This is a genomic window from Mesobacillus stamsii, assembly GCF_030814065.1.
GTDB lineage: Bacteria > Bacillota > Bacilli > Bacillales > Cytobacillaceae > Mesobacillus > Mesobacillus stamsii.
On sequence record NZ_JAUSUN010000021.1, the window covers coordinates 1 to 56,473 of the forward strand.

The 56,473-nt window shown below is 41.8% G+C and carries 64 protein-coding genes (1 of these 64 cut by a window edge); 44 read left to right on the plus strand and 20 right to left on the minus strand.

The genetic code is table 11. The features are described 5' to 3' along the window. Positions 1-125 precede the first annotated feature (125 nt). A complete protein-coding gene (gene rnjA / locus J2S25_RS14685) occupies positions 126-1,829 on the minus strand; it encodes a ribonuclease J1 (RefSeq protein WP_307192260.1) in 1,704 nt (567 codons plus the stop codon). A 3-nt stretch (positions 1,830-1,832) separates the two neighbouring features. Beyond that, the gene (locus tag J2S25_RS14690) at positions 1,833-2,045 is read right to left on the minus strand and encodes a DNA-dependent RNA polymerase subunit epsilon (protein ID WP_044393924.1); all 213 of its coding nucleotides are present in this window, start codon (positions 2,043-2,045) and stop codon (positions 1,833-1,835) included. 575 nt (positions 2,046-2,620) lie between these two features. Here J2S25_RS14690 and J2S25_RS14695 point away from each other — a divergent pair. After that, positions 2,621-3,394, plus strand: coding sequence for a Cof-type HAD-IIB family hydrolase (locus tag J2S25_RS14695; protein ID WP_307192291.1), 774 nt, complete (start codon positions 2,621-2,623; stop codon positions 3,392-3,394). Between the two features lie 35 nt (positions 3,395-3,429). Here the strand turns inward: J2S25_RS14695 and def are convergent, their stop codons facing one another. Further along, the gene (gene def / locus J2S25_RS14700) at positions 3,430-3,984 is read right to left on the minus strand and encodes a peptide deformylase (RefSeq protein WP_307192261.1); all 555 of its coding nucleotides are present in this window, start codon (positions 3,982-3,984) and stop codon (positions 3,430-3,432) included. Positions 3,985-4,221: 237 nt separating this feature from the next. Between def and J2S25_RS14705 the strand changes: the two genes are divergently transcribed. From J2S25_RS14705 to lpdA, 5 genes are all read left to right on the plus strand, one after another. Beyond that, positions 4,222-4,896, plus strand: a complete 675-nt coding sequence (locus J2S25_RS14705; protein WP_307192262.1) for a YkyA family protein — start codon at positions 4,222-4,224, stop codon at positions 4,894-4,896. Positions 4,897-5,394: 498 nt separating this feature from the next. Further along, entirely contained in the window at positions 5,395-6,510 is a 1,116-nt protein-coding gene (gene pdhA / locus J2S25_RS14710; RefSeq protein WP_044393931.1) for a pyruvate dehydrogenase (acetyl-transferring) E1 component subunit alpha, read from the plus strand. Positions 6,511-6,513: 3 nt separating this feature from the next. Continuing rightward, positions 6,514-7,491, plus strand: a complete 978-nt coding sequence (locus J2S25_RS14715) for an alpha-ketoacid dehydrogenase subunit beta (protein WP_044393934.1) — start codon at positions 6,514-6,516, stop codon at positions 7,489-7,491. A gap of 29 nt (positions 7,492-7,520) precedes the next feature. Further along, complete coding sequence (locus J2S25_RS14720; RefSeq protein WP_307192263.1) at positions 7,521-8,870, plus strand: dihydrolipoamide acetyltransferase family protein; 1,350 nt, start codon at positions 7,521-7,523, stop codon at positions 8,868-8,870. A gap of 3 nt (positions 8,871-8,873) precedes the next feature. Then, complete coding sequence (gene lpdA, locus J2S25_RS14725; protein ID WP_307192264.1) at positions 8,874-10,283, plus strand: dihydrolipoyl dehydrogenase; 1,410 nt, start codon at positions 8,874-8,876, stop codon at positions 10,281-10,283. Between the two features lie 100 nt (positions 10,284-10,383). Here lpdA and J2S25_RS14730 read toward each other — a convergent pair whose 3' ends face one another. The 3 genes from J2S25_RS14730 to J2S25_RS14740 all read right to left on the minus strand — a co-directional run bounded on the left by J2S25_RS14730 (position 10,384) and on the right by J2S25_RS14740 (position 11,914). Beyond that, complete coding sequence (locus J2S25_RS14730) at positions 10,384-10,569, minus strand: aminoglycoside adenylyltransferase domain-containing protein (RefSeq protein WP_084221811.1); 186 nt, start codon at positions 10,567-10,569, stop codon at positions 10,384-10,386. After that, positions 10,566-10,961 (minus strand): small peptidoglycan-associated lipoprotein, encoded by a 396-nt coding sequence (locus J2S25_RS14735; RefSeq protein WP_307192265.1) that lies wholly within the window; start codon positions 10,959-10,961, stop codon positions 10,566-10,568. Before J2S25_RS14735 ends, J2S25_RS14730 begins: the two co-directional genes overlap by 4 nt. Before the next feature lie 518 nt (positions 10,962-11,479). Continuing rightward, positions 11,480-11,914 (minus strand): DUF1885 family protein, encoded by a 435-nt coding sequence (locus J2S25_RS14740; RefSeq protein ID WP_307192266.1) that lies wholly within the window; start codon positions 11,912-11,914, stop codon positions 11,480-11,482. A 159-nt stretch (positions 11,915-12,073) separates the two neighbouring features. Between J2S25_RS14740 and J2S25_RS14745 the strand changes: the two genes are divergently transcribed. Together J2S25_RS14745 and J2S25_RS14750 are read left to right on the plus strand one after the other, a co-directional pair. Then, positions 12,074-12,373 (plus strand): DUF3055 domain-containing protein, encoded by a 300-nt coding sequence (locus tag J2S25_RS14745; RefSeq protein WP_044393949.1) that lies wholly within the window; start codon positions 12,074-12,076, stop codon positions 12,371-12,373. 196 nt (positions 12,374-12,569) lie between these two features. Beyond that, on the plus strand, positions 12,570-12,692 hold the full coding sequence (locus J2S25_RS14750) for a GapA-binding peptide SR1P (protein WP_307192267.1): 123 nt from the start codon (positions 12,570-12,572) through the stop codon (positions 12,690-12,692). A gap of 515 nt (positions 12,693-13,207) precedes the next feature. Here the strand turns inward: J2S25_RS14750 and J2S25_RS14755 are convergent. Next, positions 13,208-14,677, minus strand: a complete 1,470-nt coding sequence (locus J2S25_RS14755; protein ID WP_044395021.1) for an aminotransferase class I/II-fold pyridoxal phosphate-dependent enzyme — start codon at positions 14,675-14,677, stop codon at positions 13,208-13,210. Positions 14,678-14,870: 193 nt separating this feature from the next. Here J2S25_RS14755 and J2S25_RS14760 point away from each other — a divergent pair, with 193 nt between their 5' ends. Together J2S25_RS14760 and J2S25_RS14765 are read left to right on the plus strand one after the other, a co-directional pair. Then, the gene (locus J2S25_RS14760; protein WP_044395023.1) at positions 14,871-15,830 is read left to right on the plus strand and encodes an NAD(P)H-dependent flavin oxidoreductase; all 960 of its coding nucleotides are present in this window, start codon (positions 14,871-14,873) and stop codon (positions 15,828-15,830) included. Positions 15,831-15,933: 103 nt separating this feature from the next. After that, on the plus strand, positions 15,934-16,215 hold the full coding sequence (locus J2S25_RS14765; protein ID WP_044395025.1) for a UPF0223 family protein: 282 nt from the start codon (positions 15,934-15,936) through the stop codon (positions 16,213-16,215). A gap of 80 nt (positions 16,216-16,295) precedes the next feature. Here J2S25_RS14765 and J2S25_RS14770 read toward each other — a convergent pair whose 3' ends face one another. Then, the gene (locus J2S25_RS14770) at positions 16,296-16,916 is read right to left on the minus strand and encodes a YktB family protein (RefSeq protein ID WP_044395027.1); all 621 of its coding nucleotides are present in this window, start codon (positions 16,914-16,916) and stop codon (positions 16,296-16,298) included. Between the two features lie 165 nt (positions 16,917-17,081). Here J2S25_RS14770 and J2S25_RS14775 point away from each other — a divergent pair, with 165 nt between their 5' ends. Both J2S25_RS14775 and J2S25_RS14780 read left to right on the plus strand, forming a co-directional pair. Continuing rightward, the gene (locus J2S25_RS14775) at positions 17,082-17,276 is read left to right on the plus strand and encodes a YkzI domain-containing protein (protein ID WP_307192268.1); all 195 of its coding nucleotides are present in this window, start codon (positions 17,082-17,084) and stop codon (positions 17,274-17,276) included. Positions 17,277-17,464: 188 nt separating this feature from the next. Further along, positions 17,465-18,268 carry an inositol monophosphatase family protein gene (locus tag J2S25_RS14780; RefSeq protein WP_044395031.1) on the plus strand — a complete coding sequence of 268 codons (804 nt, stop codon included), beginning with the start codon at positions 17,465-17,467 and terminating at the stop codon, positions 18,266-18,268. 472 nt (positions 18,269-18,740) lie between these two features. Here the strand turns inward: J2S25_RS14780 and J2S25_RS14785 are convergent, their stop codons facing one another. Then, positions 18,741-18,926: a DUF5325 family protein gene (locus J2S25_RS14785; RefSeq protein WP_044395036.1), complete on the minus strand. Its 186-nt coding sequence runs from the start codon at positions 18,924-18,926 to the stop codon at positions 18,741-18,743. A 148-nt stretch (positions 18,927-19,074) separates the two neighbouring features. On the opposite strand from J2S25_RS14785, the gene typA reads away from it, so the two are divergent. The 3 genes from typA to J2S25_RS14800 are packed head-to-tail and all read left to right on the plus strand — an operon-like array spanning position 19,075 to position 21,549. Continuing rightward, the gene (gene typA / locus J2S25_RS14790) at positions 19,075-20,910 is read left to right on the plus strand and encodes a translational GTPase TypA (protein WP_044395039.1); all 1,836 of its coding nucleotides are present in this window, start codon (positions 19,075-19,077) and stop codon (positions 20,908-20,910) included. Positions 20,911-20,929: 19 nt separating this feature from the next. Continuing rightward, positions 20,930-21,244: a YlaH-like family protein gene (locus tag J2S25_RS14795; RefSeq protein WP_044395042.1), complete on the plus strand. Its 315-nt coding sequence runs from the start codon at positions 20,930-20,932 to the stop codon at positions 21,242-21,244. Positions 21,245-21,255: 11 nt separating this feature from the next. Further along, the gene (locus tag J2S25_RS14800; protein ID WP_044395044.1) at positions 21,256-21,549 is read left to right on the plus strand and encodes a hypothetical protein; all 294 of its coding nucleotides are present in this window, start codon (positions 21,256-21,258) and stop codon (positions 21,547-21,549) included. A gap of 73 nt (positions 21,550-21,622) precedes the next feature. Here J2S25_RS14800 and J2S25_RS14805 read toward each other — a convergent pair whose 3' ends face one another. Then, positions 21,623-21,823, minus strand: coding sequence for a YlaI family protein (locus J2S25_RS14805; RefSeq protein ID WP_044395046.1), 201 nt, complete (start codon positions 21,821-21,823; stop codon positions 21,623-21,625). A 156-nt stretch (positions 21,824-21,979) separates the two neighbouring features. On the opposite strand from J2S25_RS14805, the gene J2S25_RS14810 reads away from it, so the two are divergent. Further along, positions 21,980-22,435 carry a pyridoxamine 5'-phosphate oxidase family protein gene (locus J2S25_RS14810; protein WP_044395048.1) on the plus strand — a complete coding sequence of 152 codons (456 nt, stop codon included), beginning with the start codon at positions 21,980-21,982 and terminating at the stop codon, positions 22,433-22,435. 25 nt (positions 22,436-22,460) lie between these two features. Here the strand turns inward: J2S25_RS14810 and J2S25_RS14815 are convergent, their stop codons facing one another. After that, positions 22,461-23,048, minus strand: coding sequence for a YhcN/YlaJ family sporulation lipoprotein (locus tag J2S25_RS14815; protein ID WP_044395050.1), 588 nt, complete (start codon positions 23,046-23,048; stop codon positions 22,461-22,463). 169 nt (positions 23,049-23,217) lie between these two features. Between J2S25_RS14815 and J2S25_RS14820 the strand changes: the two genes are divergently transcribed. After that, a complete protein-coding gene (locus tag J2S25_RS14820) occupies positions 23,218-24,558 on the plus strand; it encodes a PhoH family protein (RefSeq protein ID WP_044395052.1) in 1,341 nt (446 codons plus the stop codon). 67 nt (positions 24,559-24,625) lie between these two features. On the opposite strand, the gene J2S25_RS14825 is transcribed toward J2S25_RS14820, so the two are convergent. Next, entirely contained in the window at positions 24,626-25,126 is a 501-nt protein-coding gene (locus J2S25_RS14825; RefSeq protein WP_307192269.1) for a peptidyl-prolyl cis-trans isomerase, read from the minus strand. A 470-nt stretch (positions 25,127-25,596) separates the two neighbouring features. On the opposite strand from J2S25_RS14825, the gene J2S25_RS14830 reads away from it, so the two are divergent. Together J2S25_RS14830 and J2S25_RS14835 are read left to right on the plus strand one after the other, a co-directional pair. Next, entirely contained in the window at positions 25,597-25,878 is a 282-nt protein-coding gene (locus J2S25_RS14830) for an Fpa/YlaN family protein (protein ID WP_044391526.1), read from the plus strand. A 150-nt stretch (positions 25,879-26,028) separates the two neighbouring features. Next, a complete protein-coding gene (locus J2S25_RS14835; RefSeq protein WP_044391528.1) occupies positions 26,029-27,237 on the plus strand; it encodes an FtsW/RodA/SpoVE family cell cycle protein in 1,209 nt (402 codons plus the stop codon). Between the two features lie 43 nt (positions 27,238-27,280). On the opposite strand, the gene J2S25_RS14840 is transcribed toward J2S25_RS14835, so the two are convergent. Further along, positions 27,281-28,237 carry a COX15/CtaA family protein gene (locus J2S25_RS14840; RefSeq protein WP_044391530.1) on the minus strand — a complete coding sequence of 319 codons (957 nt, stop codon included), beginning with the start codon at positions 28,235-28,237 and terminating at the stop codon, positions 27,281-27,283. Positions 28,238-28,836: 599 nt separating this feature from the next. On the opposite strand from J2S25_RS14840, the gene cyoE reads away from it, so the two are divergent. The 8 genes from cyoE to J2S25_RS14880 all read left to right on the plus strand — a co-directional run bounded on the left by cyoE (position 28,837) and on the right by J2S25_RS14880 (position 36,722). Beyond that, positions 28,837-29,760, plus strand: coding sequence for a heme o synthase (gene cyoE / locus J2S25_RS14845; protein WP_044391532.1), 924 nt, complete (start codon positions 28,837-28,839; stop codon positions 29,758-29,760). Positions 29,761-29,858: 98 nt separating this feature from the next. Continuing rightward, on the plus strand, positions 29,859-30,932 hold the full coding sequence (gene coxB / locus J2S25_RS14850; RefSeq protein ID WP_307192270.1) for a cytochrome c oxidase subunit II: 1,074 nt from the start codon (positions 29,859-29,861) through the stop codon (positions 30,930-30,932). A gap of 31 nt (positions 30,933-30,963) precedes the next feature. After that, a complete protein-coding gene (ctaD, locus tag J2S25_RS14855) occupies positions 30,964-32,835 on the plus strand; it encodes a cytochrome c oxidase subunit I (protein ID WP_307192271.1) in 1,872 nt (623 codons plus the stop codon). Next, complete coding sequence (locus J2S25_RS14860) at positions 32,835-33,464, plus strand: cytochrome (ubi)quinol oxidase subunit III (RefSeq protein WP_044391538.1); 630 nt, start codon at positions 32,835-32,837, stop codon at positions 33,462-33,464. The genes ctaD and J2S25_RS14860 overlap by 1 nt, the downstream gene beginning before the upstream one ends. Before the next feature lie 4 nt (positions 33,465-33,468). Then, positions 33,469-33,804, plus strand: a complete 336-nt coding sequence (ctaF, locus tag J2S25_RS14865) for a cytochrome c oxidase subunit IVB (RefSeq protein WP_307192272.1) — start codon at positions 33,469-33,471, stop codon at positions 33,802-33,804. 159 nt (positions 33,805-33,963) lie between these two features. Further along, complete coding sequence (gene ctaG / locus J2S25_RS14870; protein ID WP_044391540.1) at positions 33,964-34,875, plus strand: cytochrome c oxidase assembly factor CtaG; 912 nt, start codon at positions 33,964-33,966, stop codon at positions 34,873-34,875. Between the two features lie 142 nt (positions 34,876-35,017). After that, positions 35,018-35,482: a DUF420 domain-containing protein gene (locus J2S25_RS14875; protein WP_044391541.1), complete on the plus strand. Its 465-nt coding sequence runs from the start codon at positions 35,018-35,020 to the stop codon at positions 35,480-35,482. Positions 35,483-35,543: 61 nt separating this feature from the next. Next, a complete protein-coding gene (locus J2S25_RS14880; protein ID WP_307192273.1) occupies positions 35,544-36,722 on the plus strand; it encodes a GNAT family N-acetyltransferase in 1,179 nt (392 codons plus the stop codon). 57 nt (positions 36,723-36,779) lie between these two features. On the opposite strand, the gene ytvI is transcribed toward J2S25_RS14880, so the two are convergent. Next, on the minus strand, positions 36,780-37,835 hold the full coding sequence (gene ytvI / locus J2S25_RS14885; RefSeq protein ID WP_307192274.1) for a sporulation integral membrane protein YtvI: 1,056 nt from the start codon (positions 37,833-37,835) through the stop codon (positions 36,780-36,782). 216 nt (positions 37,836-38,051) lie between these two features. On the opposite strand from ytvI, the gene J2S25_RS14890 reads away from it, so the two are divergent. Beyond that, positions 38,052-38,291: a hypothetical protein gene (locus J2S25_RS14890; protein WP_307192275.1), complete on the plus strand. Its 240-nt coding sequence runs from the start codon at positions 38,052-38,054 to the stop codon at positions 38,289-38,291. 357 nt (positions 38,292-38,648) lie between these two features. Here the strand turns inward: J2S25_RS14890 and J2S25_RS14895 are convergent, their stop codons facing one another. Beyond that, positions 38,649-39,008 (minus strand): YugN family protein, encoded by a 360-nt coding sequence (locus J2S25_RS14895; RefSeq protein WP_307192276.1) that lies wholly within the window; start codon positions 39,006-39,008, stop codon positions 38,649-38,651. 237 nt (positions 39,009-39,245) lie between these two features. On the opposite strand from J2S25_RS14895, the gene J2S25_RS14900 reads away from it, so the two are divergent. Both J2S25_RS14900 and J2S25_RS14905 read left to right on the plus strand, forming a co-directional pair. Then, complete coding sequence (locus J2S25_RS14900; protein ID WP_128721489.1) at positions 39,246-39,674, plus strand: CBS domain-containing protein; 429 nt, start codon at positions 39,246-39,248, stop codon at positions 39,672-39,674. Positions 39,675-40,578: 904 nt separating this feature from the next. Beyond that, entirely contained in the window at positions 40,579-41,628 is a 1,050-nt protein-coding gene (locus tag J2S25_RS14905; RefSeq protein ID WP_307192277.1) for a CAP domain-containing protein, read from the plus strand. A 454-nt stretch (positions 41,629-42,082) separates the two neighbouring features. Here the strand turns inward: J2S25_RS14905 and J2S25_RS14910 are convergent, their stop codons facing one another. Continuing rightward, positions 42,083-42,235, minus strand: coding sequence for a hypothetical protein (locus J2S25_RS14910; RefSeq protein WP_307192278.1), 153 nt, complete (start codon positions 42,233-42,235; stop codon positions 42,083-42,085). A gap of 368 nt (positions 42,236-42,603) precedes the next feature. Continuing rightward, positions 42,604-43,095, minus strand: coding sequence for a PaaI family thioesterase (locus J2S25_RS14915; protein WP_307192279.1), 492 nt, complete (start codon positions 43,093-43,095; stop codon positions 42,604-42,606). A gap of 180 nt (positions 43,096-43,275) precedes the next feature. Between J2S25_RS14915 and J2S25_RS14920 the strand changes: the two genes are divergently transcribed. The 6 genes from J2S25_RS14920 to coaD all read left to right on the plus strand — a co-directional run bounded on the left by J2S25_RS14920 (position 43,276) and on the right by coaD (position 46,324). Beyond that, the gene (locus J2S25_RS14920) at positions 43,276-43,677 is read left to right on the plus strand and encodes a YlbD family protein (protein WP_044394815.1); all 402 of its coding nucleotides are present in this window, start codon (positions 43,276-43,278) and stop codon (positions 43,675-43,677) included. Between the two features lie 17 nt (positions 43,678-43,694). Beyond that, positions 43,695-43,934 (plus strand): YlbE-like family protein, encoded by a 240-nt coding sequence (locus tag J2S25_RS14925; protein ID WP_307192280.1) that lies wholly within the window; start codon positions 43,695-43,697, stop codon positions 43,932-43,934. Positions 43,935-44,082: 148 nt separating this feature from the next. Continuing rightward, a complete protein-coding gene (locus J2S25_RS14930) occupies positions 44,083-44,493 on the plus strand; it encodes a YlbF/YmcA family competence regulator (protein ID WP_044394860.1) in 411 nt (136 codons plus the stop codon). 85 nt (positions 44,494-44,578) lie between these two features. Continuing rightward, on the plus strand, positions 44,579-44,854 hold the full coding sequence (locus J2S25_RS14935; protein ID WP_044394821.1) for a YlbG family protein: 276 nt from the start codon (positions 44,579-44,581) through the stop codon (positions 44,852-44,854). Positions 44,855-45,239: 385 nt separating this feature from the next. Continuing rightward, positions 45,240-45,812 carry a 16S rRNA (guanine(966)-N(2))-methyltransferase RsmD gene (rsmD, locus tag J2S25_RS14940; RefSeq protein ID WP_307192281.1) on the plus strand — a complete coding sequence of 191 codons (573 nt, stop codon included), beginning with the start codon at positions 45,240-45,242 and terminating at the stop codon, positions 45,810-45,812. Then, positions 45,812-46,324, plus strand: coding sequence for a pantetheine-phosphate adenylyltransferase (gene coaD, locus J2S25_RS14945; protein WP_307192282.1), 513 nt, complete (start codon positions 45,812-45,814; stop codon positions 46,322-46,324). Before rsmD ends, coaD begins: the two co-directional genes overlap by 1 nt. A gap of 97 nt (positions 46,325-46,421) precedes the next feature. On the opposite strand, the gene spoVV is transcribed toward coaD, so the two are convergent. Then, on the minus strand, positions 46,422-47,645 hold the full coding sequence (spoVV, locus tag J2S25_RS14950) for a dipicolinic acid transporter SpoVV (protein WP_307192283.1): 1,224 nt from the start codon (positions 47,643-47,645) through the stop codon (positions 46,422-46,424). A 268-nt stretch (positions 47,646-47,913) separates the two neighbouring features. Here spoVV and J2S25_RS14955 point away from each other — a divergent pair, with 268 nt between their 5' ends. Continuing rightward, entirely contained in the window at positions 47,914-48,729 is an 816-nt protein-coding gene (locus J2S25_RS14955; protein ID WP_198528206.1) for a patatin-like phospholipase family protein, read from the plus strand. Next, positions 48,726-49,751: a SepM family pheromone-processing serine protease gene (locus J2S25_RS14960; RefSeq protein ID WP_307192284.1), complete on the plus strand. Its 1,026-nt coding sequence runs from the start codon at positions 48,726-48,728 to the stop codon at positions 49,749-49,751. Before J2S25_RS14955 ends, J2S25_RS14960 begins: the two co-directional genes overlap by 4 nt. Positions 49,752-49,765: 14 nt before the next feature. On the opposite strand, the gene J2S25_RS14965 is transcribed toward J2S25_RS14960, so the two are convergent. After that, entirely contained in the window at positions 49,766-50,980 is a 1,215-nt protein-coding gene (locus tag J2S25_RS14965; protein WP_307192285.1) for a nucleotidyltransferase, read from the minus strand. A 146-nt stretch (positions 50,981-51,126) separates the two neighbouring features. On the opposite strand from J2S25_RS14965, the gene J2S25_RS14970 reads away from it, so the two are divergent. The 4 genes from J2S25_RS14970 (at position 51,127) to J2S25_RS14985 (ending at position 53,468) form a co-directional block, all read left to right on the plus strand. Continuing rightward, positions 51,127-51,651 carry a YceD family protein gene (locus J2S25_RS14970; RefSeq protein WP_044394835.1) on the plus strand — a complete coding sequence of 175 codons (525 nt, stop codon included), beginning with the start codon at positions 51,127-51,129 and terminating at the stop codon, positions 51,649-51,651. A gap of 80 nt (positions 51,652-51,731) precedes the next feature. After that, on the plus strand, positions 51,732-51,905 hold the full coding sequence (gene rpmF, locus J2S25_RS14975; RefSeq protein WP_023615018.1) for a 50S ribosomal protein L32: 174 nt from the start codon (positions 51,732-51,734) through the stop codon (positions 51,903-51,905). Between the two features lie 102 nt (positions 51,906-52,007). Further along, a complete protein-coding gene (locus J2S25_RS14980; RefSeq protein ID WP_044394838.1) occupies positions 52,008-52,766 on the plus strand; it encodes an enoyl-CoA hydratase/isomerase family protein in 759 nt (252 codons plus the stop codon). Between the two features lie 75 nt (positions 52,767-52,841). Continuing rightward, entirely contained in the window at positions 52,842-53,468 is a 627-nt protein-coding gene (locus tag J2S25_RS14985) for an RsfA family transcriptional regulator (RefSeq protein WP_044394840.1), read from the plus strand. Positions 53,469-53,516: 48 nt separating this feature from the next. On the opposite strand, the gene J2S25_RS14990 is transcribed toward J2S25_RS14985, so the two are convergent. Continuing rightward, the gene (locus J2S25_RS14990; protein WP_044394842.1) at positions 53,517-53,984 is read right to left on the minus strand and encodes an N-acetyltransferase; all 468 of its coding nucleotides are present in this window, start codon (positions 53,982-53,984) and stop codon (positions 53,517-53,519) included. Positions 53,985-55,443: 1,459 nt separating this feature from the next. On the opposite strand from J2S25_RS14990, the gene J2S25_RS14995 reads away from it, so the two are divergent. Together J2S25_RS14995 and J2S25_RS15000 are read left to right on the plus strand one after the other, a co-directional pair. After that, positions 55,444-56,340 (plus strand): 2-dehydropantoate 2-reductase, encoded by an 897-nt coding sequence (locus J2S25_RS14995; RefSeq protein ID WP_307192286.1) that lies wholly within the window; start codon positions 55,444-55,446, stop codon positions 56,338-56,340. Beyond that, on the plus strand, positions 56,337-56,473 hold the beginning of the coding sequence (locus J2S25_RS15000; protein WP_307192287.1) for a DUF3397 domain-containing protein. 256 nt of this gene lie beyond the right edge of the window; 137 of the gene's 393 nt are visible here — the first part of the coding sequence; it begins with the start codon at positions 56,337-56,339; its stop codon lies off the right edge, out of view. Before J2S25_RS14995 ends, J2S25_RS15000 begins: the two co-directional genes overlap by 4 nt.

Consider the following 56,473-nt stretch of genomic DNA (forward strand, 5'->3'; position numbering starts at 1 on the left):
TGTCTAAAATTGTCGGCTTAAAAACCACATAGCTTTAACCTTATTTTAGTGCGGCCTTTTTTAGGTGATATTTCAAAAAATGCAAGACTCAAGTAAGAAAGTATAAAATTCACTTTGAGAATTGTCTAGCTCCAGCGCCTAGCCCCTCGAGTCGCTTCGGTCCGCCCAATGAAGTCAAAGAACGACTTCATTGGTCGGCGTTTTGTTTTTTCATATAGAAACGGTGCAAGTGTATCAGTGATTTCGTTTTTGATTTCAGACCATTGAGTAGTTTTTCTTTCCATCACCTTATTTAAGTGTTTTTGAATTAAGCTTTGGGCATCATTGATCAGATCCCCGGATTCCCTCATATAGACAAATCCGCGAGAAATCAAATCAGGGCCAGCAGCAATTTTGAATTCCTTCATATTGATGCTCACAACCACAACGACAAGGCCTTCTTCTGACAATATCCGACGGTCGCGCAGAACGATATTGCCAATGTCGCCTACTCCGCTTCCATCAATATATACATTGCCGGATGGAATTTTGCCAGCAACACCTACCTCATTGTCGCCTAGTGCAAGAACTTCGCCATTATCCATGATGAAGCAATTTTCTTCAGGCACTCCACAGTCAACAGCAAGCTTGCTATGCATCTTCTGCATCCGGAATTCACCGTGAATTGGCATAAAATATTTCGGTTTGATCAAGCGCAGCATTAGCTTTTGCTCTTCCTGGCCGCCATGTCCCGAAGTATGAATATCATTTAATGAACCATAGATGACATCCGCACCAGCACGGGACAGCAGGTTGATAGTCCTATTGATGCTGATCGTATTCCCTGGGATAGGGGAAGACGAGAAGACAACTGTATCCCCTGGCTGAATCTGGATTTGACGATGTGTCCCATTGGCAATACGAGATAGTGCGGCCATAGGCTCCCCCTGGCTTCCCGTACAAAGAATCGTGACTTGGTTGGCGGGAAGTCGGTTGATTTGCTGTGATTCAATGAATGTATCCTTAGGAGCACTGATATAGCCCAGCTCCTGGCCAATAGTGATCGCTGATTCCATGCTTCGGCCGAACACGGCAACTTTTCTGCCATTCGCGACTGCCGCCTCGGTCACTTGCTGCAGTCTATGGATGTTCGAAGCAAAAGTAGCGAATATAACCCGACCGTCTACTTTCCGGAAAATATCGTGAATGCTTTCCCCTACACGGCGTTCCGACATTGTGAAGTTAGGCACCTCGGCATTTGTGCTATCAGACAGCAAGCAAAGGACGCCTTCCTTGCCGATTTCCGCCATTTTGGTAAGATTGGCCGGTTCTCCTACTGGGGTAAAGTCAAATTTAAAATCCCCGGTATGCACGATTTGTCCTGGTGGTGTTTTGACAACAATCCCATATGAATCCGGAATACTATGTGTTGTTCTGAAAAACGAAACGGATGTCTTGCGGAATTTGATGATCTCTTCTTCTTCAATTTCTATCAGCTTCGTCTTCCGTAGCAGACCATGTTCTTCCAGCTTGTTTTTAATTAGGCCGAGTGCTAATTTTCCACCATAAATCGGGACATTGATTTCGCGAAGCAAATAAGGAATACCGCCGATATGATCTTCATGACCGTGAGTGATAAACAGTCCTTTGATTTTGTCTTCATTTTTTACGAGATAGGAGTAGTCCGGGATCACATAATCAATTCCCAGCAATTCATCTTCCGGGAATTTGATGCCTGCATCAATTAAAATAATTTCATCCTGAAACTGTACTCCATACGTGTTCTTGCCGATTTCACCCAATCCTCCGAGCGCAAAAACGGCTGTTTGGTCATTTTTTACAAATTTCATAAATTATTCGATCTCCAATACTTCAAAGTCTTTTTTTTGTTTTTCATATTGCAAATAATTACCCTCAACTGCCTCGACGTATTCAATATTATACTGGCGGTCAATAATTTTTGTCCGTACTTCTCTTTCAGAGTCCGCTTCAATATAAATAGTTTGTGTTTTTTCGCGAACTGGTACTTGCTTGTTAGATTCCTGGAAGTAAACTTTAAAAACCATGAAAAATCTCTCTCCTTTAATAAATTTTTTCTATTTTACAGGATGCCGTCTTAAAACTGATTTCATGACAGGACGAATGCCGGCTGTATTTGCAGCATAGACATTTGTTGTGGGTTTGAAATCCGTTTTATCTTAGCCCTAAATAAAATGACAATAGTAATATTAAGCCGAACGTATTTTTTTCGCTATTAACCAATTTACAATAAGGAAGGAGCCCTTCGCAAGTTTGAAGGGCTCAAAAAGTTAGGCGATTGTTTTTTTACGAAGCAAATCTTTCCACTGTTTTAAGAGCTTCTTTCTGAGCTTCTTTAACATAGTGGATCATCTCCTTACTACTTATTTTAAACTATCCTTGTCCAATGTAAAGCAAACAAGGAAAGGTTTAACAAAGTTTATTTTCAAAAACGATCTTTTTGTTTATATTATATGATGAAACAGCAGTTATTTTCATGGGTTTTGATGGAATTGCATAAATTGTCAATTGCTTGCCAGGCTTTATGCTTCATTTTCCTGTACATACACTTTGCAGTTTGGTAAACTACCGGGATTATATGATAAAAAATTTGAAGGAGAGAATCATGAGTAAAATTGTATTTTTTGATATTGATGGCACACTTTTGGACCATGATAAAAATCTGCCTGCTTCCACTAAGGAAGCAATTAAAAAACTAAAAGAGAATGATGTATTTGTTGCTATTGCAACTGGGAGAGCTCCGTTCATGTTTGAAAATCTTCTCAAGGAGCTCGATATCGATTCTTTTGTGAGCTTTAATGGACAATACGTGGTTTTTGAAGGGGAGCCGATATATCAAAACGCTTTGAACAACCAAAAAATACAGGAGCTTTACAAAGAGGCTGCATACCAGGGACACCCGGTCGTTTTCATGGATCATCAAACGATGAAGTCAGCTGTAAAGCATCACGATTTTATTGAAACGAGTCTGGGAGGACTGAAATTTGCCCATCCGGAGTATGATGAACAATTTTACGTAGACAGGGACTTGTTCCAAACACTTCTGTTTTGTGAAGAAGGCAAGGAGAAGTTTTACGAGGAGAATTATCCGGAGTTTACTTTTATCCGCTGGCATCCGTATTCAGTGGATGTCCTTCCTGCAGGCGGGTCCAAGGCAGAAGGTATTAAGAAGATGATCGAAAGGCTGTCTTTCAGGCCTGAGGATGTGTATGCGTTCGGCGATGGCTTGAATGATCTGGAAATGCTGGAAGCTGCGGGAACAGGTGTTGCGATGGGAAATGCTGTGCCACAACTAAAGGAACTTGCCAATATGATAACCCGAGATGTCGATGACGATGGAATCTGGCATGGCTTGAAGAAGTTAAATTTGATTTAAGTTGTAAAAAAGCCGAATCGAATTCGATTCGGCTTTTATTTTTCTACCGGGACAGCATTTGGGAGGTCGGCAAATGGATCCTGCTTATTGATATGATCGTAAAACATGATTCCGTTCAAGTGGTCGATTTCATGCTGGAAGACAATAGCGGGAAGGCCTTTAAGCCGGAGCTTCACTTCTTGCCCTTCAAGGTCAATTCCTCTTACAGTCACCCTTGCATATCTCGGAACATATCCAGGGATTGCCTCATCGACAGAAAGACAACCTTCGCCAGCTGTCAGATAAGAACGTTCCACTGAATGACTGATGATTTTCGGGTTGAAAAGAGCATAACTGATCAAGTTATCTTTCTCATCCGTTAAATGGACAGCAATCATTCTTTTCGAAACATTTATCTGGGGAGCAGCAAGCCCGATACCCGGGCGCAGTCCGTATTTTTGTACGATCTCTGGGTTTTGGCTGTTTATCACGTACTCCATCAAGCTTTGCAGTATTGTTTTATCTTCCTGTGAAGGAGGCATGGAAACTTCTTCTGCGACTTTTCTGAGTGCAGGATGTCCATCACGGACGATATCATCCATCGTCAACATTTCTTTCACCTCTACTATGTAATAATGTTAAGTCTAACAAATGTATGACGAAAAGTTAACTATTCGCAAGCCTTTCCTACAAAAATTAGAGAGATAGCAAAAAGCATATATCGCTTTATCAGAGAATATAATTACGGATAGGACAAGCATATTTAGGCTTCTACGGAATTTTATCCTATTGTCAAATCTAATGGAAATCGCTATGGTAAAATTGATATAGGTGAGGAGGGTATTATTTTGTCTTTATTCCGAAAAATAAGTTTCGCAATGATAATGATCGCTAGTTTTTTGAGTCTGGCTGGGTGTTTGAACAAGCAGTCCCCTGAGGAAAAAATGTTTGTAGAGCTAGAAAAGGTCGTTTCCATTGAAAAGACCTTTGAAGATCAGCAAAATCCGCTTGTTGAATTGGAAACAAAGGAAAAAGAAATATATGAAAAGATCATTTCGCTTGGCATGAAAGAATATGATCAAATTGTAAAGCTGGCTGATGAGGCGCTGGCAAATGCCGACAAAAGGGCGGAGCATATTGATAAGGAAAAAGAAAGCATTGAGGAATCACGGAAAGAATTCAGAAACATTGACAAAATTTTGGAAGAAATAAAGGACACTGGTGTAAAACAGCAGGCAAATGAATTAAGGACAACGATGATAAAACGGTATGAAATACATGATGACCTGTATAAAAATTATAAACTTGGCCTTCAATATGACAAAGAGCTTTATGAAATGCTGAAGGATAAAGAATTAAGCTTTGAGAACCTGGAAAAGCAAGTCAATAAAGTAAATGGGATCTATGAAACCGTGCTGAAAGACAACCAGGAATTCAATGATCAAACTGACCAGTATAATAAAGAAAAACTAGCTTTTTATGAAAAAGCCGGGATAGAAGTCAGCCCGGAGAAGAAAGAATAGGAAGAACGTAAACCGCTTTTATCCGGAAAAAGGCGGTTTTTTTTACGGCTTGTAAAATGGTCGTTAACACAGTTTTATCGATATGCAAATTACTATAATACAGGAATTAACAAAGAATAGTACAGTTTCTTTTTTAGGATAATAATATAACGATGATGATTAAAATTATAAAAGATAAAACATAGTATTTGACGGAGTAATTTTCGTGATGTAAACTAAAAAACGAAAGAGCGAAATTGTATTACTCTGTTCATGGATTTTACTAATACAGACCACAGGAATCTTGGATGAAGAAAATAATGCGTTTTTTTATTGTGCTTCTGTGGAAAACTATAGAATGGTGCTTGCACATATTAAGCCTTTGTGTTCGGCAATCTATTAGAGAATCGGTTCGCTCCAAATGTGTTTTTCTACCCGAGGAAATGAATCATGAGATTGGGTACCCTATTTTTGGATAGATAATTAAATTTATAAGGTAGAAAGGAAGAGGTGGCTCTAATGGCATCTAAAACGAAAAACAACACAATTGATGCAAAAAAGCAGCTCGAGAACATCGAAAGCCAATTTGAAATGTTCCAGATTTTAAATGAAGAGGGCGAAGTCGTAAATGAAGCGGCAATGCCAGAGCTTTCGGATGAGCAGTTACAAGAATTGATGACACGCATGGTTTACACAAGGATTTTGGATCAGCGTTCTATTTCGCTGAACCGCCAAGGACGTCTTGGATTCTATGCGCCGACAGCTGGGCAGGAAGCTTCCCAGATTGCATCCCAATTCGCCCTTGAAAAAGAAGACTTTATTCTTCCGGGTTACCGCGATGTACCTCAGATTATCTGGCATGGTCTTCCGCTTACACAGGCATTTTTGTTCTCACGCGGTCACTTTAAAGGCAATCAAATACCTGAAGGGGTAAACGTGATTTCCCCTCAAATCATCATTGGTGCCCAATATGTTCAGGCTGCCGGTGTTGCGCTTGGAATGAAAAAACGCGGTGCTCAAGCAGTTGCTGTGACCTACACAGGTGATGGCGGTTCCTCTCAAGGTGACTTCTACGAAGGCATCAACTTTGCGGGGGCATATAAAGCACCAGCAATTTTCTTTGTTCAAAATAACCGCTTTGCGATCTCTACTCCAGTAGAAAAGCAGACTGCTGCTCAGACAATTGCGCAAAAAGCAGTTGCAGCAGGCATTCCTGGTATTCAGGTAGACGGAATGGATCCGCTTGCAGTCTATGCAGTAACACTTGAAGCACGACAGCGCGCTGTAAACGGAGAAGGTCCAACTTTGATTGAAACGATGACTTACCGCTATGGTCCACATACAATGGCTGGGGATGACCCAACCCGTTACCGTACTTCTGATTTGGACAATGAATGGGAAAAGAAAGATCCGTTAGTCCGTTTCCGCAAATTCCTCGAGAAGAAGAATCTGTGGACAGAAGAAATGGAAAATGAAACAATCGAAAGAGCAAAAGAAGAAATCAAAATCGCAATTAAAGAAGCGGATGACACTCCAAAGCAGAAAGTCACAGACTTGATGGAGATTATGTATGATGAAATGCCTGACAACCTAAAAGAACAATATGAAATTTACAAAGAGAAGGAGTCGAAGTAAGCCATGGCTCAAATGACAATGATTCAAGCAATTACAGACGCTCTTCGCGTAGAATTGAAAAATGATCCCAATGTCCTTGTATTCGGGGAAGACGTTGGTGTCAACGGCGGTGTGTTCCGTGCGACAGAAGGTCTGCAAAAAGAGTTTGGGGAAGACCGTGTGTTTGATACGCCGCTCGCAGAATCAGGTATTGGCGGACTGGCAATCGGTCTTGCATTGCAAGGTTATCGTCCGGTTCCGGAGATCCAGTTCTTCGGCTTCGTGTTTGAGGCAATGGATTCCATTGCAGGTCAAATGGCTCGAATGCGTTACCGTTCCGGCGGCCGTTACAGTTCACCAGTAACCATCCGTTCACCGTTTGGGGGAGGTGTACATACACCAGAAATGCACGCTGACAACCTCGAGGGCATGGTTGCCCAACAGCCAGGCTTGAAGGTTGTTATTCCTTCGACTCCATATGATGCAAAAGGCCTGTTGATTTCAGCGATTCGTGACAACGATCCCGTCATTTTCCTTGAGCATATGAAGCTCTATCGCTCATTCCGTCAGGAAGTTCCAGAAGAAGAATATACAATCCCTCTTGGCAAAGCAGATGTAAAGCGTGAAGGGAAAGACCTATCCATCATCACTTATGGAGCAATGGTCCATGAATCATTAAAGGCTGCAGAAGAACTTGAAAAAGAAGGACATTCTGTAGAAGTAGTTGATTTAAGAACGGTGATGCCTTTCGATATTGAAACAATCATTGCTTCTGTTGAAAAAACAGGAAGAGCGATCGTTGTTCAAGAAGCACAAAAACAGGCTGGCATGGCTAGCCAAATTGTTGCAGAAATCAATGACCGCGCTATCCTAAGCCTTGAAGCACCAGTTTTAAGAGTGACTGCACCTGATACAGTATTCTCATTTTCTCAAGCAGAAACTGTATGGCTGCCAAACTATAAGGATGTAGTCGAAACAGCTAAGAAAGTTCTGGAATTTTAATTCAAAAAAATTTAGGAGGGTGAATCCCATTGGCATTTCAATTTAAGCTGCCAGACATCGGCGAAGGTATTCACGAAGGTGAAATCGTCAAATGGTTTATAAAACCTGGCGATCAAGTTCAGGAAGACGATGTACTTTGCGAAGTACAAAATGATAAAGCAGTAGTAGAAATTCCTTCCCCAGTAGCAGGTACAGTCGAAGAAGTTTTAGTGGAGGAAGGAACAGTTGCAACAGTAGGACAAGTTCTCGTTACCTTTGACGCCCCGGGATATGAAGATCTTAAATTCAAAGGGGAAGAAGAACATACACCAGCTGAGAAAACAGAAGCACAGGTTCAATCTACAATGGAAGCTGGACAGAAAGTCGACAAAGAAGCAACAGAAGCCCCTGCTCCTGCAGGTGCCACTGGCGCTGGTGCTGCCGCTGCACCTCAGGCAGATATAGACCCTAACCGCCGCATCGTAGCAATGCCATCTGTTCGTAAATATGCACGTGAAAAAGGCGTTGATATTCGTCAGGTTGCCGGTTCAGGTAAAAATAGCCGCGTCCTGAAAAATGATGTGGACAGCTTCCTAAGTGGAGGAGCCACTGCAGCCGCTGCACCTCAGACTGAACAAGCACAAGCAGCAGAAACGCAAGCTGCTCCTAAAGCAGCTCAGCCTATCCCAGAAGGGCAATACCCTGAGACTCGCGAGAAAATGAGCGGAATCAGAAAAGCAATTGCCAAGGCAATGGTTAACTCTAAGCATACAGCTCCACACGTTACCTTGATGGATGAGGTGGACGTAACGAAGCTTGTTGCACACCGCAAGAAGTTCAAAGAAGTGGCCGCTGAAAAAGGAATTAAGCTTACCTTCCTTCCTTATGTGGTAAAAGCATTAACAAGTGCATTACGTGAATATCCAGCATTGAACACTTCTTTAGATGATGCAACAAGCGAAATTATTCACAAGCACTATTACAATATCGGAATTGCAGCTGATACGGAAAAAGGATTGCTTGTACCTGTCGTAAAAGATGCTGACCGCAAGTCTATATTCTTCATTTCAAATGAAATTAACGAGCTTGCTGGAAAAGCACGTGATGGCAAACTTGCTCCAGATGAAATGAAAGGTGCATCTTGCACCATTACGAACATCGGTTCTGCTGGTGGACAATGGTTTACTCCGGTCATCAACCACCCGGAAGTTGCCATCCTAGGAATTGGACGTATCGCAGAAAAGCCTGTGGTTAAGGATGGAGAGATTGTTGCAGCTCCAGTACTTGCGCTATCCTTAAGCTTCGATCACCGCATGATCGATGGTGCAACAGCACAGCATGCATTGAATCATATTAAGCGCCTGTTGAACGATCCAGAACTAATGTTAATGGAGGGATAATAAATGGTAGTAGGAGATTTTCCAATCGAAACGGATACTCTTGTCATTGGTGCCGGACCTGGCGGATATGTGGCAGCCATTCGCGCTGCCCAGTTGGGCCAGAAAGTAACGATCGTCGAAAAAGCAATTCTTGGTGGGGTATGCTTGAACGTTGGCTGTATCCCTTCGAAAGCTTTGATTTCAGCTGGACACAGATTTGAAAATGCCAAGCATTCGGAAGATATGGGAGTCATAGCGGAAAACGTCACGCTTGATTTTTCAAAAGTCCAGGAGTTTAAGGCTGGGGTAGTGAAAAAATTGACTGGCGGCGTTGAAGGTTTATTGAAAGGCAATAAGATTGACATCGTCAGAGGCGAAGCATACTTTGTTGATGCTAACACCATTCGTGTCATGGATGAAAATTCAGCACAGACATACACATTCAAAAATGCAATCATTGCGACTGGATCTCGTCCAATTGAAATTCCGGCGTTTAAATTCTCTAAGCGTGTGCTCGATTCTACTGGTGCCTTGAATCTTCAGGAGCTGCCAGAAAGCATCGTTGTCATCGGCGGAGGCTATATCGGAACAGAGCTTGGCGGTGCGTATGCAAGCTTTGGCACAAAGGTAACCATCCTTGAGGGTGCTGACGAAATCCTTAACGGCTTCGAAAAGCAAATGTCCTCCCTTGTGAAAAAGAATCTTAAGAAAAAAGGTGCAGATATCATCACGAAGGCACTTGCTAAAGGTGTGGAAGAAACGGAAACTGGCGTAACGGTTAGCTATGAAGTGAAAGGCGAAGAGCAAAAAGTCCAAGCAGATTATGTATTTGTGATGGTAGGCAGAAAGCCAAACACAGACGAGCTTGGACTTGAGCAAGTAGGAATTGAAATGACTGATTGTGGTGTGATCAAAATCGACAAGCAATGCCGCACGAATGTCAGCAATATTTACGCAATCGGCGACATTGTCGAAGGACCGCCGCTCGCTCATAAGGCATCTTACGAAGGCAAAATTGCAGCTGAAGCAATCGCTGGGCACCCTTCTGAAATCGATTATCTGGCAATTCCGGCTGTTGTATTCTCTGATCCAGAACTAGCTTCTGTTGGCTACTCGGAAAAAGAAGCGAAAGATGCTGGCATCGAAGTGAATGCATCGAAGTTTCCATTTGCAGCAAATGGCCGTGCGCTGTCACTTAACCAGACAGACGGCTTCTTGAAGCTAATTACGCGCAAAGAAGATGATATTGTTGTCGGGGCGCAAATAGCTGGTCCTAATGCTTCCGACATGATTGCGGAACTTGGTTTGGCAATCGAAGCAGGCATGACTGCTGAAGATCTAGCTATGACCATCCATGCTCACCCAACATTAGGCGAAATTACAATGGAAGCAGCAGAAGTAGCACTAGGAAATCCAATTCATATCTTAAAATAGCCTAAAATAAAAAATCCTTCCCTAATGGGAAGGATTTTTTATTTTAGAGACTAAGAAAACAAAGGCAGATATTGCTAACTAGGCTGAACAGTTTCTGACACTAATTTTTAAAAAACAAGAGTTCATCTTTCTCGAAATGATAAGTGTTTTTTTCATTCGCATAACACCCGTTAGCTTTACTAATCGTATTAGTCATCTCTTTTGGTAGGGTTAATAATCCCCAGTCACCAGCTTCTTTTTTAGAAGAAATAAAAAAAAGGACTGGGCGCAGTTTGCCCGGTCTTATTGTTTGGTATTTTCAGAATCATTTGTCAATACAGCGGAGATTGCCTCTATGATTTGTTCTTTTGTAGCACTTCCATTTACATTTGCAAGTACTTGATCACGATGGACGATCAGGATGGCTGGAAATCTTTTTTCTTTCAGCAAGTTATCGTATTGATTTGCATTTGCAGCTGGAATGACAACAATCTTATCAAAAACTATTGGATATTTCTGCTTTAATTCTATGATGGCATCATAATACGATGATTCTTGCTTGTAATTCTTTTCATCTGAAAAGAAGACAACCTGGTTTCTATCTTCGTTTAGCTTAAGCTTATCTGAATTATTGCCTGAATTGCATGAAGCGGTCAGAAAAAGGAACGCAGCGACAAAAATAAAAGATAAGCTTTTCATTTATCTTTGCCTCACTTTAATCAGATTCTGTTGCCTCTCGGGTAATCAGTTGCACTTATTCTATCATAGCCATTTCCAAAAGAATGGAATGTTATAGAAATGTTACATAAATGAAAAATATTCATTTGTCCTTTACATATACTAGTAAAAGACTGGTCGGGAAAAACAAACTAGGTGGTGGAGGGTTTGAAGGTCTATACGGTTTTCCTGCTTCAATCACTCATATGGAGTGGATATACCTTAACGGAATGGTTATCCAAACATGATCATCCGATTTACAATGGAATGATGTTTATGGTGTTTTTTTATCTGGCAATAATAATTGGAAATTATATAATCAAATCAACATGGAAGACATTTTTTCTCACTATGATGAGTCTTTCGTTTTATGTGGCTTTTCACTTTACAATGTCTCACCTTATATAATTTCAAGCAAGGCAGGAGTCGGACAAGCAAAGCATCGAGGCCGCTTCCAAGAAAAGAAAAAAAACGGCTGCACTAGCAGCCGTTTCTGAACCCTATTTTCGTGGATAGAAGTACATGACTCTTCCATTGAATAAATGCAGTTCGCCCTGCAATTTTTTTCCGATAAACTTGCTAAACTCATTTGCTTTGCCCTTATCACCAGCCGTTGCAGTGGGCGGAAGGGTGATTTGTATGTATGTTTGTTCGCGTTCCGTGCCGTCCTCATCAGCGATGATTTCCTGATCGACGCCAATTAGAATCGAATTGTAACGGTCCTGTGATGATTGCAGGTAAAACCAGGTACCTTTCCCAGTTTCTTTTTCCTTCAATTCATATGGAAAGGCTGTATTTCCGTAATTCCAATCCACCTGTTCGCCTGTCTTTGAGGTGATTTCTTTGTAATAATGAAACAAATCCTTCAATTCTTCTGTGGAAATGGCTTGCTGAGATGATGATGGAACAAGTTTTATATAAGCATTACTAGACATCGTCCAATCCCCTTTTCCTGACTATTCCACCCTATTTTATCACTCCTGAAAAAGTGTTGACAATAGAAGATAAGCTTTTTTCCTTTACACATACTTGCCTTTTTGTCAAAAATAAATTATAATAATATTCTAAATATTTATTTAAAAAGGAGGAGGCATATGGAACATTTCGAGAAGCTTTATGATGAGCACGAAAAGGTTCATGTTCGATTTGTGGGGTTTACCACCTATGACACCCGCTATGACTTTGGATTCATTTACACCAATATGTTTTTCGGAAAACCGCTTGTAGTTTGCATGCAGACAGGTCGCTCGGCACTCCTCGACCCAAAGGACATAGAAAACATCGAATATTTGCAGAAAGCATTCCATATTACAGAAGTCCGGCAGGCTGAGGAACTTGCGTTATTTTTTAATGAAGAATTGCCTACAGTCCCATTCCAGACTCAATATGAATAAGGTACAAAAGAGAACAGGCCTGGTTCAGGTCTGTTTTTTATAATTATTCAATTGAATTTATCCGTCATAATAAATTTCGAAAAAAGTAAAAGTGTTATACAATATAAGCTTGAAAATTTAATAATGTTATATTATTATGGAATTACAGAACATTAAAACGCTTTCAAAATTCAAAATGAAAAGGGGTTTAAAAAGAATGGGCACAATCGTATGTCAAACTTGCAATTCTACCATTGACCATTTCGAAGATGAGAAAGTAACGGTGTTATATTCAAAAAAATGTAACTGCTGTAATCAGGAAGACGCACAAGAAAGATAAAATCAATCAAAAGGCATGCAAGATGCATGCCTTTGTTTTTGTTTAGGAAATTGTCTAGTTGTGGATAACTACATGTAGTTTTCTTAATCTAGCTCCAGCGCCTAGCCCCTCGAGTCGCTTGTCTAGCTGCGGCTCCTAACTCCTCGAGACGCTTCGGTCCTGGTCCTGCCAATGAAGTCAAAGAACGACTTCACTGTCAGGCCCTCCAGCGCTTGTCGGAGTTGAACAGTCGCCTTCGCATTTCGAATTGTCTAGTGTCGCCTCCTAGAAACTCCTAAACTTCAACTCCGCCAGCAGAAGCAACAAGCGCTTCTGCTGGTGGAGTCTCCGGTTTCTGCGTTTCTGGGCAGTCAGCTATACTTTTCGGTTTCGGTCCGCTCAGGTGAAGTCAAAGAACGACTTCACTGGTCGGCTCTCCGAGGCACAGGATGTGCTAGTCCCGCCAACCACAAGACGTGGCGTCTTAGGCGGGCAGCGCTTGTCGGGGCTGTTCGAGGCGCTTGCGCTTTTTGTTTTTATTTTATCGCTTTGTGTTCTTTGATCACTCGGAATGAGTGAAGTTCGTCGTCCTCAGGGCCTTGTACAGGAAGGCCAGCTTCCCTGTTTGTCTTGATATACACTAGATTTTCTTTCGTGATAATTTCACCTGGGATGAAGATTGGGATACCTGGAGGATATACCATTACGAATTCGGCAATGATTCGTCCCTCTGATTCTTCTACAGGTACCACTTCTGTATCAGCGTAAAATGCATTTCTTGGTGTTAAAGCCAATAATGGAATATCAGGCAACATCACCTCTGCATGGACCTTCGCAGCGAGGTGGTGGAATTCCCTTGAAAGTTCACGCATTGCAGCTACAAGAATATCTGCTTCTTTTTGTGTATCACCAGGTGTGATGAGACAAAGGATATTATACAGATCAGAAAGTTCCACTTCAATATTATATTTTTCGCGAAGCCAATTTTCGACATCATATCCTGAGATATTTAAATCCTTGATGCTGATGAGCACTTTTGTCGGATCAAAATCATAAGTCGCATTTGTACCAAGCAGGTCCTCACCAGGACAGTAAAGATGCTCGATCTCGTTTATCTGCTCACGAATCCATTGAGCCAATTTGATCGTCTTGTCAATAAGGTCTCTTCCTTCAATTGCAAGTCTCCTCCGAGCCGTATCCAATGATGCTAGCAACAGATAAGAGGTTGATGTGGTCGTCAGCATGCTGATGATCGATTGGACACGCTTGGCAGAAACCAGGCCTTCCTTTACATTCAGTACGGAGCTTTGCGTTAATGACCCACCAAGCTTGTGCACGCTTGTAGCAGCCATATCAGCTCCTGCCTGCATGGCGGAAAGCGGAAGGTCCTCATGGAAGTGAATATGCACGCCGTGCGCCTCATCCACTAGTACCGGAACATCATATGAATGAGCGATCTCGACAATCCTTTTTAAATCGGCAGCAAAGCCAAAGTAGGTTGGATTAATGACTAGCAAACCTTTTGCATCAGGGTGCTGTTCAAGTGCTTTTTCAACAGAGTCTGTTGATATGCCGTGAGAAATGCCTAATTTTTTATCAATCTCCGGATGAATAAAGATCGGAATCGCTCCGGAAAAAACAATTGCAGACATGATCGATTTGTGTACGTTCCGCGGTACGATGATTTTATCGCCAGGGCCGCAGACAGTCATTATCATGGTCATGATGGCACCGCTTGTTCCTTGTACGGAGAAAAAAGTATGGTCAGCACCGAATGCTTCCGCCGCCAACTCCTGCGCTTGTTTGATAATCCCTTTCGGTGAGTGGAGATCGTCTAGTGGGCCGATATTAATCAAGTCGATCGATAGCGCATTTAAACCAATAAAATCACGAAACTCAGGATCGATTCCGCTGCCTTTTTTATGTCCTGGTATATGAAACTGGATCGGATTCTTTTCTGCGTGCTTTAACAAGCTAGTGAATAGTGGTGTTTCGTATTGGGACAATGGAAGATCACACCTCTTTAGTCTATTGGATTTCCTTTTTAAAGGTTATGATTATTTTTCGGCTAAAAAAATAAAACAAATGCATTATAGCACTAATCGGGATGTTTGCAAAGAATTACAATATTCTCTTAAAGCAAATAGGAAGGATGTCACTTATAATAGAAATGGAAAAAACAAGCGGAGGAGTGGAAAAATGAACTGGAGCACGAAAGTGACGAACCTGTTAGGAATACAATACCCGATTATCCAGGGAGGGCTCGCGTATCTTGCCTATTCTGAGCTTGCAGCCGCAGTTTCAAATGCAGGTGGGCTAGGGCAGATCACGGCGATGTCCCTTCCCGATCCTGAGGCGCTAAGAAAAGAAATACATAAAGTGAAAGAGCTTACTGACCAGCCATTTGGAGTAAATTTTGCGATCGGACAGCATGGAAGATCTTTTTCCCGTTTTTTGGATGTCGCCATTGATGAGGGTGTGCCGGTCATCTCGATGACAGGAGGCAACCCGGCACCCATTTTTGAACAATTAAAAGGAACCAATGCAAAAAAACTTGTCCTAGTCGCTGCTAAAAGGCAGGCACAGAAAGCAGAAGAGCTCGGTGCAGATGCTGTGATCGTGGTCGGGCAGGAAGGCGGGGGGCATCTTGGGAAGAGTGATATCGGCACAATGGTGTTAATCCCAGCTGTAGTAGATGCCGTCCGCATCCCAGTTATCGCTTCAGGGGGAATTGGAGATGGAAGAGGATTGATGGCAGCACTAAGTCTGGGCGCGCAAGGAATTGAAATGGGAACGCGTTTTATTGCCACAAAGGAATGCGTCCATGCGAACGAGTTATACAAGCAAAGGTTAATAGAAGGAACCGAGAATGATACGATCGTGATAAAAAGAACACTGGGCATGCCAGCAAGAGCGATTGTCAATCCATTAACAGAAAAGATCCTCGAAATAGAGAAGCAAGGTGGAGGATATGATGAATTGAAGGAACTGATCAGTGGAGCGGCAAACCGTAAATACATTTATGAAGGAGACAAGGAGAATGGTTTAGGCTGGGCTGGCCAGGTGATGGGCTTGATTAAAGATTCTCCTTCAGTCGCTGAGCTTTTCGATAGGATGATAAAAGAAGCAGAAGCAATCAGAACAGTTTTTGGAAAATGAACTTCCGCTCCGCTTGCTCTTGCTGTAAAATAACGATACAATCGATTAACAAACGAGACTGACAGGGAAGTAAACCTGGTACAGTGAAAAAGCAGGTGAGCCGATGGAATACCAATATCCAATTGATTACACATGGTCAACCGATGAAATGGTCGACGTCATCCACTTTTACGAGTGCATTGAAAAAGCTTATGAAAAAGGGATCGATCGCGACACTCTGTTGCAAGCTTACAGACGTTTTAAGGAGATCGTCCCGCAAAAAGCAGAAGAAAAGAAGCTCTTCAAGGATTTTGAAGAAGTAAGCGGGTATGTATCATACGAGGCCATTAAAGAAATGAAACAAAATGAGAGCGGTCAAAAGATAAAAGTCGCACCGAAAAGATAATCGAGTGGAAACCAAGAAAGAGCCCAAGAAAAAATGGGCTCTTTCTTGCATAAGATCGTTTTTCAGGCGTTTTTCTTGGTTTAAGCGATTTTATATAGGGGTAATGTTTCTTTAAATACAAACTCTATTTTCGAAAGCAGTTCCTTCCCACTTAACTTGATAGCTTCCTCGCGTGGAATGGTTAATCCACAAAGGATTTCTGCTTTTTTTACAGTTTGGAGACGCTTGAACATCGACAGAAGTTCTTCTTTGGAAAGTTCGCTATGCTGGATGGCTTCTGGCTTCATATGATCGCTGGACCAAAAGAAATTGTTTGGAGTACGAGTAAAAATGGATTCAAGATCCTGCTCCAGTTTTTTTCCGATGGCCGCCTTTGCAGGAGCTTCGTAAATCACCGCGAACCAGACAAATACATGTGTTTCCCAGAGGCCAATCTGGAAATGTGGCTGCATTTTATATCCTCTTGGATTGCTGGAAAAAGCGACCCAAGTATCCTTAGGAGGATTCTTTGTTCTTCTAGCATGTTTGGCGACATGAACATGCATTTCTTCCCCGGCCATAGTGGAAAGCGTTGGGCCGAAGTGCTGGCCAAGTTGATCTAGCTTTGGGCGAATCTGGGATTTTAAGGCCTCCATACGTTCATCGAGACCATCGATTTGAAAAACATCGAAATCTGCTTGTTCGAATCCTTGAAATGTCAATTTAAAAACCTCCTAGTCCTTTGTCGAATATTGTAGCAAAAGTGTATGAAAAATTGAAGCGAATGGCCTTTTCGGAGACCTGGGTAAACGCACATATTTGTACCATTGGCAAATGCTATTTCATAAAATGAATAAAAATCGAAAAGAATCGAGGAGGGAAAATAAATGAAACAACTCATAAATTCAACAAGAATAAAAAATGGTGAGCTACAGCGAACAGCTGTCCTCCGTTTGGAAATGGATTATGAATTAGCGACACTTTTTGAGGCGATGGAAGACTCCGATAAACCGAAAATGATGGAATGCAAACAGAAACTGGAAAGAATTAGACAAGAACTAGTACGTTTAGAGGCTTTATAATCAGGGAAACTCAACAATACTGCCCCCTTTTCCGAACTCCTTTTAAGCTAATGGAGTTCGTTTTTTCTGGTTCTGAGCTCATGTATTCGCTTGACAAGGGAAATCCTAATACTTGATGAAAGGGAAGCAAATCCGATAAGCTATAAAAGATTCCTCAAAAAATGAAAAAATGAATCGAGGGAAATGGAATGGAATGGAACTTAAAAGAAATCGATACATACGCAAAAAAGTGGATCAGAGAAGCTGGCGATCATATCAGGGCTTCCTTTTCAAAGACGTTGAATGTGACCTCTAAGTCGAATCCAAATGATCTTGTGACGGATCTAGACAAGGCAACAGAGCAATTTTTTATCAAAAAAATCAAAGAAACATACCCTGACCATAAAATAATCGGTGAAGAAGGCTATGGAGATAATGTTACCGACCTGACAGGAACAGTCTGGATCATAGACCCGATCGATGGAACGATGAATTTTGTCCATCAGCAGCGGAACTTTGCGATTTCAATCGGAATTTATTTTGATGGGGAAGGATTGATCGGCCTCATTTATGATGTCGTCCATGATGAGCTTTACCATTGTATAAAAGGCAATGGCGTTTATTTAAACGAAAAGCCCATTCCGAAACTGACGGAAGCAAAGATCAGCGAAGCAATCATTGCGCTTAACGCTACATGGGTAGCGCCAAATAAACGGATCGATCATCAATTGCTGCTACCCCTCGTAAAAGATGTTAGAGGAACCAGATCATATGGTTCAGCAGCGATGGAAATGGTTTATGTCGCTACTGGGAGAATTGATGCTTATATAACTCCACGGCTAGCACCATGGGATATTGCAGCAGGAATCATCATGATCAAGGAACTAGGCGGCAAGGCAACCAACCTCAGAGGGGAAGAAGTGGATATACTGAAACAGAATTCCTTGTTTGCTGCAAAACCTGGGCTTCACGGTTATATTTTGCGAAACTACTTAAAGGATGGAAAATGGTGAACCTCGTTTGTGTCGATATGGCGGAGATCGAATTCCTTCTTATTCCATCCAATCCAAATATTAACATTTTTAATCGCCAGGAAATAGGTAATGAGAACCAGTGTATTTTGCACTGGTTTCTTTATTGTAGGTGATGGGGGGGAAATCGGGTTATTTTGACAGGTTTGGGGTGGCGGAGCGAAAAGTTGTCAAGAAAGCATGGTTATTTTGACAGGTTTGGGATGGCGGAACGAAAAGTTGTCAAGAAAGCGTGGTTAATTTGACAGGTTTGGGGTAGGGGAAGGAAAAGTTGTCAAGAAACTGCCGTCGAGTTGCTTGTCTAGTGTCGCTGCCCAGAATGCAGAAACTTCAACTGCATTTCTGGGCAGCCGTTTTAATTTTTCGTTTCGGTCAGCCCTCCGAGGCACAGGACATGGGTTATAGAAGACGGCAGCGCTTGTCGGGGCTGAACAAGGACTTGCGTTTTTCTTGCTTAAAGCTCTCCTGCTTCTCTCATCTTCTTTTTTTTCTTAAAGCCGAATCCCATAACAAGCACGAGTGCGATGGCACAGCCGATCGCTCCGGCAGCGCTTCTTTCTGCGATTGCAATACCGATACCGATCATGCATGAAGCGGCCGCAAATGCGAAAAATAGTAATGGCCATTTAATCTGCTGCAAATTGATTCCTCCCATTCGACTATGATACAAATAATAATATATTTTATTGTACATTAAAATGCGTATCGGTTTCTACTTTAATTGTGATATAATATATAAGTTATGTAAAAAGCCAATAGATAAATTTATTAAAGGCAGGGTGACTTTGTTGAAATTAAGAGATGATATTAGAAATATAGCGATCATTGCCCACGTTGACCACGGGAAAACTACTTTGGTTGACCAGCTTCTAAAGCAATCAGGCACATTCCGTATTAATGAGCATGTCGAAGAGCGTGCAATGGATTCAAATGATTTGGAAAGAGAACGAGGAATTACCATCCTCGCGAAAAATACAGCTATTTCCTATAATGATACACGAATTAATATTTTAGATACACCTGGACATGCTGACTTTGGCGGCGAGGTAGAGCGTATCATGAAAATGGTGGACGGCGTCTTGCTAGTTGTTGATGCCTACGAGGGTTGCATGCCGCAAACGCGCTTTGTTTTAAAGAAAGCACTGGAACAGCATTTAACACCAATTGTTGTTGTAAATAAGATTGATCGCGATTTTGCGCGACCTTCAGAAGTTGTGGATGAAGTACTGGACTTGTTCATCGAACTTGGAGCAGATGAAGATCAGCTTGAGTTCCCAGTTGTATATGCATCTGCGATCAATGGAACAGCGAGCCTGGACCCTGAAAAACAGGATGAGGACATGAAGGCCTTGTATGAGTCAATCATTGACCATATCCCTGCTCCAATTGATAATCGAGACGAGCCTCTTCAATTCCAGGTAGCACTTCTTGATTACAACGACTATGTCGGCAGAATCGGAATCGGACGTGTTTTCCGCGGTACGATGAATGTAGGCCAGCAGGTAGCGCTAATGAAGCTTGACGGATCTGTAAAACAATTTCGAGTTACGAAGATTTTTGGTTTCTTCGGCCTAAAACGTCAGGAAATCCAGGAAGCTCATGCAGGTGAACTTATAGCATTATCCGGAATGGAAGACATTAATGTCGGAGAAACAGTATGTCCTTTCGATCATCAGGATCCACTGCCTATTTTACGGATTGATGAACCAACCCTTCAAATGACCTTCCTTGTCAATAACAGTCCCTTTGCAGGCCGTGAGGGAAAATACTTGACTTCGAGGAAAATTGAAGAAAGACTTCGTGCACAGCTTCAAACGGACGTGAGTTTAAGAGTAGACAATACCGATTCACCTGATGCCTGGATTGTTTCAGGCCGTGGAGAATTGCACCTGTCGATCTTGATTGAAAATATGCGCCGTGAAGGCTATGAACTGCAAGTATCAAAGCCAGAAGTTATAGTAAGGGTAATTGATGGAGTAAGATGTGAACCAGTAGAGCGAGTTCAAATTGATGTACCAGAAGAACACACAGGATCCATCATGGAATCGATCGGTGCACGCAAAGGCGAAATGCTTGATATGATTAATAGTGGAAGCGGCCAGGTTCGCTTGATCTTCAATGTGCCAGCGCGCGGACTTATCGGATACACAACAGAATTCTTAACGTTGACACGCGGATATGGTATCATTAATCATACATTCGACAGCTATCAGCCAATGCTTCAAGGCCAGGTAGGCGGACGTCGTCAAGGAGTGCTAGTGTCAATGGAGTCCGGCAAGTCATCTACTTACGGAATCATGCAGGTAGAGGATCGCGGAACGATTTTCGTAGATCCAGGGACTGAAATTTATGAAGGCATGATCGTTGGCGAGCACACACGTGAAAATGATATCACCGTTAATATCACGAAGGTAAAGGCAGCAACGAATATTCGTTCTGCAAATAAAGACCAAACTTCTGTCATCAAGAAACCAAGAATTATGACTCTTGAAGAATCATTAGAATACTTGAACGATGATGAGTATTGCGAAGTTACACCAGAATCAATCAGACTCCGCAAAAAAATACTTGATAAGAACGAGCGTGAAAGACATGCCAAAAAGAAGAAATTCGCTGATGCTTAAGTAAGTAGGGGGAAGAAGGATGGATGTAAGCCAGAGATTATCATTTTTTGCAGCGTTATTCAGGGTAGATGACAATCCGACAGTTGGAATGTGGATGCTATATCTCACCATTGCCGCTTTGAGCATCCTCGTTTACAAACTTGGATTCGCACAGAAGCTGCCGGTACTTAAAAGTATTATCATCTACGTATTTTTATTACTGGGCTCTACCGTTCTGACCTTCCTTGCTATTTTTCTTCCTATCACGGAAGGACTTGTCGTTGCTGCGCTCATCCTGATCATATACAAACTCAGGCTGCGCGAGCATAAAAAAACAGAAGCAAATCTTAAATAGGAGTTGAGGATATGAAGTCACTCCAGGATGCTATTTATAATTGGCTGACCATTAAAATTGTCAGCGATGCCCGTCCAGACGATACTGCAGCCGCAGATACTACCCAATTGTTCGAGCAGATTCTTGCCGATGAACATCATGTTGACTCAAAAGAGCTAAAACGGGACGCTCTGATGTATTATGTTACAGTTGTGCAAGATGGAAACACAAAAGAGTACCGTTTTCCGCGTGACCTGATCGAAGTAATGCTTGATCAAATCAGCCAGGAACCCGATAAATATATCACCTATCCAGTAGAAGACTAAAAAATCCGCCAAATGCTTGGCGGATTTTTGCTTTAAATCTGTTCCTGGGTCTCATACGAGGCTTCACTCAAAATCACCAGTCATCTTTTTCTACTCGGCTGCGATATAATTTGAAATTTCCAGTCGCAATTCGGTTGTTGGTTTTTTCGGCGATACGCTCATGGCAGATTTCACACATATATGTATGGATCGGGCGGTTACGAAGCCTTTTCGCCTGGAGGGTGTCACTGTTGATATTTTCGATTTTGTCGCATAATACACACTTGACTCTCATACTTGCACCTCTTATCAATCGTTAGCTTCCCTAGCCTATTTGAGTTTGGATTATATTATAGTATATCATTGTTTACAGCCGGTAAAAGGGGAATCGTTTGATTTGCCCCAAAATAACGGTTCGTAGTACTATTATGATAGGTTAAGGAGGATGGATATGGCAAATCAAGTAGAACCTAAGCTAATTAAACCATTGGTCGATATACTTCAAAAAGAACGTTTTGTCACCTTGGCGACAGTGGATCATGAAACCGGCGGTCCAAATGTCAGCGCAATTTCATGGGTGTTTGCAAAGGACGAAGAGACCATTTATTTCGCAATCGATAAGCGCTCTCGAATCATCGAGAACATAAAAACCAATAACAAGGTGGTCATGAACCTGATTGCGAATGAATCTACCTATTCAATCAGTGGAACAGCAAGCATCAAGCAGGAAAAACTTGAAGGAGTCCCGTTGAAGCTGGCGTTGGTTGAGATCCATATCAACGAAGTCAGGGATGTCATGTTCTATGGCTCGAAAATCGTCGCAGAACCTCAATATGACAAGACATATGATAAGGATGCAGCAGCACGTCTCGATAAGCAAGTAATGGAAGCCATGAAAAAAGCTTAGTCAATTGACTAAGCTTTTTTCATGGCTATTTATGGTAGTTCGATTGTTTCTGCTGATCCTTTTCCAGCTGTTTTTTCTCGCCCTGGTCCAGTCTCTTTTTCGGTTCTTCCGTTGGACTCTTCGTTTGTGGATCGATCATGTCTGCGGGAACCTCTGGCATGACTCTTCCGGTGATATCCGCTAATTCATTAAGGATTCCCATGATGGGCTGTCCACTTTGAATATCTTTTCCGATTTCCTTTAATCTTGCAGTGATGTCCGGGTCAGCGACAACCATTGCGGTGGCACCATCCGGATCTTTTTTTAATGCCTCGGCAACTGTATACTTAACCGTATCCACTTCTGACCGCTCCATATTATCGTTTACATCGATTCCGACTATAGCATAACGGCCAATTACTACTGCAGCAGCATCATCTACATCTGGAATAGTGGTTGTCAAATTTACTAGGTGACGCGAAATCTTCTGTCCGGATTGGCGGTCAACCCCTTCAACTGTACTATTCTGCACCTTTACCCTCTGATTATTGTCGTTATCATTTGCCCTATTTTGCCCATTGCATGCCGTCAACAGCAAAACTAACGAAATTGCTGTAATGAATTTTAACATCATGAAATCCCTCCGGATCGTTATTCTGCAAAATCCCGTTAAAAGAAGTGCTCAAAGGTTATTGTGCGAAATATCTTCTATCTTTATTCAGAAAGTCATATATTTTACCAAAGTCCCGGTCAAGGCTGTTAACTAGGCCGAAGTCGAGATCAAGAAGGCGGGAGGCATCAATTTGAGTAAAATATACGTACTGGATACAAACGTCTTACTACAGGATCCGCATGCGATTTTTTCGTTTCAAGACAATGAAGTTGTCATACCTGCTGTTGTTTTGGAGGAAGTGGATTCAAAGAAAAGATATATGGATGAGATAGGGCGTAATGCACGCCATGTTTCAAGGCTGATAGATGGGATGAGAGAAACAGGTAAGCTCCATGAAAAAATCAATCTGGAGGGAGGTGGGACGCTGAGAATCGAACTGAACCATCGATCCTTCCACCAACTGCAGGAAATATTTGTTGAAAATACCAATGACAATCGAATATTGGCAGTCGCTAAAAACCTCAGCCTTGAAGAAGATACGAAAGAGAATGGCAAGACAGTAATTCTTGTCAGCAAAGACGCGTTAGTCCGGGTAAAAGCAGATGCAATAGGATTAGTCGCAGAGGATTTCTTGAGCGACAGGGTAGTTGAAATGGACCATCTTTATTCCGGCTATGCAGAAATATACTTAGAAATTGAATTGCTAAACCGTTTTTATGAAAAAGGAGAAGTGGATATCTCTGAATTAAACGGTCAAAATTTTTTTTATCCTAATCAGTTTGTGATCATGAAAGACATACTAGGAAGTTCTGCATCCGCAATCGGGATGATCGATCCTAAGAAGAAAAAAGTAAAAAAACTTGTTTTTGAGCATGAGGGGAAACAAATTTGGGGAATCAGACCGAGAAATGTTCAGCAAATCATGGCCATGGAATTGCTGTTACGGCAAGACATGCCTTTGATTACATTGATCGGCCGTGCAGGCACAGGCAAAACGCTGCTTGCATTGGCAACCGGTTTGCTTCAGACGGAAGACTTGAACCTTTTTAATAAGCTGCTTGTCGCAAGGCCGATTGTGCCTGTCGGCAAGGATCTTGGCTTTTTACCAGGCGAAAAACAGGAAAAGCTCAGGCCATGGATGCAGCCAATTTATGACAATCTAGAGTACCTATTCAATACGAAAAAACCTGGTGAACTCGATGCAATCCTCGCAGGAATGGGGTCAATCGAGGTCGAAGCCCTTACCTATATTAGAGGAAGAAGTATACCGGATCAGTTCATTATTATTGATGAAGCACAAAATCTAACCAAACATGAGGTGAAAACGATCTTGACGAGGGTTGGGGAGCGAAGCAAAATTGTTCTGATGGGTGATCCTGATCAGATTGATCATCCGTACCTAGATGCATATAACAACGGGTTGACATATGTTGTGGAGAAGTTCAAGGACCAGCAAATTTCTGGTCATATACAGCTCGTTAAAGGAGAAAGATCGCCTCTAGCCCAGTTGGCTGCTGATCTATTGAAATAAGCGTAAGTACCAAACAAAATGTAAAAAAACGGGCATCCGATTGGATGTCCGCTTTTGTCTCTTTTCATCATTCGACAATAAAGCCGGAAACATTTTTTATTGGATGATCTTTATTGGACCCGTCCTGGTAATATACATGCACTGGTCCATCTTCTCTTAATGGTTTGCCGTCCTTTGAAAAACCAAGGATGATCCCGTAAGCCTCTTCGATAGAAAGAACTGCCTGCTCGTTTTCACCGTACTCAATTACCACATTTTTTGCCCCTGATTCGGGTTCAGCGTTTTTAAGAAATGGTTGGAAAGGGATGCCGAATGTACCTGTTAAGACTTTTTCTTTCTCGAATTTCACTTCCGTTTTAAGCGTTGGCGGATAAACAGCCCCCTCCATAATTTCTCGGTCCCATTGGTTGGATATTGCTTTTGTGTACCTTTCAATCGCATCTTCGTTTTCTTGTTTTTTGGTAAAATATGTATTTAAATCTGCTTTTCTGTCATCGAAAATCCATACGCCAGGGTCTAAAGTGATGTTAAATTTGACTTTACCTCGAATAAAAATAATGGATTCCATAATTTCCTCCTGACTAGATCGGTATTTTTACACACGCTTTTCTCAAAGAATAAGAAGGTTTAAATTTCTTTGAGAATTGTCTAGCTCCAGCGCCTAGCCCCTCGAGTCGCTGTTCTAGTGTCGCCTCCTAGAAACTCCGAAACTTCAACTCCTCCGGCAGAAGCAAAAATCGTTTCTTCCGGAGGAGTCTCCAGTTTCTGCGTTTCTGGGCAGTCGGCTATACTTTTCTTCTTCGGTCCGCCCAATGAAGTCAAAGAACGACTTCATTGGGCGGCCCTCCAGTGCTTGTCGGGGCTGATCAAGGCGCTTGCGCTTTTCTCATTATACCGATAATTGGAAGGAAAGTCATTTAAGCTTTTCTGAAAGAGATTTCCGTTCATTCTACATCCTTAATATTCTTGCATTTTTGTCCGCATAAGGGTAAACTTTATTAAAGGATTGGGTAATCGCTCGGAAACGGGGGGATGAAATTGGCGTCTGATATGATTATTAACCATCAGGAAAGAGCCCATGCCTTATTAAAGGCTGACGCTGATAAAATTTTAAGGCTGATCAAAGTGCAAATGGATAACCTGACAATGCCTCAATGCCCTCTTTATGAAGAGGTTTTAGATACGCAAATGTTCGGTTTATCAAGAGAGATAGACTTTGCAGTGAGACTCGGCTTAATCGAAGTTTCAGAAGGGAAAGTAATTCTTGCCCAGTTGGAAAGAGAACTTTCTATTTTACACGAAGCTTCGTTAAAAAAATAAATCCAAAAAACTCAAACAAACCTCGGCGGATGTTTGAGTTTTTTTGTTAATTATGAAATGATAAAATTAATAACTTTTCGTTAAAGGAAGGCAGGATTTTTTAACTTGTAGTAGAATAGATAAAACAACTTAGAAGATGGAGAAGAGACAATGTTTAAAAAAATACTGAAATCCTATGACTATTCATTGATCATTGTTGTCGTGCTCTTATGTTTGTTCGGACTGGTCATGGTTTACAGTGCCAGCATGGTCACCGCCATTCAAAGGTATGACTATCCAAGTGATTTTTTCTTTCAAAAACAAAAGTTTAATTTATTAATAGCAGCTGTTTTGTTTATCCTTGCAGCGTTATTCCCCTATAAGGCAATGAAAAGCACTCGGCTATTGCTGCCGATGGTCACCTTTATCCTCGTAGGACTGAGTGCATTGTTTTTATTCGGGAAAGTGACGAACAATGCGTTAAGCTGGTTTGAGCTTGGGGCAAGGAGCCTTCAGCCATCGGAATTTGCCAAATTGAGCGTTATTATTTATCTATCGGCGGTTTATGCTAAGAAACAGGCATATATAAACCAATTCAATAAGGGAGTAGTACCGCCACTTGTTTATTTAATCTTGGTTTGCATGCTGGTTGCGATCCAGCCGGATTTCGGTACTGCGGCGATTATTTTTGCGATTGCAGCGACAATTATCATTTCTTCTGGAATGAATCTAAAAAATATCACTAAGCTGATTTTCTTCGGATTAGCATTCTTGGCTCCATTTGTGATATTTCTGCAAGATGAAATTTTTTCCAAAACAAGAATAGGCAGATTTACGGCATACAGCAACCCGTTTATGGATGAACAAAATACTGGTTACCATCTGGCCAACTCATACTACGCAATTGGTTCTGGTGGGATAAAAGGTCTTGGCCTTGGGGAAAGTGTGCAAAAGCTAGGCTATCTTCCTGAACCGCACACTGATTTCATCATTGCCATCATTTCTGAGGAACTTGGAATTTTCGGGGTAGGCTTCGTATTGCTGAGCCTTGCTTTCATCGTCTTAAAAGGCATCCATATAAGTCTTAAATGTAAAGATCCTTTCGGGAGTTTGCTTGCCATTGGAATTTCGAGCATGATTGGGATCCAGTCATTTGTCAATCTGGGTGGTGCGTCTGGTGTCATCCCGTTAACAGGGGTGCCGCTGCCTTTTGTCAGTTATGGAGGTTCTTCGATGATTCAGCTCGCAATCGCGACCGGTATTTTAGTCAATATCTCCATGTTTGTTCATTATGAAGAAAAACACAAGAAAGACAAAGTATCCCAGCAGAAACCTTCCGCTGCAATGGGAAACCAGAATACCTTTAAGTTCAGGACATAATGAAATAAACAAAATAAAAAGCTGCAGCTTTGGCTGCAGCTTTTTATTTTACGGATGCTGGCGATAAGTCGATGACAGAATGTTTTTGAGCTCCTTGTTCATTCTTCTTGCTTCGGGAAACTAGCAGCAGGAAGTAACTGAATACACCAAACAACATTGAGATAAAGAAGGCGTGTCCAAGCGCAATATACAAATTCAATCTTGTATAGATAATTAAAGCACCGGCAATAACCTGCAAAGAAACGAGGATCATGGAAATAATCCATCCCCAGTAAAGTACTCTTTCATGCTGGTAATGTTTTACGGTAATATAGGTTACATACGCGATCCATACAAAAATGAATCCCGCGGCAGCTCTGTGGCCCATCTGTACCCATTCGTATATATTGGCAGGAAGGAAGGAACCACCATTGGTACACAATGGCCAATCCTTACAAACAAGGCTAGCGTGCGTATGTCTGACTAGGGCACCGGTGTAAACGACAAGATAACTGTAGACGGACAGTCCGATAATATGGAATCTCATTCTTTTATCAATCACTAATTTTTCTGCCGCAAACTTTTTATCAACCTCAAAGATAAGTAAGGTCAACAATAAAACAGATGCAAAAGAAATGAGCGAAATGCCAAAATGGAGGGCAAGAACAAAACCGGATTGTCCCCAGACAACAGCTGCTGCGCCGATCAAGGCCTGCAGTACTAAAAAGAAAAAGGATAAAATGGCCAGAAATTTCGTTTCGCGGATATGTCCGATCGTTTTCCATGTCCAGATCGATAAAATCAGTACCATGAAGCCGACACTTCCAGATATCACTCTGTGTGCTAGCTCAATGACCAACGCTGGTGTTATATCTGTCGGGACTAATTCCCCATTGCAAAGCGGCCAGGATCTTCCACATCCCATTCCGGATTCCGTTTTGGTTACCAGTGCTCCCCCGAGTAATACAAATAGCATCCCGATTGTGGTTAAGACAGCCAGCCACTTGAGGAAACGATTCATGATCATCACCTGCTCATTCAAAGTTTGATGAATTGTCAAAAAATACATTTGACATGTATAATGAAAGTAACTTGCCGAACTATTTAAAATTCTATTTCAATAATAACGAAGTTTCGTGAAAAAGAATAGAAAACAATACTTTAGATACTACACAATAGAAAGGTTTTTATCAATACCGATATTCTGGCAGCTTTTGCGGCTTGTATAGGAAGAGTGTAATTAGCGCCGAAAAGGGTACCTAACAACAGGTGTTTGCCTACGTTAAGAATATTATCCAAGAATAGGCAATCACAGGTATTTATAGCCTAATTGCTAACCATTCCAAGTGTAGGTAAAATTCCTTGCAATAAAAATAAACTTTATGGATAATGGCGGTAGGACACAAATTAGTCATACTTTATTCAAAAAAAGTTCACAAAAAAGGGGTGAAGTGTGATTTAATAGACAATAAAGGGTTTATTTTTCTACACAAACATTTAACAGTCTTAACACGTTGATAATAGTGAAAACTATTTGGAATAGTAAGTTAACAATACGCTTCTTTTTGAGAAAAATTCGCAGCTGGAATTTGGAAGAAAAGGGGATGGAGGAGGATATGGATGTCTAATTCGAAAGCTTTATCAGAAGCTGTTTTGAAGAGCGGACAGCCAGCTGTGGAGAAGACACTGCTGAAAGACTTTCTTGCGCTTATTAAAGTAGGCATTGTTAATTCTAATGCAATGACCACTTTTACTGGATTATGGCTTGCCATTCACTTTAGTGGCGCCCGTTTCCTGGATAATATTGATTTAATTTTTGCGACTCTGATCGGTTCATCCTTAATCGTTGCCGGTTCATGCAGCCTGAATAACTATATTGATCGAGATATCGACCATTTGATGGAGCGGACAAAAGACCGTCCAACGGTTACCGGAAAATTCCAGCCAGGTAAAGTGGCGCTGATGAGTTTCCTGCTGATCGGAATCGGTACTGCATTTTTGTTTACGACTACGATAACTGCTGCTGTTATCGGCTTGTTTGGAGTTTTTAGTTATGTAGTGCTTTATACTTTGTGGTCAAAGCGACAATATGTTTCCAACACAATAGTCGGGAGTATTTCAGGTGCGATACCACCGTTAATTGGCTGGGCGGCAATCGATGCCAACCTTGATTTAATGGCTTGGATGCTTTTTGCCATCGTTTTTGTTTGGCAGCCTCCTCATTTCTATGCTCTAGCCATGAGAAGAGCAGAAGAATATCGCGCCGCTGGTATCCCGATGCTTCCTGTCGTAAAGGGATTCAAAGCGACAAAGAAATCCATTTACCTTTGGATCGCAGCTTTATTGCCATTGCCGTTTTTCCTCCAGGAGCTTGGAATCTCATTTTTGATTCTGGCAACTACCCTGAATGTAGGATGGATTGTGTTGGGGATCTATCTGGAAAAGCTTAAAGATGATATCAAATGGGCAAAACTGATGTTTGTATATTCTTTACAATACTTAACGGTGCTATTTGTCGCTATGGTAATTGTCACACTCATCTAACCTTCGTTAGGAGATTCTCTCTTTTAAGCGAGGATTTTTCCATATATTTATAAACCAAATTAAATAAAATTTTTATGAAAGTGGGGTTTAAATTAGCTATGAAGATGCTTGCTAAATGGCGTCTGCTATCCTTGTTTGCATTGATAGCATTAGTCTTGTCAGGCTGTGGTGAGCCATACTTGTCTGCGTTAAGACCTGCAGGTGAGGTTGCTCAATCTCAGTATGAACTCATGTTGTTGAGCACGGCAATTATGGTGGGAGTAATTGCAGTCGTCACAATTATCTTTATTTATGTTGTCATAAAATTCCGCAGGAAAAATGACAACGAAATTCCAAAGCAGGTTGAAGGCAGCCACAAACTGGAGATCCTTTGGACTGTTATTCCGATCTTATTGCTTTTAATTTTAGCTGTTCCAACTGTGGCTCAAACTTTCAAGTTAGCGGATGTATCTCCAATGGACAAGAAAAACGCAGATGGTAAAACGGATGCGCTAGTAGTCAATGTCCGTGCAAGTCTGTATTGGTGGGAATTTGAATATCCAAATGAAGGAATTATCACTAGTCAAGAAATGGTCGTGCCAACAGATGAAAAGGTTTACTTTAACCTGAAGGCTTCCGATGTAAAGCACTCTTTCTGGATTCCTGCAATCGGAGGAAAGATGGATACAAACACCGAGAATGTTAATAAATTCTGGCTTGAATTCGACAGTAAGGCAGCGGATGAAGCTGGCGGCCTTTTCTACGGAAAATGCGCTGAGTTATGTGGCCCTTCACACGCATTGATGGACTTCAAAGTAAAGACACTGCCACGTGATGAATTCGATCAATGGGTTGCAAGCATGAAAGCAGTGAAAGAACCTGCTAAAGCTGAAACAGCAAGTGCTCAGCAAGGACAGGAAATCTTCAATAACAGCTGTATTGGATGTCACGCTGTAACTCCTGCAAACACGGCTCCCGAAGCAGCGCGTGTTGGTCCTAACCTGACTAACTTCGGTGACCGTTCCCGTGTTGCTGGTATTCTTGATCATTCTGCAGAAAATGTGAAGAAATGGATTGAAGACCCAGAGGCATATAAGCCAGGGAATAAGATGACTGAAAAGTATCCACAACTTTCTTCAGAAGAACTAGACGCAGTGGCTGAGTATCTGATGGGCTTGAAGGTTCAGAAATAAAAGGGAATTTGTTTGAAAGGGAGGTAAAACTGTGAGTACCTATGCTCAGAAAAAAGGATTTGGCGCAACATTGTGGGATTACCTGACAACAGTTGACCACAAGAAAATTGCTATCCTTTATCTTATCGCTGGTGGATTCTTCTTCCTTCTTGGAGGGCTAGAAGCGCTATTTATCCGAATCCAGCTAGCTGTGCCGAATAACGACTTTGTTAGCGCAGGATTCTATAATGAAATTCTGACAATGCACGGAACGACGATGATCTTCCTTGCAGCTATGCCGCTAGTATTTGCATTCATGAATGCTGTTATGCCGCTTCAAATTGGTGCGCGTGACGTTGCGTTCCCATTCTTGAACTCTTTAGGATTTTGGTTGTTTTTCTTCGGCGGAGTATTCCTGAACCTTTCATGGTTCTTGGGAGGAGCTCCTGATGCTGGCTGGACTTCTTATGCATCCTTATCCTTAACATCTACAACGCATGGGATCGACTTCTATGCGCTTGGTTTGCAGATTTCCGGTATGGGAACACTTATAGGAGGGATCAATTTCCTCGTTACGATCATTAACATGCGCGCTCCGGGGATGACTTATATGAGAATGCCGATGTTCACTTGGGCTACATTTGTGACATCTGCACTGATTTTGTTTGCATTTCCTCCTTTGACAGTAGGCCTGTTTTTATTGATTTTTGACCGCATGTTCGGTTCTAGTTTCTTTAATGTAGCAAACGGTGGGAACACGATTATTTGGGAACACCTTTTCTGGATCTTTGGTCATCCGGAAGTTTATATCTTAATTTTGCCGGCTTTCGGTATTTTCTCTGAGATATTCGCAATCTTCTCTAGAAAACGGCTTTTTGGTTACTCTTCCATGGTATTTGCAACCATTTTGATTGGTTTTCTAGGTTTCATGGTATGGGCTCACCATATGTTTACAACAGGTCTTGGACCGATCGCAAACGCCATTTTTGCGGTAGCAACCATGGCGATTGCTGTGCCAACTGGTATCAAGATTTTTAACTGGTTATTTACAATGTGGGGGGGAAGCATCAAGTTCTCGACGCCAATGCTCTGGGCTGTAGCATTTATCCCATCATTCGTAGCAGGTGGTGTAACTGGTGTCATGCTTGCAACAGCTGCGGCTGATTATCAGTACCATGATACCTATTTCGTTGTCGCTCACTTCCATTATGTTATTGTAGGCGGGGTAGTATTCGCACTGTTTGCAGGTGCACACCTTTACTGGCCGAAAATGTTCGGTACTATGCTAAACGAAACGCTTGGGAAAATCACTTTCTGGTTATTCCTGATTGGTTTCCATTTAACATTCTTCATCCAGCACTTCCTGGGATTGATGGGTATGCCACGGCGTATCTTCACATACCTTCCTGGACAGGGACTGGAAACAGGAAACCTCGTCAGTTCCATTGGAGCGGCATTGATGGGAGTTGCTGTATTGGTCCTGCTGGTCAACGTTGTCACAACAACTGTTAAAAACGAAAAGGTTGGCAATGATCCATGGGGTGATGGCCGTACCCTTGAGTGGGCAATTGCATCCCCACCGCCATTCTATAATTTTAAACAGCTGCCATTAGTTCGTGGTTTGGATGCTTATTGGCTGGAAAAAATGGAAGGCAAAAAAGGGATGACGCCAGCAGAACCAATTGGCGATATTCATATGCCAAACAACTCCTTTATTCCATTCGTGCTTGTGCTTGGACTCTTCATTGCAGCATTTGGAACAATGTACCATGCAGAAACGAGCTGGGGCTTGCCAGTACTGATTCTTGGCATGGCCGTGACATTGGGAGCAATGTTTGTCCGTTCGATTAAAGATGATCATGGCTTCCATATTCATAAAGAAGACTTAATAGATGATGATAAAGATAAGGGGGTAAAGGCATAATGCAAGCTGAAGAAAGATTCACGTATGAAACATGGCCTGCCGAGCCTGAAAAAGCAACCCTCGAAGCAAAAAACAAATTTTTGGGCTTTTGGTTCTTCCTTGGTGGGGAAACAGTTTTGTTCGCAACTTTATTTGCGACCTATCTGGCGTTGAAAGATAAGGTGCCTAGTGCAGACCATGCATTAGCTAAAGATCTCTTTGAAATACCACTTGCTTTTGCTGCAACGATGCTGCTTTTAACGAGTTCTTTGACAAGTGTATATGCGATGTACCACATGAAGAATTTTCAATTTAAAAAAATGCAGCTTTGGTTAGGTTTAACAGTAGCTCTTGGTGCTGCCTTCCTCGGCCTTGAAATTTATGAATTCAACCACTATGTACATCAATTTGGCCACACCTTCACTAGCAGTGCGTTCGGGTCGGCCTTCTATACGCTGGTCGGTTTTCATGGAGGTCACGTAGCATTTGGACTGCTGTGGATCACAACATTGATGATCCGTAATTCCAAACGTGGGTTGAATCTATACAACGCGCCTAAGTTTTATGTTGCTAGTCTCTACTGGCACTTCATCGACGTTGTATGGGTATTCATCTTTACGGTTGTATATCTGATGGGAATGGTGGGATAAACTGATGGCTAATCAACAATCAAGTTCAGGGAACCCAAGTGTAGACACTGAATATCGGCGCAAAAAAAATGCCGAAGAAATGAGATATCAAATTGTTTCTTTTACATTGATGATTTTTCTGACAATTGTTTCCTTTGTGGCAGTTGGATATGAAGGATTTTCTGGCTGGTTCACCGTTCCATTCATCATTTTGCTTGCTGTCATTCAGGTGGTTTTCCAGCTCTACTATTTTATGCACATGAGTCACAAAGGACATGAAGCACCTTCATTATTCCTGTATTCTGGTGTCCTAGTAGGTGCCGTTACAATCTTAGCATTCAGTACCATAATCTGGTGGTAAGCCATAAGAATCATTTGAAGAAAAATCGGCTGTTTTAGTCGATTTTTTCTTTAAGTGTCGCTTGTAAGGGAATTATGAAAGTACTGAATGATTGATGTTGCATACCTGATGGAAGTATAATGTAAGAAAAGTTAGAAAACAGGACGAGGTGAAACCAGAATGCTTACTCTAGAAATATTTGGGTTCAGGGCCATGTGGAGTCCGGATTTGTTTATGGTGCTTTCCGCTCTATTAGTTGCTTATTACTTGTTGGTATTCAAATATTATCGCCGATTTAAAGAAGGAACGAAGGCTACATGGCAACAGGCGGCTTATTTTACATCTGCCATTATTGTGCTGTATACCATTAAGGGATCACCTGTCGATTTAATGGCCCATATTACGTTTTACATGCACATGATCCAGATGGCTGTCCTTTTTCTTGTGGTACCGCCCTTGTTGATTTTCGGTCTGCCTGATTGGCTATGGCGTTCCCTGCTTTCCCTGCCGGCAGTCGAGCCTTTGGTGCGCTTTTTCACCAAGCCGTTGATTGCCTTGATTATGTTTAATGGAGTATTCTCTATTTACCATATTCCACTGATTTTTGATTTTGTCAAAACGAATGTTTGGCTGCATGCCGGCTATACATCCGTGCTTTTTGTACTGGCCATGTTCATGTGGTGGCCTCTGGTCAATAAACTGGAGGAGTATCAAACATTATCGGGCGTGAAAAAAATGGGCTATATCTTTGCGGACGGTGTATTGATTACCCCGGCTTGTGCATTAATTATTTTTGCAGACACACCAATGTATGCTACTTTTTCAGATCCGAATGCATGGGGAGAAGCATTGAAATTATGTGTACCGCCGTCCACTCTATCGAGTTTAAATCTCAGCGGACCAGAAACTTTCAGTTCTATTTCGCTTTTGCATGACCAACAGCTTGGCGGGGTCATCATGAAGGTAATCCAGGAAATCGTGTATGGTATTTTCCTCGGATATGCATTCTTCCAGTGGTTCCGGAATGAAGAGGCACGACAAGCTGAACAGGATGCCATCAATTTTGCCAGCGCTCCACAGCCATTAAAATAAATGAATTGGAAAAGCTTCCTTTAGGAGAGGAAGCTTTTCTTTTAGTGCTTTTCCTGTGATTTAGGTAATCAAAGATTGAAAAATAGGGGAATGTCCCATAAAATTAACTGTATGGAGAAATACGAATGGAGAGGGAAATGAAATGTTGAATTTACCAATTTTACCTACGATCAGCACGACCTTTATTGTCCTCAGCGCCATTACAGTGGCAATAGGCTGGGTACAGATAAAACAAAAAAAAATTGATAAACATCGTGTGACAATGACCCTTGCAGGAATATTTGCGACGATCTTTTTTGTCATTTACGCTACAAGAACGATTTTCATTGGTAACACATCTTTTGGTGGACCAGCTGATATCAAGATCTATTATACCTTATTTTTGATTTTCCATATTTCACTTGCAACAACTGGAGCAGTGCTTGGAATCATCTCTCTTTACTCAGGATACAAGAATAAACTAGAGCGCCATCGGAAATTTGGTCCGATAACAAGTGTTACCTGGTTTTTTACCGGTATCACAGGTGTAGCTGTATATCTGCTTCTTTATGTATTTTATAAGGGCGGAGAAACTACTTCAGTCATCAAAGCGATTCTCGGAACTTAGGGAATTCTCGACAAAGCTGTCCGAAGCAACCTATCAAGTGACTGAAAGGGGATCCAATTGCATGGAGATCAAAGTTTTAACATTAGATGATTATCTGCAATCAATCAAATTATCCGAGTATGCTTTTCAGTACAGTGTGCCGGAAAGTGATATTCCAAAAAGGCTGGAAAAGTTGAAAAAACATCGGTTGTTAGGGATTTTCGAAGGAGAAGAGCTAGCATCCAAACTGCATATTCTTTCTCTGAAGGTATTGCTGGGAAAAACAGAGTGGAAAATGGGCGGAATCGCCGGTGTGGCTACCTATCCTGAATACCGGCGCAAAGGGCATGTAAATGCCCTATTGAAAAGGGCGCTGGCAGATATGAACCAAGATGGGAGTCTTGTTTCTTTCCTTCATCCTTTCCAAATCGATTTTTACAGAAGGTTTGGCTGGGAAATTATTTCTGATAACAAGAAAGTGACAGTGGAAAAGGTCCATTTAAAGCCGTTGGATATCCAGCCTGGAAAAATTGGTCGCCATACCGAGAAGGATCATACTCTTGATATCGAAACAGTATATCGTCAGTATGCCGCTATGCATAGCGGTATGTTAGCACGTGATATTGATTGGTGGAAATCGAGTGTATATGGCTCTAATTTCGCCGCTGTCTATTACGATTCAACCAATGTCCCAGCCGGTTACCTCATCTACGAGGTTAAGGATAAGATCATGAAGGTGGAGGAATATGTTTCCTTAACCAATGAAGCGAGAAAAGGCCTTTGGAACTTTGTCTGCCAGCATGATTCTATGGTGGACAAAGTGGAATTGAAGGTATCCGTTCATGATCCGTTTCCGTATTTTTTAAAAGAGCCTATGCTTAAAACAGAGATTACGCCCTATTTTATGGGGAGGATCGTTAATGCCGAAGAGGCACTGTCCAGCTATCCCTTTTTGTTTAGTGATATCGACAAAAAAGTTTTCATTCACCTCGATGACAGCGCTGCTCCCTGGAATAATGGCACTTATTTGATAAGCAATCAAGGCATCAAGTTTTATCCGGTGAAAGAAGGGGCTTCCTGTCTCACGGCTCCAAAACGCGGATTGCAAATGAACATCAATTCTTTAACGGCAATATTATTCGGTTATAAGCGGCCTTACGAATTGAACGAATTGGAACTTATAAAAGGAGATTGGGAAGAAGTGGATGAGCTTGAGAAGCTCATCCCGGCCTTCAAACCACTCTTTTATGATTTCTTTTAACGATTTACAATAGAAAACAGGAAAACCCGGTGTGTTGACTTCCAGGTTTTTACGTGTTTAAATTTTAAATTTCCATTTAATGATCCCTGCTTCTTTCGCCGAATTAAAACCGATCACAAGAAGCGGACCGATGATTAAGCCTATGAAACCAAAAAGCTTTAATCCAAGGTACAGGGCAATTAATATAGCCAAGGGAGACAGTCCGATTTGACCGCCCACCTTTGGTTCAACTAACCGTCTGATGATCAGTAAGGTTGCGGCTAAAACAGCAAGTTGGACCCCAAGTGCGATATTTCCAGTCGCAAGGTGGAAAATAGACCAAGGTGCAAGGATGACGATTGAGCCAATTAGCGGGAAGAAATCGATAATCCAGATGATCGCTGACATGATAATAGCATATTTTGGTGTGAGAAAAAGCAATCCAATCAAGGCAACGGTGAAAATAATCACACTGACTAAGAATTGGGCTTTAATATATCCGAATACAACATAGGAAAGCCGCGACGTCATGAAATGAACTTTATCCGCTGTTTTTTCTGTTAAGTGATTATAGACATTTTTTCGTAAGGAAGGCAGTTCCAGCAAGAACAGGTACAAGGCAATTAAATAAACAAGAAAACTGATCAGAAAATTCGGAATATAAGTCAACAATACTTTTAAATTATTTATATTAATAAAAGCGATCATGTCATTTTTGAGATTATTAACAAAGTCCTCGGCTCTGTTGCTAATTTCCATGATCACCTCTGCGGGAAGGTCGTTCGCAGCTTCCACGAATTTGTTTTCGACCATATACCAGGCATTGGTAATATCATTAATATAGACTGGTGTATTATTTATAAGATCAATTGCCTTTGTTATTGCCGTCGTTGTAAGGAAATAGCCCATAACTAAAATAAGAAAGAAAAATAGAAGGAAAATGATCAGTACAGCCAGCCGTCTGCTGCTCGCAAACTTTTTCTGAAAATACACCACTGCCGGCTCAAGAAAGAGGGCGGTGATCAATGCAGCGATTAACGGAATCGACACAGGAATGATAATAAAAAGAATGGCTGCTACAAAGATAGTGATAAAAGTGATAATTACCGTACGTTTTGTGAGAATACCGGACAATTGGAGCTCCTTTCTATACTCGTGTGGAGTCATTCAGATTTGGTCAAATCAACAAAATTCCTTAACATTTAAATTATAGTATGCATTTACTATAAGAAACAACAGTTTGCTCATGCATTTTTAACTATTATAAGGACATAAACGGACTGCTGTTGAAAAAATGGTCGATACGGCTAAACACTTTGTTCGATAACCTAACTATCTAGGGGTGAGGCAATGAAAACTTCAGAGAACATCCTTCCAGCTCCATTTGACGATGTAAGCCGGGCAATTTGTACCATCGTCCATGCAAACATTCATGAAACGGGTTGGCTGCAACATTCTGCCATTCAAATACCTGTATTTCGCAAAGGTTCTTTTAGTGCCAAAGGAGTCAGCTGTGAGCTAGAACAAGGAAAAGTGACTATAAAAGTGTTTGTCCACGCTATTGTTAGGGGAACACTCCGTCTATCATAGTGCAATGGAGCTTCAGCGCTGCATTGCCGAGGAAATCATTCTCTACACCTCTTTATTGCCGCGGAAAATCGATGTGATCGTTACTGGCGTAAAAGCAAAAAAGACGCAATAAATGCACCTTCTTTGTGAGATAACAAATATAAAATTCTTAGAGAATTGTCGAGCTTCGGGGCTGACCAAGGCGCTTGCGCTTTTCTTTCTAGATTAAGAAGGTTTAATATTCACTTCGAGAATTGTCTAGCTCCATCGCCTAGCCCCTCGAGTCGCTTCGGTCCGCCCAATGAAGTCAAAGAACGACTTCACTGTGCGCCCCTCCAGCGCTTGTCGGGGCTGACCAAGGCGCTTGCGCTTTTCTTTCTAGATAGCAAATTTTTCGATTTCTGCTTTTACTTCCTTCAGAAGTTTTTCACACTGGTTAACCAATGATTTTGGAAAGTGTTCCCCTTCCCCATATTCCACACCGTGCGGATAATAATGTTTGCCGAGCAAAGGAGTCATCAGCTGAATGATTGCTTTGTGTGCTCCAACATCACCCTCGTGGGCATAACCCTGGACACGTAGATAATATGTACCTTCCTTGATGACGAGCTTTTTGTCATAAGTTACTCGCTCGTAATCCCATTGTCCCTCACGAACAAGACCATAGTCGAGCATAAGCTCATCGAGTCGGTTCAAGTCCGCCTTAAGATTTTCAATACCTGTATTTTCAAATTTCATCCTGTTCCCTCCTAATAACCAATGGAAAGCGAATCGCGCTATAATTTGGTATATCTCCATTTTAATAATAGTAAAAATATGTTTAAGTTGCAATGAATATAAAGCATTTTTCCATCTTTCCTGCGTTTTTTCAATACAGGATATTTTAAGATCTAATTTTTTTTGGCATAAATAGCTAAATCACGGCAACCATAATAACGATCAGGTTAATCTGGACGAAAAAGGAGGAAAATAACCGTGCGTAAAATCCGTGATATTATGACGAGCGATGTGGAAACTTGTACCTTGCTGGATAATGTATTCGAAGTAGCAGTGAAGATGAAGGAACTCGATGTAGGAGCGATTCCAATTGTTGATCATGATAAACTGGCAGGGATGATTACCGACCGTGATATCGTCATTAGAGGGATAGCAGAAAAACATCCACCTTCCTCAAAGGTGGAAAGGGTTATGAGTGACCATCTTGTTACAGCTACACCCGATATGTCCACGACAGAAGCTGCCAGCCTAATGGCGAAACACCAGATCAGAAGGCTCCCTGTGGTCGAAGGAGATAAATTGGTAGGAATAGTGGCACTTGGTGATTTTGCTGTCGATGAGATGACAGACGATCAAGCTCGTTATGCATTAACCGAAATCTCAGAATCCGAAAATCACATCCAATAGTAAGGAAAAAGCACCCACTGTCACGGGTGCTTTTTCTTATGATATCAGAATTTATATATTTACCCTTTTTTGTAATTGCGGGAAAATCGAGGCATGGAGCCAAATATTCTTAAACGAATCTTTTTTGTTGATAGGCACGAAGGCAAAAAACGTCTCGAGGAGTTAGTGGCAAACGGCTTGCCTAAGCGTTGGGCTATGCGCTAATGCTGGACAAATTTATTTTGACAGGTTTGAGGATGTAGAGCGAAAAGTTGTCAAGAAAGCCCTGTTATTTTGACAGGTTTGGAGGTGTAGAGCGAAAAGTTGTCAAGAAAGCCCTGTTATTTTGACAGGTTTGGGGGTGTAGAGCGGAAAGTTGTCAAGAAAGCCCCGTTATTTTGACAGGTTTGGGGGTGTAGAGCGGAAAGTTGTCAAGAAAGCCCCGTTATTTTGACAGGTTTGGGGGTGGAGAGCGAAAAGTTGTCAAGAAAGCCCGTTTATTTTGACAGGTTTGTGGGTGTAGAGCGGGAAGTTGTCAAGAAAGCCCCAAAAAAACCGATCCTGTGATGGTTTGGGGTGAAATTATTTATTTGGATGGTGATAGGCGCGGTTGCTATCGGAAAGTTTTGAGAGAAGCGAGGGGAGGCTCACCTGTCGCCCCGCGGAAAGCGAGTTTCTGGAGTGGAAATCGATTATCAGCCAAACCCAAAAAAGGACCGGGCGCAGTTTGCCCGGTTTTTCTTATGAAAAAAATTTTTGTTCAGATGAGGCAAAGTGTCTAACGACCAATGCGCAGTCCTATTATAAAGATCAAAATAAATGATATAATAAAAGTTAAAATCGCTCATATAGTGATAGAGAGAATAGCAATACTTGTTGACACGAATAAGGGGGGATTCATCTGCGAACGTTAGGAAGGATATTGGTGTTTGTTGCAATCTTTCTTTTAATAGGTTTATACATCGGTTATAACGAAGAAAAAAATAATGATTTAGTAGTCGAACAGAAACCAGCTTCTAAAGTGGATGAAACTCTTGAAAAGGAGATCAAAGAACAAAAAATCAGCAATGGCGTCGAACAGCCGCAGCAAGGTTTAGCCTCTTTATTGGGAAAAGACATAGATGGACTAAAAGGAGTTCTTGGCAATCCAGATAGAGTGGACCTATCTGCATTTGGTTTTCATTGGTGGATCTTCAACCAAGCCTCCGATCACTATATTCAAGCCGGTATCTTAAATGATAAGGTAGTCACAGCCTATGGGACAGGCCAGAAGGTGGACGTAATGCCATTTGAAATTGGCCAGCCGATCGAAGATATTTTTTCAATGAATGTGATTGAACCAGAAGTGACGTTCGAATATAATGGGAGCACTTTCAAATTCGAGCTATCGGAACAGGATATGAACACAAGGCCACTCGTTAAGATGGGTGACTACTTCGTACAGCTTTATATCGATAAATTCACGAGTTCCGTATCAAGCATTCGGTATATGGATAAGGAGACAATCATTAAACAGCGGCCGTATGAGATGATTTACAGAGGAACGCTGGTCGATCCCCCTGCGTTAACCGAAAGCGACTGGGTTAGGGTGGAAGCTGGCCAGCAGAAACAAATTTTTGACATAACCAATGTGATCAGGGCGAGGCATAAACTCCCATTACTTGAGTGGGACGAAAAAACAGCAGAGGTGGCTTATGCCCACAGCAAAGATATGGCAATCGAAGATTATTTTTCTCATGAATCGGAAAAGTACGGCAATCTGTCAGAAAGACTAAGCGCGGCTGATATATTATATGAAGTGGCCGGGGAAAACATTGCGGCCAACTATATGGATGCGCCAGCGGTGGTAGAAGGCTGGCTGAATAGTGAACCTCACCGTGAGGCGCTATTAAATGAAGAATTTTCCCATCTAGGGGTAGGAGTATATCAAAACCATTATACCCAGAATTTTTTAAAAAAATGGAATCAACCGTAATGGCATCTCATATAGGTATTCTCCCGCCAAGCTGGGGTCTAGAATAGAAAGTATAAAATTCCCTTCGAGAATTGTCTACTCCTAGCCCCACGAGTCGCTTGTCTAGCTGCGGCACCTAACTCCTCGAGACATTGGAGGGAAGCCAATCATATTTTAAAGATGAGGATTAATAATAATGTGTTATCTGATGAAATGCCTGCATAAGGGTATCTTTCTGCTTGAAAGGTGCCCTTATAGAGGTGGAAATGCTGGCATAAGGGTTCTTTCCGCTTGAAAGATGCCCTTATAGAGGTAGAAATGCCTGCATAAGGGTATCTTTCCGCTTGAAAGGTGCCCTTATGGTAGTTTTTACAGTAAAAAACCACGAACCATATAAAACTTGAGGAGTTGTGATTTCCAATTTTCTATATGTACATTCCTCTACTACATCTATCAATATTCTAAATAATTAAATTCATTTATTATTCTTTTCTTGATTTTTTAGAATTTTTTCTAATATTTCTTTTGTCTCAGATGCGTCTATCCCACGCTTTACTGCTAACTCTATGATTGCATATTGTACAAGGATACCTATTAAAATAAAAATTATAACCATGAAAATATCCATATAGTCCCCCCTTGTAAATTTTTTTATTCCTTCCAGTAAATATATATATTACTACTATAATAATTGAGGGTTCCAGAGAATAAAAGGATTACAAAAAAATTCGGGTTTTATTTGTGCTTTATTTATTAACATCAAACCACCTACTACATTTAAAGAACAATTGGAGTTGTATAAGAGTTGAAAGATGCACCTTTAAATTAGCAAATTTCGAAAGATTTTAGATACTGATTTTGCCACTTAGAAGTTTGAGAAGGCATAGTTTTCAAGAAAAGGACGTTATTTTGACAGGTTTGGAGGGAGAAGAGGCAAACCTGTCAAGAAATCCTCGTTATTTTGATTCTCTTTGTGGTTTCCTCTTCCAGATGGAATCATTTATGCTGTTTTTCGATAACGAAAAAGCTTCCGGAAGAGGAGGCAATTTTTTTCCCGTCCGACCGGAATACATCGGCTTCAAGGACTAGGGTGCTTCTTCCTTTATGAATCAGCGAGGCTTTGCAATGGAGTTTATCGCCGATCCCCGGGGCAAGAAAATGGATGTTAAGCTGCGATGTCACTGCTGCGTAGCCGTCTGGAACCAATTTGTTCGCCAATGTTCCCATTGTTGTATCCAGTAAAGTGGCGGTAAATCCCCCATGAACTATCCCTAGTGTATTGTCAAGTACGCTTGTAATTGGAATATCAATTTCGCATGTTTGATCATCGAGTCTCCGATCCATATGCATCAGGCCATCGATATACGTACTATTTTTGCCATCCAATTTATTCTTGATTCCGGTGAGCACAGTTTGAAGTGCTGCTAATTCCTGTTCACCCGAATGCGAGATGCATTCGTCCAAAAGTTGATGTAAATCTTTTTTCACTATGATTAACCTCTTTCTAAATGGCTCTGCTTCTGTGATTCTAATCCTTATTTTATCAAAGCCTAATTGTTGTTTCTACTTTACCAAAATTGATGGCGATTGGGAACTATCCGATCTTCACCATTCATTGCATGTGTCATATGATATTATAGGCATTTGTGACACTGTGAGGTGAAAAGCATGGCGAAAAAGAAACTTCATCCCTCTGTTGAAAAGTTCAAGGAATTTGTCAAAGAACACCCGGACCTGGCACAGCAAGTACGGAAGGGGGAAACGACCTGGCAGGAAATGTTCGAGGAATGGTACTTGCTTGGGGAAGACGACCCAAGATGGAATACTATTTCAGATAACATAAAGGACAAGAAAAACGAAGACAAGGAACAGAAAACGGATTGGCTCGGTACCATTATGGGGGCAGTGAAAAATATGGACCCCGCTCAGGTGCAAGGGCAGATGAACAATATCAGTCAGGCACTCGGAGCGATCCAGGGCGTGCTTTCCCAGTTCCAGGGGAAAGCAGGCGGGTCTCAAGGGTCAAACAATTCAGGTCCCTCCAATCCCTTTTCATTTAGGAAGGATTAGAATGGAGGCCGAAAAAGATGCGAAGAGATGTGATGGATCAGTTGCGATCAAATAAGGAATTGATTGAGTTTGTCCGGGCACAGCCCCATTGGTACAGGAAGCTGAGCCGGGATCCTAGGAGTTTGCATGCAGCGCAAATTGCGGCACTGCATCATTTTGAAAAAACCATCCCCCATCGAGTTCAGAAGTTCTCCAATAATGTACAAATGGCATCGATGATGATGCAGATGTTCTCGACGATGAATTCACAGTCATGATAAAGCTTTCTGCTCGAATAGGCAGTGGTTTCTTTTACGTGTACCGGCCTGCGGACCAGAAAGCTTAGCTTTTCTGGCAGTTTCATGGTAAAATGGGTTCGGAGGTGAGATAGCATTGCTTGCTGTTACATCAGAAAGAGTCTTATTAATGGAAGAAGCTGAACAGTTAGTCAGCATGATTTTACAATCAGATATTGCCGAATATTATCGGGAATGCTTATATAAGGTTAAAACCAATGCCGAAACACAAAGGAAGGTCCGTGAATTTGTCGATATGAAGGATCGCTATGAAGAGGTCCAGCGTTTCGGGAAATACCATCCTGATTACAAGGATATCATGGGCAAGATCCGTCTTGTTAAAAGAGAGCTCGATATTGATTTGGTAATTGCTGAATTCAAGAAAGCGGAAAATGATTTACAAAGCCTTCTTGATGAAGTAAGCGTCATAATCGGCAGATCTGTTTCCGACAGTGTGAAAGTACCAACTGGAAACCCGTTTTTTGAAAGCTCCTGCAGTGGGGGATGCGGCAGCGGAGGAAGCTGTGGATGTTCCGCCTAACAGAAAAAGACGAACATGATTGAAAAAACAGGTTTTTGTATGCTAGACTAGTACAAAGGAAACGGTTACCGAAGGGGAAAAGAATATGATAGGACAGAGGCAAGGAATCATTGTATGGCTGTATTCGTTGAAACAGGCCAAGATGCTCAGACGATTTGGCAATGTCCATTTTGTCTCTAAAAAGTTAAAATATGCTGTTATTTATTGCAATCTCGACGAGACAGAAGGACTTATGGAAAAGATTCAATCCTATTCTTTCGTAAAAAAGGTGGAACCTTCTTACAAACCATTTTTAAAAATGGAGTTTGAAAATACTTCCCCAGACAAGGCAAAAGAATATGACTATAAGATGGGAATATAACCATATCAAAAAAGGCAGGGGAATCCTTGCCTTTTTTTGAAGAATAAGCAAGAAAAACCAGAAATCCACCGCCTCTTAAAAACCACGAAACTTTCCGCTAAAAAAACAAAACCTTGAGCCACTTAGGCTCAAGGCTTCCTTCCATGCACCGCAATGGCGCTGAAGGCAAAGGGAGAGGAGAAACCGGAGGAAGAACTTATGGGGAAACGTAAGTCTTCTCCGCGGTTGGCAACAACATCCTCAAATTGATGTTGTTACTCGTTATTCTTCCCATAATAGGAAGGGATATACATTGTTTGGTTAATTTTTTCGATGTGTGATAGGATAAGGGAGTAATTTTTCGGAATTCAATGTGAAAAAGCTTACATAATTAAGGAGCAAAAAAATGAGAGTTGTATCAGGTGATTTTAAGGGCAGAATGTTGAAAGCTGTGCCCGGGACTGCTACTAGGCCGACTACTGATAAAGTAAAGGAAGCTTTGTTCAATATGATAGGTCCTTATTTTACAGGGGGCCTTGGGCTTGATTTATTTGCCGGCAGTGGAGGCTTGGGAATCGAGGCACTTAGCAGAGGACTGGATCAGGTCATTTTTGTTGACCGTGATGGAAAGGCGATTCATGTTATAAATGAAAACTTAAAATCTTGTGGTCTGGAACAGAAAGCAGAGGTTTATCGAAACGATGCAATCAGAGCCTTGAAGGCGATTCAAAAAAGAAAACTGGTGTTTGATTTCGTTTTCCTGGACCCTCCTTACCAAAAACAACAGCTGGTGCTGCTAATGGAAATGATCGACAAAGATGGACTTATTCAACAGGAAGGAATGGTTATTTGTGAACATTCCTCCTCTATCAGCCTGCCTGAAAAAATAGGGAAATTAGTGCAAACTAGAAATGAATCTTATGGTATTATCGGAATAACACTATATAAAATGCAAGCAGAAGATGAGGGGGAAGTATAGTGGCAAGAGTTGCTGTTTGTCCAGGCAGTTTCGACCCTATTACATACGGGCACTTGGATATCATCACAAGGGCCGCGAAGGTTTTCGATGAACTTTATATCGTCGTGTTGAATAATTCTTCAAAGCAACCGCTATTTTCAGTAGAAGAAAGAATGGACTTGATAAACCAGGTCACCAAACGGATTCCAAATGTAAAAGTAGATTCCTTCCAGGGACTGCTGGTTGATTATGCCGATGGTGTCCATGCCCAGGCGATCATCAGGGGGTTGCGTGCCGTTTCGGATTTCGAGTATGAAATGCAAATCACTTCAATGAACAGAGTTTTGGATGACAAAATTGAAACGTTTTTCATCATGACGAATAACCAATACTCATTCTTAAGTTCCAGCATAGTGAAAGAAGTTGCCAGGTACGGTGGAAAAATCTCCGAATTGGTTCCTGATGAAGTCGAAGAAGCCTTACTGAAAAAATTCGATGATGATAAGAAAAACGGAAACGACTTAAGGTGTTAGGGGTCTTTAAGATGATTTTAGCGTATAAATATACGGTAAATCACCCGTTTCAAATAGAATTTGGTGCTGGATAAAAAATAACGGACAGAGATGTCCGTTATTTTTTATCCAGGAGTCGGATCCCGAGAATCCAAATATAAACAAGCAAACTGCCAATCGTGATCAATGGTCCTGCTGTAACAATGCGGCTGTATGTGTCGGCAAGGCGGCTTCCTTCTGAAGTGAAGTATTCCATTACCGGCAATACGTTTGACGGTTGTTCATCCTGAAAAAAGCGTTCATAAACAGGCTTCCAAAGGAGAAAAGCATAAAACGCAGCAAAGAATCCTTGAGCGATTCGCGCGAAAAAGAATGGCTGAAAGCGGATATCTGTCTGTGCGAGAATGCTAGCTACCTGTGCCTGAACACTAAAACCGCTGAATGCAAGGATGAAGCTTGTGATGATAGCCTGATGCATTAAGGTTGCGTCCTGAACCTGGCTGGTCATCTGACTGCCAAGTGTTATCTCGAATAATCCGGATATGAATGGCAGGCTGAGCATACCTGTCATTCCGAGCATTACGAGGATGTCTTCCAGAAATTTAGCAAGGAATACAGTAATATGCAGGTGAAATAATAGTTTGTTAATAACGGAGAACAAGATGATGAATCCCCCGATCATCAACAGTGTTTGGATGGAAGACGTTACGGCATCTCCGAGAAGCTTTCCGATTGGCCGGTTGTCCTGGACCCTAGCTCTATGCAATGCAGCAAAGGCATCCCTTAGCGATATTTTTGGCTTTTTATCTGTTGTAGTACGTTCTTCGCTCCTCCCATAAAATCTCATCATCAATCCGACGCTGATGTTGCCCAGATAATGTGCCAGCGCAAGGATGACCCCAAGATGGACATTGTAAAAGAAGCCGACTGAAACTGCTCCGAAAATAAACAACGGATTGGAGGAATTTGTGAAAGAAACTAGACGTTCTGCTTCAATTTTTGATAGCTGCCCTTCCTGACGCATCCTAGCCGTCAGCTTCGCTCCTGCTGGAAATCCCGAAGCGATCCCCATCGCCCAGACAAAACCGCCTACCCCCGGTACTTTGAAAAGTGGTCTCATCAAAGGCTCGAGAAGTATCCCGATAAAACGGACGACTCCAAGTCCAATCAGCATTTCGGATAAGATGAAAAACGGAAGGAGGGAGGGGAAGACAATTTCCCACCACATATTCAATCCCCTAATGGAAGCATCAAAGGATTCCTGGGGAAAGATGATGAGTGAAACAGCCAAAAAGGTGACGGAGGCTGCAAGGAAAAGGGTTTTTAATCTCGATTTTAGCACGTACAAATCTCCTTCCTACGGTCTTGCTGTGAAACTTTTTTAATCAATGGTAAAATAAAGTGATCTTAGCGGCCGATCATTTTTCAAGCCAGCTGGATCTATGTACATGGAAGGCTGTTATATTTAGTAAAAATTCCTTTTTTTAAAAAGGCCGGTTCTCACCACCAGTTATCCTAAAAAAATGATCAGTTTTCAGCCTTGTCCTCATATAAATCAATATACTCGCTAAACTTCAATTTAGACCAAGTTTGCGATGTATCAAAAAAACATGAGTATAAGGGAGGGAAGAGCTTTGACAAGACCACAAATCGGTTTAGCCCTTGGTTCTGGTGGTGCACGAGGATTTGCCCATTTAGGTGTCATAAAGGTCCTTCGGGACGAGGGTATCCCCATTGATTTAATAGCTGGAAGCAGCATGGGGGCTCTTGTTGCTGCATTCTACGGTGCAGGGCTGGACGTGGAACGGCTTTATAAATTATCAAAGGTATTCAAACGGAAATATTATCTTGATTTTACAGTTCCAAAGATGGGATTTATTGCAGGGAAAAGAGTCAAAGAGCTCATCAGAATTTTTACACACGGCAAAATGATTGAGGAACTGGATATCCCCATTGGAATTGTAGCAACAGATCTTATGTCGGGTGAGAAGGTAGTATTCAAACAGGGCCCAGTTGCGGAAGCGGTAAGGGCTAGTATTGCAATACCGGGTATTTTTGTGCCGGAGAAACTTGGTGGCCGCTTATTTGTTGATGGCGGAGTCGTGGACCGGATCCCCGTTTCAGTTGCCAAGGAAATGGGAGCAGATATCGTCATCGCCGTTGATGTTTCGAATGTGAAAATCAACGAGGAAGTGACTTCCATATTTGACGTAATCATGCAAAGTATCGATATTATGCAGATGGAGCTAGTTGCCAATCGCGAGGTTGCCTCAGATGTGATGATCCGACCGCCCGTTGAGATGTTTAACTCAAAAGCATTTACGAATATCGAAGAAATCATTACAATTGGTGAAGAAGAAGCAAGAAAGCATATCGATAAAATTAAACAAACCATTGGACAATGGAGGGGGCCCCAAACAGAATGAGCAGAAAGACATCGATAGGCATTTCTATATTGACAGCTATTTTCATTATTGTTAGTTCATTTTATTATTTACCATACTATGTAACAAAGCCCGGAATGGCAAAAGAGCTGGAACCGATCGTTGAGGTGGAAGGCGGTAATGACGAGGAAGGCAATTTCATGCTGACAACCGTCCGGATGGGCAGGGCTAATATTTATGCTTACGTCATCGCTAAGGTAAGTAAATACCAGGAAATTTATCCTGTTGAAGAGATCAGGGCAGCGGATGAATCAGATGAAGAATACAATATTCGCCAACTTCACATGATGGATAATTCTAAGACAGCAGCAATCGAGGTTGCCTATAAAAAAGCTGGAAAGCCTGTTGACTATATGTATAAAGGCGTTTATGTGCTTAGAACGATGGAAGGAATGCCAGCGGATGGGAAATTGAAGCCAGGAGACCTCGTCTACAAAGTGGATGATACTGCATTTTCTTCATCAGATGAATTCATTAAATACATTAGTACAAAAAAGCCAGGCGATACTGTAAATCTTGCATACAAGCGCAACGGGAAAACAAATCAGGTAAAAATCCCGTTAAAGGCTCTTGATGATGGAAGCAATCGTCCAGTAGTAGGTATTCAGCTTGTCGATGATAAAGAAATAAATGTTGAACCAGCTGTAACAGTTCAATCTGATGAAATCGGCGGACCATCAGCTGGGTTAATGTTTTCATTGGAAATCTACAATCAATTGGTCGCGGAGGATTTAACAAAAGGATATGAGATAGCTGGCACCGGAACGATGAGCCCCGATGGTACGGTTGGAAGAATCGGCGGAATCCAGCAAAAAGTAGTAGCAGCGGATAAGGCAGGTGTGGAATTCTTTTTTGCACCATTTGAAAAAGGAATGAAGGGCTCAAACTACGAAGAAGCACTGATTGCGGCAAAAGATATCAAAACGAATATGAAAATCATTCCAGTCGATACTTTCGATGAAGCTGTATCCTATCTGGAGAATCTAAAAGAAAAATCACGCTGAACAGCGTGATTTTTCTAGCTTCGCATAATAGGCGGCTGTGCGAACTCTTCAGCAAGCAGCTTTTCCTGGCTATTGCCATTTTGGGCAAGTGCATAAATTTTGGCAGCTTTGATATCGAGCTCGAGATCAGGACCTGAAAATGCGGATAACCTGGAGATAACTGGCAGGCTGAAATCCTTTTTCCTATAGTTCAAGTAGGCACGTCCTTTTTCAGTTGCTCCTAATAATCTCAAATAATCTGCCGTCCTTTTGGAGGTTTCCATTTGCTTCTTACGCGTATTGGTTAAAATATGTAGGCAAACTCTTTGCAGCCTGGTCCATGTATATCGTTTCGTTTTAATGGCTTCCATGAACTGTTGGAAGGTGTTAGCGGTTGACGCAGCGGCAATCAATCGATTTTCCAGTCCCTCTTCGACTTCATAGAACTCTTTAATCTCATCAGGACCGCATTGCATTAGCTTGTATTTTAATAACGGCCAGTAATTTTCCCATGAATGGAAGCCACCGTACTCCCTCTTGTACTGGATCAAATAGCTGTAGGTTGACTCGGGAACGTATTGCCTGATGGATTCCATTTCACCGGCAGCACCGAACAATGCCTTGCGGATGCTGGTCGCGCTGGCGATGGTGGCAGAAGCGAAGTACTCATCATGATAGCCGGAGCTTTTTCTCGTAATCGTCTGTGCCTCCATTGGACTCTCCTGTCTTAGGATCGCCTGCATGTAATGCATTCCCAAAATGTTATTTGGCTGAGAAAGATCAACGAAGTTTTCTGAGGGAAAAAGGGATTGAAATGCAAGCGCGATTGATTTAGGGTAGCTATTTCCTTCCGCTGAATATAGCCTGATTTTTTCCTGGAATCGATCATCGTTTTCTGCAAGGAAGGCAATCGTCCGTTTGAAAGCTTCCAGGTCACCTGATTCACTTCCGAAACAGAGTATGTCAGCCCCGGCTGCAGACAGGATAGAAACAGCTCCTTCAGCGAAAATTTCAGCATGCTGAGTCGCATACCGGTATGGTAGTTCAAACACAATATCTACACCGGCAGCAAGTGCCATCTTTGTCCTGGCCCATTTGGAGACTAGCGCAGGTTCCCCACGCTGAAGGAAATTCCCGCTCATTGCGGCGATAGCTATATCAGCATCGAATTGTTTTTTTGCCTGGTGGACATGGAACAGATGGCCATTATGGAAAGGATTATATTCAACGACAACGCCAACAGCTTTCATTCTTGTACCCCTTCGTGTTATGATGTATCTTGCATTGTTTGGAAGTTTAATTTATTGTATTTATGTAAATTATAGTGTAAAGAAAAAATATTGACAAATGATTACGCAAAGGGCTATAATTACTTTTGTTGCCTTGGGGTGATTTTATGAAATGGACAATAAGTCAGATACAAAAACATCGAAATAAGGACTTTCTAATTGACGAGTTTGTTCGAATGGACTCCATTATGGAAACAGAACCTACCATCCGAAAGGTATCTCCCATCCATCTAACCGGTAGGGCGGATATCAGTGCTACTAGAGTGACATTCCATATTCGGATTGATGGTCATCTGATCCTGCCTTGTTCACGGACACTGGTTGATGTAAAATATCCAATAGATGTGGAAACTACTGAAACTTTCATGCTAAACAGCTACGATTATGAGGCTGACGAGGAAGTTCATCAAGCAACAGGCGATGTCATTGATCTTGAACCAATCATTAGGGAGATATTACTGGTGGAAGTGCCCATCCAAGTATTCTGCGATGATAACACTGGTCAAGAAGGCGCACCCCAGTCAGGTAAGGGTTGGGAAGTAATCGAGGAACAGGAGAAATCCGAAAAACTTGATCCCCGGCTTGCCGGACTTGCAAAATTCTTTGAGGATTCCAAGGATTCCTCTGACTAACGAATGAAAAAAGAGCGTGGAGGTCCAGAAAAGGACTGGCCTTCATAAACTTTCTTATTCCTTTTAAGGAGGTGGGAAGAATGGCTGTACCATTTAGAAGAACATCTAAAACTGCGAAAAGAAAACGCCGTACTCATTTTAAATTACAAGTTCCGGGTATGGTAGCATGCCCTAACTGCGGTGAAATGAAACTTGCTCACCGTGTGTGCAAAGCTTGCGGAACATACAAAGGAAAAGAAGTTGTCAATGACTAATCTTCTTTCGAAAAAAGCACAGGATGCAGATGCATCCTGTGCTTTTTTGCATTATCGGAAATGTTACAATAGAGGGGCTAGTATGATACGAGGAGGGGAAAGATGGACTCTTACATAATTTCACAAGAAAGTATCGGAATACTGTGTTTTACGATCAACAGACCTGCCAAGAGAAATGCGATTAATTTTGAAATAATGGCAGGTCTGGAAAAAGCGATAGAAATGGCTTCTGACCCTGAAGTTAAAGTATTTGCCATTATAGGAGCAGGCGACGCTGCTTTTTGTTCGGGAGGGGACCTGGTTGCCTTTCACCAATTGAAGACGGAGGAACAGGCGTATGGAATGCTATCGCGGATGGCGGAGATTTTATATAAGCTGCTGACACTGCCTAAACCAACCATTGCAATTCTCAATGGTACAGCTGTTGGAGGAGGTTGTGAAATAGCTGCAGCCTGCGATTTCAGGATCGGTAAGGCGGGAATAAAAGCCGGTTTTGTCCAGGGAAACCTGGCGATCACCACTGGCTGGGGAGGAGGCTCTATCCTTTTGGAAAAGCTTCCTCATGCTGCAATGAAAATGCTTATGGATGCAAAAATTCATACTGCAGAAGAACTCTTTGAACTTGGATTTTTGCATGATATTTATATGGAAGACCCTATTGATGCTTGTCGCATGTTCATGAAAGAAAGCTTAAAAAAAGAGACAACTGTACTAGCAGCTTATAAATCATTAATGAATAAAAAATGGGAGCTATTAGCAATGAGAGAGAGGATGGCAGCAGAAGCGAAAAGATGCGCTGTGTTATGGGAAGATGAAGCCCATAACAAAAAAGTGGATGAATTCATCAGCAAAAAAAAATAATATTGGCTGATATATCATTCTATCTTTCCTATTAGAGGCATAAGAATGAATAAAAACAATAGGAGGGATTTTCTGATGCCACTAACCCGTCAGGATGCCTGGTCACAGGACGAAGACTTATTGCTTGCTGAAGTAGTATTGCGCAATATCCGCGAAGGCGGCACGCAATTGAAAGCTTTTGAGGAAGTTGGAAAACAGCTGTCAAGAACGGCCGCCGCCTGTGGTTTTCGCTGGAATTCTTATGTGAGGAAGCAATATAAATCGGGAATTGAACTAGCTAAAAAGCAGCGAAAGGAAGCAAACAAGCAAGGAAAAGAACAGGGAATAACGGGAGCTGCTCAAACACAGGCTAAGGCAAACGATGCACCTGACATGGTTCAAGAAAAACAGAAAAAGGATGTAAATTTAAGTATGGAAGCAGTAAAACAGTATCTTGATGAGCTCTACCAAAAAGCGGGAACCCTTAACAGTCAAGATGATCAGCAAGAAAAAATTCATAGCCTAGAAAAGCAAATCTATTACTTGTCTGCAGAAAATGAAAAATTAGAGACAAAGCTGAAATCGATGGAAGAGGACTATCGTGCTCTGATTGATATTATGGAGCGAGCCAAAAAAAGAGTCGGTTCAAAGGACGAAGAAAAACAGCAGAAAATGAATTTTCAAGTGGAGGGAAAGGGAAACCTGGAAAAGGTTGAAAAATAAATAATAAGTCGCCTGCCAGAACTGGCAGGCGCTATTAATTTAGAATGGCTAGACTTGTTCTGTTACACCGGCAGGATACCAGACAAGCGGATTTTCACCGCGGTCTCTTTCCACATCGTAATGAACAGGGGTAAAGCCCATCTTTTCCCAGAATTCTTGAGATTTTATCCGAGGATTTGTCTTAATTGGCAGGCCAAGGCTTTTTGCAAATTCAACGAGTGCTGTGCCATAACCATTTCCCTGGTAATCCGGCAATACCTCCAGCTTCCAGAGCTCCAAATAATCCTGAGAAGGCTCAAAGTAGCGGTCAAACTGTTTCTTTACCTGATATAAGCTCATGCGCGCGACAAGTTTGTCGCCGAAATAAATACCGTAGAACGGCGAATCGCTATCATTTTCTACGATATTCGCTTCCAGATCCTCCAGCATGGACAGCTCCTGGTGCCCATACTCCTTGAATTTCTTAAATTCTTCTAATGTCTTATAATTAATTTTAAGTTTCTCTACTTTCACCATGAACACTCCCCTGCCTAGCCGCCGATCATCCATAATTTCTAATCTGAATTTGGCAGCTGGATTTTTACATTTGTTATTATTATATTATAAAAACATGAAAAATTCTGCATTTAAATATTAGAAAGTGATTCTATTTTTTGCGGGATCGATTGCTTCAAATTATCTCCGTTTTATTAAGATAAGTATAAATTCACTTCAAAGAATGGTCCAGCTTCAGCGCCTAGGAGTCTGTCCGATAAAAATTATTTAGCGTATAATTATGCCAGAATGCTTCCTATTCATCCGTTTTATTGTATAAAAACATTCATTTTGAATAAAAATACGTGGATTTCACTCCGTCGAACAGACTCCTAGCCCCTCGAGTCGCTTTTCTAGCTGCGGCTCCTAACTCCTCGAGACGATTCGGTCCTGCCAATGAAGTCAAAGAACGACTTCACTGTCAGGCCCTCCGAGGCACAGGATGTGCTAGACCCGCCAGCCACAGGACGAGGCGTTCTAGGCGGGCAGCGCTTGTTGGAGTTGACCAAGGTGCTTGCGCTTTTCTTATAATATCAGAATTTATATGCTTACCCTTTTTTGTAATTGCGGGAAAATCGAGACATGGAGCCAAATGTTTTTTAAACGAATCTTTTTTGTTGATAGACACGAAGGCGAAAAACGTTTCGAGGAGTTAGCGGCAAACGGCTTGCCTAAGCGTTGGGCTATATGCTGGTGCTGGACAAATTTATTTTGACAGGTTTGGGGGTGTAGAGCGAAAAGTTGTCAAGAAAGCCCCGTTATTTTGACAGGTTTGAGGGTGTAGAGCGGAAAGTTGTCAAGAAAGCCCCGTTATTTTGACAGGTTTGAGGGTGTAGAGCGGAAAGTTGTCAAGAAAGTCCTGTTATTTCGACAGGTTTGAGGGTGTAGAGCGAAAAGTTGTCAAGAAAGCCCCGTTATTTTGACAGGTTTGAGGGTGTAGAGCGGAAAGTTGTCAAGAAAACCCCGTTATTTTGACAGGTTTGAGGGTAGCGAGCGAAAAGTTGTCAAGAAAACCCCGTTATTTTGACAGGTTTGAGGGTAGCGAGCGAAAAGTTGTCAAGAAAGCCCCGCTATTTTGACAGGTTCTATGTTCTTATCAAAAAAACCGATCCTGTGAAGGTTTGGGGTGAAATTATTTATTTGGATGGTGATAGGCTCGGTTGCTATCGGAATAGGTTTGAGCGAAGCGAGGAGGAGACTCCCCTGTTGCTCCGCGGAAAGCGAGTTTCTGGAGTGAAAATCGATTATCAGCCTAAACCAAAAAAGGACCGGACGGTTTTTGCCCGGTTTTTCGTATGAAAAATCGGTATTCCTTTCTTCCATTGACGTCTTTGTTTCTGCTAAAATAGGACTAAAGATGTAACGGTTGCTTCCTATGTGATTGATTTTTAAGTGGTACACAATATAGAGGAGTGCAAGCACGTTCAATGAGGGGATTTTTATGAAGATAGCGATAATTGGCGGCGGTTCATTAGGTTTACTATTTTCCTACTACCTTGGATTTCAAAACGAAGTTTGCATTTACACGCGGACAAAGGAGCAGGCAGACGAGATCACGAAAAACGGACTGCATCTTATAAAAGACGGCATAGCTCTGCAGCCGCTGAAAATTGCCGCTGCTGGCATCCAAGATTGGAGAGGAAAAGAACAGGTAACGATAGTGGCTGTGAAACAATACCAGCTTTCTGGACTAATGGAGGAACTGAAGGCAAATGTGGAAGATAGTATTCTATTCCTGCAAAACGGCTACAGTCATATTGAGATGATCTCGGAGATCCAGGCGCAGAATATTTTTGTGGGATCGGTCGAACATGGAGTTGTTAGGGTAAACGACTACACTGTTCAGCACAATGGCAGCGGAGTCACCAGAACAGCAGTTTTCCGAGGAGAATCCCATCTTCTCAGAGAACTAGCAAAGAATGCTCCTGCCGACTTTCCAGTTCTATTGGAACCAGATTATAATGAGATGCTTATCAAAAAATTGGTGGTTAACGCAGTCATCAATCCGTTGACTTCCGTTCTGCAAGTCAGGAATGGTGAACTGGTCGATAATCCTTTTTACTTTGAAATCTTCAAGCAACTTTTTTTAGAATGTGCCCTTGTCCTTGGCCTCGACCAGGAGGAAGTTTACCTTCAAAATCTGATAACAGTATGTAAAAAAACGGAATACAACCATTCCTCAATGTATAAGGATATGGAAAATGGCAGACCGACTGAGATTGACGCTATCCTCGGCTACTTGCTCGAATTATCAAAAAATAAAAAGATGAAAGCTCCATTAATACATAACTATTATCATTGCATCAAGGGGAAGGAACAAGAAAGGGAGGGAGGATGATGTCTGAATTCTTCTCTGTAATTGTCGCCATATTGATTACAGTGCCAATCGTTGGCTATCTCGCTGTTTTCATCATCACTAAGCAAATCACTGGAAACCATCGTCTGTCTGTCAATCTAGCTATTGATTTCAG

Excerpts from the sequence above, each read along its gene's own strand:
- rnjA (WP_307192260.1), bottom strand. The coding sequence starts at position 1,829 with ATGAAATTTGTAAAAAATGACCAAACAGCCGTTTTTGCGCTCGGAGGA.
- J2S25_RS14690 (WP_044393924.1), bottom strand. The coding sequence starts at position 2,045 with ATGGTTTTTAAAGTTTACTTCCAGGAATCTAACAAGCAAGTACCAGTT.
- def (WP_307192261.1), bottom strand. The coding sequence starts at position 3,984 with ATGTTGACGATGGATGATATCGTCCGTGATGGACATCCTGCACTCAGA.
- pdhA (WP_044393931.1), top strand. The coding sequence starts at position 5,395 with ATGGCATCTAAAACGAAAAACAACACAATTGATGCAAAAAAGCAGCTC.
- J2S25_RS14715 (WP_044393934.1), top strand. The coding sequence starts at position 6,514 with ATGGCTCAAATGACAATGATTCAAGCAATTACAGACGCTCTTCGCGTA.
- lpdA (WP_307192264.1), top strand. The coding sequence starts at position 8,874 with ATGGTAGTAGGAGATTTTCCAATCGAAACGGATACTCTTGTCATTGGT.
- J2S25_RS14735 (WP_307192265.1), bottom strand. The coding sequence starts at position 10,961 with ATGAAAAGCTTATCTTTTATTTTTGTCGCTGCGTTCCTTTTTCTGACC.
- J2S25_RS14740 (WP_307192266.1), bottom strand. The coding sequence starts at position 11,914 with ATGTCTAGTAATGCTTATATAAAACTTGTTCCATCATCATCTCAGCAA.
- J2S25_RS14745 (WP_044393949.1), top strand. The coding sequence starts at position 12,074 with ATGGAACATTTCGAGAAGCTTTATGATGAGCACGAAAAGGTTCATGTT.
- J2S25_RS14750 (WP_307192267.1), top strand. The coding sequence starts at position 12,570 with ATGGGCACAATCGTATGTCAAACTTGCAATTCTACCATTGACCATTTC.
- J2S25_RS14760 (WP_044395023.1), top strand. The coding sequence starts at position 14,871 with ATGAACTGGAGCACGAAAGTGACGAACCTGTTAGGAATACAATACCCG.
- J2S25_RS14765 (WP_044395025.1), top strand. The coding sequence starts at position 15,934 with ATGGAATACCAATATCCAATTGATTACACATGGTCAACCGATGAAATG.
- J2S25_RS14775 (WP_307192268.1), top strand. The coding sequence starts at position 17,082 with ATGAAACAACTCATAAATTCAACAAGAATAAAAAATGGTGAGCTACAG.
- J2S25_RS14780 (WP_044395031.1), top strand. The coding sequence starts at position 17,465 with ATGGAATGGAACTTAAAAGAAATCGATACATACGCAAAAAAGTGGATC.
- J2S25_RS14795 (WP_044395042.1), top strand. The coding sequence starts at position 20,930 with ATGGATGTAAGCCAGAGATTATCATTTTTTGCAGCGTTATTCAGGGTA.
- J2S25_RS14800 (WP_044395044.1), top strand. The coding sequence starts at position 21,256 with ATGAAGTCACTCCAGGATGCTATTTATAATTGGCTGACCATTAAAATT.
- J2S25_RS14805 (WP_044395046.1), bottom strand. The coding sequence starts at position 21,823 with ATGAGAGTCAAGTGTGTATTATGCGACAAAATCGAAAATATCAACAGT.
- J2S25_RS14810 (WP_044395048.1), top strand. The coding sequence starts at position 21,980 with ATGGCAAATCAAGTAGAACCTAAGCTAATTAAACCATTGGTCGATATA.
- J2S25_RS14815 (WP_044395050.1), bottom strand. The coding sequence starts at position 23,048 with ATGATGTTAAAATTCATTACAGCAATTTCGTTAGTTTTGCTGTTGACG.
- J2S25_RS14825 (WP_307192269.1), bottom strand. The coding sequence starts at position 25,126 with ATGGAATCCATTATTTTTATTCGAGGTAAAGTCAAATTTAACATCACT.
- J2S25_RS14835 (WP_044391528.1), top strand. The coding sequence starts at position 26,029 with ATGTTTAAAAAAATACTGAAATCCTATGACTATTCATTGATCATTGTT.
- J2S25_RS14840 (WP_044391530.1), bottom strand. The coding sequence starts at position 28,237 with ATGAATCGTTTCCTCAAGTGGCTGGCTGTCTTAACCACAATCGGGATG.
- cyoE (WP_044391532.1), top strand. The coding sequence starts at position 28,837 with ATGTCTAATTCGAAAGCTTTATCAGAAGCTGTTTTGAAGAGCGGACAG.
- coxB (WP_307192270.1), top strand. The coding sequence starts at position 29,859 with ATGAAGATGCTTGCTAAATGGCGTCTGCTATCCTTGTTTGCATTGATA.
- J2S25_RS14860 (WP_044391538.1), top strand. The coding sequence starts at position 32,835 with ATGCAAGCTGAAGAAAGATTCACGTATGAAACATGGCCTGCCGAGCCT.
- ctaF (WP_307192272.1), top strand. The coding sequence starts at position 33,469 with ATGGCTAATCAACAATCAAGTTCAGGGAACCCAAGTGTAGACACTGAA.
- ctaG (WP_044391540.1), top strand. The coding sequence starts at position 33,964 with ATGCTTACTCTAGAAATATTTGGGTTCAGGGCCATGTGGAGTCCGGAT.
- J2S25_RS14875 (WP_044391541.1), top strand. The coding sequence starts at position 35,018 with ATGTTGAATTTACCAATTTTACCTACGATCAGCACGACCTTTATTGTC.
- J2S25_RS14880 (WP_307192273.1), top strand. The coding sequence starts at position 35,544 with ATGGAGATCAAAGTTTTAACATTAGATGATTATCTGCAATCAATCAAA.
- J2S25_RS14890 (WP_307192275.1), top strand. The coding sequence starts at position 38,052 with ATGAAAACTTCAGAGAACATCCTTCCAGCTCCATTTGACGATGTAAGC.
- J2S25_RS14895 (WP_307192276.1), bottom strand. The coding sequence starts at position 39,008 with ATGAAATTTGAAAATACAGGTATTGAAAATCTTAAGGCGGACTTGAAC.
- J2S25_RS14910 (WP_307192278.1), bottom strand. The coding sequence starts at position 42,235 with ATGGATATTTTCATGGTTATAATTTTTATTTTAATAGGTATCCTTGTA.
- J2S25_RS14920 (WP_044394815.1), top strand. The coding sequence starts at position 43,276 with ATGGCGAAAAAGAAACTTCATCCCTCTGTTGAAAAGTTCAAGGAATTT.
- J2S25_RS14925 (WP_307192280.1), top strand. The coding sequence starts at position 43,695 with ATGCGAAGAGATGTGATGGATCAGTTGCGATCAAATAAGGAATTGATT.
- J2S25_RS14930 (WP_044394860.1), top strand. The coding sequence starts at position 44,083 with ATGGAAGAAGCTGAACAGTTAGTCAGCATGATTTTACAATCAGATATT.
- J2S25_RS14935 (WP_044394821.1), top strand. The coding sequence starts at position 44,579 with ATGATAGGACAGAGGCAAGGAATCATTGTATGGCTGTATTCGTTGAAA.
- rsmD (WP_307192281.1), top strand. The coding sequence starts at position 45,240 with ATGAGAGTTGTATCAGGTGATTTTAAGGGCAGAATGTTGAAAGCTGTG.
- J2S25_RS14955 (WP_198528206.1), top strand. The coding sequence starts at position 47,914 with ATGAGTATAAGGGAGGGAAGAGCTTTGACAAGACCACAAATCGGTTTA.
- J2S25_RS14960 (WP_307192284.1), top strand. The coding sequence starts at position 48,726 with ATGAGCAGAAAGACATCGATAGGCATTTCTATATTGACAGCTATTTTC.
- J2S25_RS14965 (WP_307192285.1), bottom strand. The coding sequence starts at position 50,980 with ATGAAAGCTGTTGGCGTTGTCGTTGAATATAATCCTTTCCATAATGGC.
- J2S25_RS14970 (WP_044394835.1), top strand. The coding sequence starts at position 51,127 with ATGAAATGGACAATAAGTCAGATACAAAAACATCGAAATAAGGACTTT.
- rpmF (WP_023615018.1), top strand. The coding sequence starts at position 51,732 with ATGGCTGTACCATTTAGAAGAACATCTAAAACTGCGAAAAGAAAACGC.
- J2S25_RS14980 (WP_044394838.1), top strand. The coding sequence starts at position 52,008 with ATGGACTCTTACATAATTTCACAAGAAAGTATCGGAATACTGTGTTTT.
- J2S25_RS14985 (WP_044394840.1), top strand. The coding sequence starts at position 52,842 with ATGCCACTAACCCGTCAGGATGCCTGGTCACAGGACGAAGACTTATTG.
- J2S25_RS14990 (WP_044394842.1), bottom strand. The coding sequence starts at position 53,984 with ATGGTGAAAGTAGAGAAACTTAAAATTAATTATAAGACATTAGAAGAA.
- J2S25_RS14995 (WP_307192286.1), top strand. The coding sequence starts at position 55,444 with ATGAAGATAGCGATAATTGGCGGCGGTTCATTAGGTTTACTATTTTCC.